This window comes from Pseudomonas sp. TH10 (assembly GCF_016651255.1).
In the GTDB taxonomy this organism is placed as follows: Bacteria; Pseudomonadota; Gammaproteobacteria; order Pseudomonadales; family Pseudomonadaceae; genus Aquipseudomonas.
On record NZ_JAEKEG010000031.1, the window covers coordinates 1 to 40881 of the forward strand.

Annotated in this window: 33 protein-coding genes and 4 pseudogenes; 21 read left to right on the forward strand and 16 right to left on the reverse strand. The window is 61.1% G+C overall.

Annotation, left to right across the window (positions count from 1 at the left end; all coding sequences use genetic code 11):
• Together JFT80_RS04345 and JFT80_RS04350 are read left to right on the forward strand one after the other, a co-directional pair.
• Positions 1-840: sensor histidine kinase (locus JFT80_RS04345; protein WP_242482786.1), on the forward strand; the 840-nt coding region annotated here is incomplete at its 5' end.
• A 3-nt stretch (positions 841-843) separates the two neighbouring features.
• Positions 844-1428, forward strand: coding sequence for a cob(I)yrinic acid a,c-diamide adenosyltransferase (locus tag JFT80_RS04350; RefSeq protein WP_201147042.1), 585 nt, complete (start codon positions 844-846; stop codon positions 1426-1428).
• 121 nt (positions 1429-1549) lie between these two features.
• Here the strand turns inward: JFT80_RS04350 and JFT80_RS04355 are convergent, their stop codons facing one another.
• The 4 genes from JFT80_RS04355 to secA all read right to left on the reverse strand — a co-directional run bounded on the left by JFT80_RS04355 (position 1550) and on the right by secA (position 7357).
• Entirely contained in the window at positions 1550-2497 is a 948-nt protein-coding gene (locus JFT80_RS04355; RefSeq protein WP_201147043.1) for a Nudix family hydrolase, read from the reverse strand.
• The gene (locus JFT80_RS04360; RefSeq protein WP_045058283.1) at positions 2494-3126 is read right to left on the reverse strand and encodes a glutathione S-transferase family protein; all 633 of its coding nucleotides are present in this window, start codon (positions 3124-3126) and stop codon (positions 2494-2496) included. The genes JFT80_RS04355 and JFT80_RS04360 overlap by 4 nt, the downstream gene beginning before the upstream one ends.
• 155 nt (positions 3127-3281) lie before the next feature.
• Positions 3282-4499: a bifunctional glutamate N-acetyltransferase/amino-acid acetyltransferase ArgJ gene (argJ, locus tag JFT80_RS04365; RefSeq protein ID WP_038366685.1), complete on the reverse strand. Its 1218-nt coding sequence runs from the start codon at positions 4497-4499 to the stop codon at positions 3282-3284.
• Positions 4500-4621: 122 nt separating this feature from the next.
• Positions 4622-7357, reverse strand: coding sequence for a preprotein translocase subunit SecA (gene secA, locus JFT80_RS04370; protein WP_201147044.1), 2736 nt, complete (start codon positions 7355-7357; stop codon positions 4622-4624).
• 309 nt (positions 7358-7666) lie between these two features.
• On the opposite strand from secA, the gene JFT80_RS04375 reads away from it, so the two are divergent.
• Complete coding sequence (locus JFT80_RS04375; RefSeq protein WP_201147045.1) at positions 7667-8122, forward strand: DUF721 domain-containing protein; 456 nt, start codon at positions 7667-7669, stop codon at positions 8120-8122.
• A 71-nt stretch (positions 8123-8193) separates the two neighbouring features.
• Here the strand turns inward: JFT80_RS04375 and JFT80_RS04380 are convergent, their stop codons facing one another.
• The gene (locus JFT80_RS04380; protein WP_201147046.1) at positions 8194-9681 is read right to left on the reverse strand and encodes a helicase HerA-like domain-containing protein; all 1488 of its coding nucleotides are present in this window, start codon (positions 9679-9681) and stop codon (positions 8194-8196) included.
• A gap of 610 nt (positions 9682-10291) precedes the next feature.
• On the opposite strand from JFT80_RS04380, the gene JFT80_RS04385 reads away from it, so the two are divergent.
• The 4 genes and pseudogenes from JFT80_RS04385 to JFT80_RS04400 all read left to right on the forward strand — a co-directional run bounded on the left by JFT80_RS04385 (position 10292) and on the right by JFT80_RS04400 (position 14814).
• Positions 10292-11746: a methyl-accepting chemotaxis protein gene (locus JFT80_RS04385; protein WP_374091322.1), complete on the forward strand. Its 1455-nt coding sequence runs from the start codon at positions 10292-10294 to the stop codon at positions 11744-11746.
• Between the two features lie 188 nt (positions 11747-11934).
• Positions 11935-13054, forward strand: a pseudogene (locus tag JFT80_RS04390) (glycosyltransferase family 4 protein).
• Positions 13047-13823: a DUF2334 domain-containing protein gene (locus tag JFT80_RS04395; RefSeq protein ID WP_122840132.1), complete on the forward strand. Its 777-nt coding sequence runs from the start codon at positions 13047-13049 to the stop codon at positions 13821-13823. The pseudogene JFT80_RS04390 and the gene JFT80_RS04395 overlap by 8 nt, the downstream one beginning before the upstream one ends.
• Positions 13820-14814, forward strand: a pseudogene (locus JFT80_RS04400) (YbhN family protein). The gene JFT80_RS04395 and the pseudogene JFT80_RS04400 overlap by 4 nt, the downstream one beginning before the upstream one ends.
• Here JFT80_RS04400 and JFT80_RS04405 read toward each other — a convergent pair.
• Together JFT80_RS04405 and purU are read right to left on the reverse strand one after the other, a co-directional pair.
• Positions 14801-15007, reverse strand: coding sequence for a hypothetical protein (locus JFT80_RS04405; RefSeq protein ID WP_201147047.1), 207 nt, complete (start codon positions 15005-15007; stop codon positions 14801-14803). The pseudogene JFT80_RS04400 and the gene JFT80_RS04405 sit on opposite strands and share 14 nt — an antisense overlap.
• Before the next feature lie 87 nt (positions 15008-15094).
• A complete protein-coding gene (purU, locus tag JFT80_RS04410) occupies positions 15095-15943 on the reverse strand; it encodes a formyltetrahydrofolate deformylase (protein WP_201147048.1) in 849 nt (282 codons plus the stop codon).
• 339 nt (positions 15944-16282) lie between these two features.
• On the opposite strand from purU, the gene mvaT reads away from it, so the two are divergent.
• Entirely contained in the window at positions 16283-16660 is a 378-nt protein-coding gene (mvaT, locus tag JFT80_RS04415) for a histone-like nucleoid-structuring protein MvaT (protein ID WP_007933316.1), read from the forward strand.
• Between the two features lie 101 nt (positions 16661-16761).
• On the opposite strand, the gene sbcB is transcribed toward mvaT, so the two are convergent.
• Positions 16762-18192 (reverse strand): exodeoxyribonuclease I, encoded by a 1431-nt coding sequence (gene sbcB / locus JFT80_RS04420; RefSeq protein WP_201147049.1) that lies wholly within the window; start codon positions 18190-18192, stop codon positions 16762-16764.
• Positions 18193-18373: 181 nt separating this feature from the next.
• Between sbcB and JFT80_RS04425 the strand changes: the two genes are divergently transcribed.
• From JFT80_RS04425 to JFT80_RS04450, 6 genes are read left to right on the forward strand one after another with little or no spacing between them, the layout of a single operon-like run.
• The gene (locus JFT80_RS04425) at positions 18374-19099 is read left to right on the forward strand and encodes an RDD family protein (protein ID WP_201147050.1); all 726 of its coding nucleotides are present in this window, start codon (positions 18374-18376) and stop codon (positions 19097-19099) included.
• Complete coding sequence (locus JFT80_RS04430; protein ID WP_201147051.1) at positions 19096-20073, forward strand: stage II sporulation protein M; 978 nt, start codon at positions 19096-19098, stop codon at positions 20071-20073. Before JFT80_RS04425 ends, JFT80_RS04430 begins: the two co-directional genes overlap by 4 nt.
• Entirely contained in the window at positions 20060-21601 is a 1542-nt protein-coding gene (locus JFT80_RS04435) for a DUF4129 domain-containing protein (RefSeq protein WP_201147052.1), read from the forward strand. The genes JFT80_RS04430 and JFT80_RS04435 overlap by 14 nt, the downstream gene beginning before the upstream one ends.
• A gap of 14 nt (positions 21602-21615) precedes the next feature.
• Positions 21616-22761 carry a DUF4350 domain-containing protein gene (locus tag JFT80_RS04440; protein WP_374091323.1) on the forward strand — a complete coding sequence of 382 codons (1146 nt, stop codon included), beginning with the start codon at positions 21616-21618 and terminating at the stop codon, positions 22759-22761.
• Entirely contained in the window at positions 22761-23762 is a 1002-nt protein-coding gene (locus JFT80_RS04445; RefSeq protein ID WP_201147065.1) for a MoxR family ATPase, read from the forward strand. Before JFT80_RS04440 ends, JFT80_RS04445 begins: the two co-directional genes overlap by 1 nt.
• Positions 23759-25090 (forward strand): DUF58 domain-containing protein, encoded by a 1332-nt coding sequence (locus JFT80_RS04450; RefSeq protein WP_201147054.1) that lies wholly within the window; start codon positions 23759-23761, stop codon positions 25088-25090. Before JFT80_RS04445 ends, JFT80_RS04450 begins: the two co-directional genes overlap by 4 nt.
• A 15-nt stretch (positions 25091-25105) precedes the next feature.
• On the opposite strand, the gene JFT80_RS04455 is transcribed toward JFT80_RS04450, so the two are convergent.
• Both JFT80_RS04455 and JFT80_RS04460 read right to left on the reverse strand, forming a co-directional pair.
• Positions 25106-25465, reverse strand: coding sequence for a PilZ domain-containing protein (locus JFT80_RS04455; RefSeq protein ID WP_122840123.1), 360 nt, complete (start codon positions 25463-25465; stop codon positions 25106-25108).
• Positions 25466-25703: 238 nt separating this feature from the next.
• Positions 25704-26099, reverse strand: a complete 396-nt coding sequence (locus tag JFT80_RS04460) for a tol-pal system YbgF family protein (RefSeq protein ID WP_201147055.1) — start codon at positions 26097-26099, stop codon at positions 25704-25706.
• Between the two features lie 157 nt (positions 26100-26256).
• On the opposite strand from JFT80_RS04460, the gene pyk reads away from it, so the two are divergent.
• On the forward strand, positions 26257-27708 hold the full coding sequence (gene pyk, locus JFT80_RS04465) for a pyruvate kinase (protein ID WP_201147056.1): 1452 nt from the start codon (positions 26257-26259) through the stop codon (positions 27706-27708).
• 86 nt (positions 27709-27794) lie between these two features.
• On the opposite strand, the pseudogene JFT80_RS04470 reads toward pyk, so the two are convergent.
• Both JFT80_RS04470 and JFT80_RS04475 read right to left on the reverse strand, forming a co-directional pair.
• A pseudogene (locus JFT80_RS04470) lies at positions 27795-28729 on the reverse strand (iron-sulfur-binding ferredoxin reductase).
• Positions 28722-29828, reverse strand: coding sequence for a diguanylate cyclase (locus JFT80_RS04475; RefSeq protein WP_201147057.1), 1107 nt, complete (start codon positions 29826-29828; stop codon positions 28722-28724). Before JFT80_RS04475 ends, JFT80_RS04470 begins: the two are co-directional and overlap by 8 nt.
• A gap of 352 nt (positions 29829-30180) precedes the next feature.
• On the opposite strand from JFT80_RS04475, the gene JFT80_RS04480 reads away from it, so the two are divergent.
• The 5 genes from JFT80_RS04480 to JFT80_RS04500 all read left to right on the forward strand — a co-directional run bounded on the left by JFT80_RS04480 (position 30181) and on the right by JFT80_RS04500 (position 37343).
• The gene (locus JFT80_RS04480; protein ID WP_201147058.1) at positions 30181-31704 is read left to right on the forward strand and encodes a fumarate hydratase; all 1524 of its coding nucleotides are present in this window, start codon (positions 30181-30183) and stop codon (positions 31702-31704) included.
• A 106-nt stretch (positions 31705-31810) separates the two neighbouring features.
• A complete protein-coding gene (locus JFT80_RS04485; protein ID WP_122840118.1) occupies positions 31811-33586 on the forward strand; it encodes an ATP-binding protein in 1776 nt (591 codons plus the stop codon).
• Positions 33571-34902 carry a sigma-54 dependent transcriptional regulator gene (locus tag JFT80_RS04490; RefSeq protein ID WP_201147059.1) on the forward strand — a complete coding sequence of 444 codons (1332 nt, stop codon included), beginning with the start codon at positions 33571-33573 and terminating at the stop codon, positions 34900-34902. Before JFT80_RS04485 ends, JFT80_RS04490 begins: the two co-directional genes overlap by 16 nt.
• Before the next feature lie 292 nt (positions 34903-35194).
• Positions 35195-36514: an MFS transporter gene (locus JFT80_RS04495; protein WP_201147060.1), complete on the forward strand. Its 1320-nt coding sequence runs from the start codon at positions 35195-35197 to the stop codon at positions 36512-36514.
• Between the two features lie 199 nt (positions 36515-36713).
• On the forward strand, positions 36714-37343 hold the full coding sequence (locus JFT80_RS04500; RefSeq protein ID WP_201147061.1) for a flavin reductase family protein: 630 nt from the start codon (positions 36714-36716) through the stop codon (positions 37341-37343).
• Positions 37344-37358: 15 nt separating this feature from the next.
• On the opposite strand, the gene JFT80_RS04505 is transcribed toward JFT80_RS04500, so the two are convergent.
• Both JFT80_RS04505 and JFT80_RS04510 read right to left on the reverse strand, forming a co-directional pair.
• The gene (locus tag JFT80_RS04505) at positions 37359-37589 is read right to left on the reverse strand and encodes a hypothetical protein (RefSeq protein ID WP_045058271.1); all 231 of its coding nucleotides are present in this window, start codon (positions 37587-37589) and stop codon (positions 37359-37361) included.
• 41 nt (positions 37590-37630) lie between these two features.
• Complete coding sequence (locus JFT80_RS04510) at positions 37631-37984, reverse strand: putative quinol monooxygenase (protein WP_201147062.1); 354 nt, start codon at positions 37982-37984, stop codon at positions 37631-37633.
• Positions 37985-38320: 336 nt separating this feature from the next.
• Between JFT80_RS04510 and JFT80_RS04515 the strand changes: the two genes are divergently transcribed.
• The gene (locus tag JFT80_RS04515; RefSeq protein ID WP_201147063.1) at positions 38321-39250 is read left to right on the forward strand and encodes an AraC family transcriptional regulator; all 930 of its coding nucleotides are present in this window, start codon (positions 38321-38323) and stop codon (positions 39248-39250) included.
• Positions 39251-39382: 132 nt separating this feature from the next.
• Here the strand turns inward: JFT80_RS04515 and JFT80_RS04520 are convergent.
• A pseudogene (locus JFT80_RS04520) lies at positions 39383-40437 on the reverse strand (ABC transporter ATP-binding protein).
• 13 nt (positions 40438-40450) lie between these two features.
• On the reverse strand, positions 40451-40881 hold a 431-nt coding region (locus JFT80_RS04525; protein WP_201147064.1), incomplete at its 5' end, for an ABC transporter permease.

Sequence of the window (40881 nt, forward strand, 5' to 3'; positions counted from 1 at the left end):
CTGGAAGAAATGATGGTGCAGTCGGAAAAAATGCTCTCGGTCGGCGGCCTCGCCGCCGGTATGGCCCACGAGATCAACAACCCACTCGGCGCGATCCTGCACAACGTGCAAAACATCCGTCGACGGTTGTCGGCGGATCTGCCGAAAAACCTCGAAACCGCCGAGCAACTGGGCATCGAACTGGACACGGTCAACCGCTACCTGCAAGGCCGCGAAGTGCCCAAGCTGCTCGACGGCATTCAACAGGCTGGCGCCCGCGCGGCGAAGATCGTCACCCATATGCTCAGTTTCAGCCGCCGCAGCACCCGGCAAATGGCCCCGTGCGATCTGCCGGCGCTGATCGATCAAGCAGTGGAAATTGCCGGCAACGACTTTGATCTGGCCATCGGTTTCGACTTCAAGGGCCAGGCAATCGTCCGTCAGTTCGACCCGGCGCTCGGCCCGGTGCCGGGCACCGCCAACGAACTTGAACAAGTGCTGCTCAATCTGCTGAAGAACGCCGCGCAGGCGATTCACCAGCGCGAGGACGACAGCGAGCCCGGGCGGATCATTCTGCGCACCAGACTCAATCCGCCGTGGGCCGAGATTCAGGTCGAGGACAATGGCATCGGCATGAGCGAGAGTGTGCGCAAACGCACCTTCGAGCCGTTCTTCACCACCAAGGAAATCGGCCAGGGCACAGGCCTTGGTTTGTCGGTGTCGTACTTCATCATCACCAACAATCACAAAGGCCAGATGGAAGTGCAGTCGGCGCCCGGCCAGGGCACCTGCTTCACCCTGCGCCTGCCGCTGGCGCAACCGGCGGCCATCGCGGCCGAAACCAATCAACTACCGAGGTAACCCATGGGCTTTCGCTTGTCGAAGATTTACACCCGCACCGGCGACAAAGGCGAAACCGGCCTGGGCGACGGCCGCCGCGTGCCGAAGGATCACCCACGCATTGAAGCGATTGGTGAAGTCGATACGCTGAACAGTCAGGTCGGCGTGTTGCTCGCAGGCCTGATCGCCGAGCGCGAGACTTATCCGGGATTGAATGAACTGATCGACGTGTTGGCGCCGTGTCAGCATCGTCTGTTCGATTTGGGCGGCGAACTGGCGATGCCGGAATATCAGGCGTTGAACGCGGCGGAGATCGAACGGCTCGAAGCGGCGATCGATGTGTGGAATGAGGAGCTGGGGCCGCTGGAGAATTTCATTCTGCCCGGGGGTTCGATGTTGATTGCACAGGCGCACGTGTGCCGTAGTCTGGCACGCAGTGCCGAGCGGCGCTGCCAGCATTTGAATGCGCTGGAGCCGTTGGCCGGGGTTGGCCTGGCGTATATCAATCGGCTGTCGGATTTGTTGTTTGTGGCGGCGCGGTTGATTGCGCGGCGGCAGGGGATTGCCGAAATATTGTGGCAGCCTGCGGCTAAACCTTCAGATCTGTAGCGCCTGATCGGCCGCCATCGCTGGCAAGCCAGCTCCCACAGGGTTTTGGGTCGTTCACTAACACTGTGTTCACCAAAATACCTGTGGGAGCTGGCTTGCCAGCGATGAGGCCAGTGGCCTTTTACAAAGGTTCAGGCCAGAACGCGCGAATCCCTGCCACGCCTTGAGCCCCTGAACTCCAGGCCTTCTCCCGCTCCGCCGGGCCAACCCCGCCCAGCAGAAACACCGGTTTGCTAAACCCTTCGATCAATGTCGACGCCTGCTCCCAGCCCAGCGGTTGCGCATCCGGGTGCGTCAGCGTCGGTTGCACCGGCGACAGCGTCACAAAATCCACGCCCATCTGCTCAGCCAACGCCAACTCTTCAGCGTTGTGGCACGAGGCCGCCAACCAGCGCTCCGCCGGCAACGGACGGCCTGCGGCTGCGTATTTACGCAGCTGAGCGGAGGTGATGTGCCAACCGGCGGAAGGAAAATCGCCGAGCCATTCAAACGGCCCCTTGATCATCAGTTGCGCCTTGCCGGCACACAACCCGGCAGCATCCACCGCGAGGTCACGGTACTTGGGGTCGTAACCATTCGGGGCGCGCAACTGGATCAGTTTGATCCCACTGGCAATCGCTTTCTGAATACCGCGCAACAAAGCCGGGGTTTCCAGATCTTCCGGGGTAATTAGGTACTCCGCGGGCAAACGCGCTGCAGCAACAATCGGCTGGTTGGCGGCCGGGAACTCGTAGCCCGCCAGCTCTTTCGCGGTCACCCAGACCAATGGCTGGCCTTCGGCACCATGAGGCTCGCCGCTGAAGCTCGACACTTCCCAGACATCCAGCAATACTTGCTTGTCAGGATAATCGTGGCGGACCTTGATCAGCGGGCGCGCTGCGCCGACCACAATTCCCAGCTCTTCATGAAGCTCGCGAGCCAAGGCAGTTTCGACGGACTCGTCAGCCTCGACCTTGCCACCCGGGAATTCCCACAGACCGCCCTGGTGCTGGGTATCGGCGCGCCGGGCGATCAGTATCTTGCCACTGCTGTCACGAATAACCGCAGCCGCTACATGTACGCGTTTCACTGCCCAACCTCCTTCAGACCTGCTTTCTGCCAGGCCTTGAAAGCTGGCCATTGGTAGATCGTATCGATGTAGGCCTCATCCTCGGCCGGTACTTTCACCTGATAGGTGCGCAGTCGCACAGCAATCGGGGCGAAGAACGCATCGGCCAGGCTAACCTTGCCAAACAGGAACGGACCGGCGTCGGACGCAGCGGCCCGGCACTGCGCCCATAACGCCAGCACTCGTTCGATGTCCTCCTGGACTTCAGTCGGAGCCGACACCAGTGGCGCGTCGCGGCTGAGGTCAAACGGCATGTTGGCCCGCAAGGCGAAGAACCCGGCGTGCATTTGCGCGCAGGCCGAGCGGGCCTGGGCCCGGGCCGCCACATCGCTGGGCCAGAGGCCAGCATCCGGGAACTGTTCGGCCAGGTACTCGGCAATCGCCATGGAATCGGCGATGGTGCCATGCCTGGTTTTCAGCAGCGGGACTTTGCCGGTCGGCGAGTGTTTGAGCAGTCGTTCACGAGTGTCAGGCTGGTTCAGCTTGATCAGTTCTTCGCTGTAGGGGGCTTTGGCCAGGTCAAGCGCCAGCGCGCCGCGCAAGGACCAGGAGGAATACAATTTGTCGCCGATGATCAGGTGGAGGCTCATGTTCGGGACCCTTGGATAAGAGGTATGGGCCAGATTTTTCAGCGTCTGGTCGACCGTCATCGCGGGCAAGCCCACTCACACAGGGTCAGCGCAAATCCTGTGGGAGCGGGCTTGCCCGCGATGGGCCGGGTCGCGCTCGACCGACCCGGTCTGACTTAAGTACGGTATTCGGCGTTGATCTTCACGTACTCATGCGACAGGTCGGTGGTCCAGATGGTTTCGCTGCAATCGCCGCGGCCCAACTCGATACGGATGGTGATCTCTTCCTGCTGCATCACCGCCGAGCCTTGCGCTTCAGTGTAGGTCGCTGCGCGAGCGCCACGGCTGGCGATGCACACATCGCCGAGGAACACGTCGATCTTGCTCACGTCCAGATCCGGCACGCCGGCACGACCGACGGCGGCGAGGATACGGCCCCAGTTCGGATCTGAAGCGAACAGCGCGGTCTTGATCAGCGGCGAGTGCGCCACGGTGTAGCCGACGTCCAGGCATTCCTGATGATTGCCGCCACCATTGACTTCAACGGTCACGAACTTGGTCGCGCCTTCGCCGTCACGCACGATGGCCTGGGCCACGTCCATGCACACTTCGAACACCGCTTGCTTCAACTTGGCGAACAGCTCGCCTTCGGCACGGGTGATTTCCGGCAATGCAGCCTTGCCCGTGGCGATCAGCATGCAGCAGTCGTTGGTCGAGGTGTCGCCGTCGATAGTGATGCGGTTGAACGACTTGTTGGCGCCGTCGAGCATCAGGTTATGCAGCACATCGCGGGACACTTTGGCGTCAGTGGCGATGTAACCCAGCATGGTCGCCATGTTCGGGCGGATCATGCCCGCGCCTTTGCTGATGCCGGTGACAGTGATGGTCACACCGTCATGCTCGAACTGGCGGCTGGCGCCCTTCGGCAAGGTGTCGGTGGTCATGATCCCGGTGGCGGCCGCTTCCCAGTTGTTTTCCGACAGATCGTCCAGCGCCGCTTGCAGCGCGCCTTCGATCTTCTCGACCGGCAGCGGCTCACCAATCACACCGGTGGAGTACGGCAGAATCTGGCTGGCATCAACGCCAGTCAACTCGGCCAGTTTCGCGGTGGTGCGCTCTGCAGCAGCCAGGCCAGGCTCGCCAGTGCCGGCGTTGGCATTGCCGGTGTTGGTCAGCAAATAACGCACGGCGTTCTGTACGCGCTTTTTCGCCAGAATCACCGGTGCCGCACAAAAGGCGTTCAATGTGAACACGCCGGCCACGGTCGAGCCTTCGGCGCAGCGCATCACAACGACATCTTTGCGCCCGGGGCGCTTGATGCCGGCCGAGGCGATACCGAGTTCAAAACCGGCAACCGGGTGCAACGTTGGCAAAGGACCAAGACCAACAGCCATGAATGCGCTCCTTACTCAATGATGTCAGCACCGCCACTCACAGGGACGGTGGTTTAAATGGCAAAACGCCGCGACGGCTTATGCCGGTCGCGGCGCGGGTATTTCAACGATTGAAACGGGTTTTACTGGATCTGCCCGTGGCAATGCTTGAATTTCTTGCCCGAACCGCAGTAGCACAGTTCGTTGCGGCCCAGCTTCTGCTCGTTGCGCACCGGCGCGGTGGCGAGGGCGACATCAACCTCTTCACCCAATGCTTCCGGCTGGTCGAGACCAGGGGCTTCGGCGTGTTCGAACTGCATGCGGGCGGCCAGATCTTCGGCTTCCTGACGCAGACGTTGTTCTTCGACTTCCGGATCTTCGCGGCGAACCTGAACGTGCGACAGCACACGGATCGAGTCGCGCTTGATCGAATCGAGCAGCTCGGAGAACAGCGTGAACGACTCGCGCTTGTATTCCTGCTTCGGGTTCTTCTGGGCATAGCCACGCAGGTGGATACCGTGACGCAGGTGATCCATGGTCGACAGGTGGTCTTTCCACAGGTCGTCCAGCACGCGCAGAACGATTTGCTTCTCGAAGGAGCGCAGTGCGTCGGCACCGGCCTGGTCTTCTTTCTCGTTGTACGCGGCAATCAGCTCGGCCATCAGCTTCTCGCGCAGGGTTTCTTCGTACAGGTGATCGTCTTCGTCGAGCCATTGCTGGATCGGCAAGGCAACACCGAAATCACTCTGCAATGCAGCCTCAAGACCGGCGACGTCCCACTGCTCCGGCAGCGATTGCGGCGGAATATGCGCGCTGACGGTGGCGTTGAGTACGTCCTGACGGAAGTCAGCGATGGTCTCACCGATGTTGTCGGCGGCCAGCAACGTGTTACGCATGTGATAAATCACTTTACGCTGCTCGTTGTTGACGTCGTCGAACTCGAGCAGTTGCTTACGAATGTCGAAGTTACGTCCTTCAACCTTGCGTTGCGCCTTCTCGATCGCGTTGGTCACCATGCGGTGCTCGATCGCTTCGCCGGGCTGCATGCCCAGGGCTTTCATGAAGTTCTTCACCCGGTCAGAGGCGAAGATGCGCATCAGGCTGTCTTCCAGCGACAGGTAGAAGCGGCTCGAACCGGCATCGCCCTGACGGCCGGCACGGCCACGCAGCTGGTTGTCGATACGGCGGGATTCGTGACGCTCGGAGGCAATTACCTGCAAACCGCCCGACTCCAACACTTGCTGGTGGCGCTTCTGCCAGTCGGCCTTGATCTGCGCGATCTGCTCAGGGGTCGGGTCTTCCAGCGACGCGACTTCAACTTCCCAGTTACCGCCCAACAGGATGTCGGTACCACGACCGGCCATGTTGGTGGCGATGGTCAGTGCGCCCGGACGACCGGCCTGCGCGATGATCTCGGCTTCTTTTTCGTGGAACTTGGCGTTCAGAACCTTGTGTTCGATGCCTTCCTTCACCAGCAGCGCGGACATGTGCTCGGAAGTTTCGATGGTCGCAGTACCTACCAGTACCGGACGACCAGCCGCCATGCTTTCCTTGATGTCGGCGACGATGGCCGTGTACTTCTCTTCGGCCGTCAGGAACACCAGGTCGTTGAAGTCTTTACGCGCCAAAGGCTTGTTCGGCGGAATGACCATGACTTCCAGACCGTAGATCTGGTGGAATTCGAACGCTTCGGTGTCAGCGGTACCGGTCATGCCGGACAGCTTGGTGTACAGACGGAAGTAGTTCTGGAACGTCGTCGAGGCCAGGGTCTGGCTCTCGGCCTGAATGTTCAGACCTTCCTTGGCTTCGATGGCCTGGTGCAGGCCTTCGGACAGACGACGGCCCGGCATGGTACGACCGGTGTGTTCGTCGACCAGTACGACCTGACCGTCCTGCACGATGTATTCAATATTGCGATTGAACAGTTTGTGCGCACGCAGACCGGCATACACGTGGGTCAACAGGCCCAGGTTATGCGCCGAGTACAGGCTCTCGCCTTCAGCCAGCAGGCCAACGCGGGTGAGCATGTCTTCGATGAACTGGTGACCGGCTTCGTTGAGTTCGACCTGGCGGGTCTTCTCGTCAACGGTGTAGTGGCCAGCCTTGGTGACTTCGCCTTCGACTTCTTCGACGTGCAGCTCCAGCTGCGGGATCAGTTTATTGATCTCCATGTACAGCTTGGAGCTGTCCTCGGCCTGACCGGAAATGATCAGCGGGGTACGCGCTTCGTCGATGAGGATGGAGTCGACTTCGTCGATCACGGCAAAATTGAGTTCGCGCTGGAATTTTTCTTCCATGCTGAACGCCATGTTGTCGCGCAGGTAGTCGAAACCGAATTCGTTGTTGGTGCCGTAGGTGATGTCGGCGGCGTAAGCGATGCGCTTCTCTTCCGGCGGCTGGAACGGCGTCACGACGCCGACGGTCAGGCCAAGGAATTCATACAGCGGACGCATCCAGTTGGCGTCACGACGGGCCAGGTAGTCGTTCACGGTCACAACGTGCACGCCCTTGCCGGACAATGCGTTGAGGTAAACGCCCAGGGTCGCCACGAGGGTTTTACCCTCACCGGTACGCATTTCGGCGATTTTGCCTTCGTGCAGGGTCATGCCACCGACGAGTTGTACGTCGAAGTGGCGCATACCCATGATGCGCTTACCGGCTTCACGGGCGACCGCAAAGGCTTCTGGCAATAGCTTGTCGAGGGTTTCCCCTTTGGCGATGCGGGCCTTGAACTCATCGGTCTTGGCGCGCAATTGATCGTCCGAAAGGGCCACCATTTGCTCTTCGAAGGCATTGACGAGCTGCACCGTCTTGAGCATGCGTTTGACTTCACGCTCGTTCTTGCTTCCAAAAAGTTTCTTTAACAAAGGCGCAAACATATCGGCAGGATCTTCCACACTAAAGGGATGGAGGGCGGCCCCGTGAGTCGCCCGAGCAGCCCTCATGGCCGCATGCGAACGAGCATTCTACCCGGAAACGGTGGTGAGGAAAGTGGCGATATTCCACGATGCTGGCACTGCGCTTTGACGGGGCTCACTTACAATAAGGCCTTTTCTGCCAGTTTCAACCCGGACAAGTACGAAGTTAACCATTGATTTAATGGATAAAGCGTCACCAGGACGATGGATGGGGTGCGGCGCAGTGCCTTTCTGCTACCATGGCGCTTCTGTTACTTCAGGTGTTCGATCATGGCATTTCGCCCTCTTACGGCCAGAGCACCCGCCGTTCTATTACGCGAAGCCAAGCCGCTCAAAGCCATCCTCGGCCATGCCCAACGTCTGGGTCATCTGCAACGCCTGCTCGAAAGCCAACTGCAACCCGCCGCCCGCGAGCATTGCCACGTCGCGTCGTGGCGTGAGGGCAGTCTGTTGCTGATTGTCACCGATGGCCACTGGGCCACGCGCCTGCGTTATCAGCAGAAACGCTTGCAGCGGCAATTGCAGATGTTCGATGAGTTTGCCAGTTTGACGCGGATTCTGTTCAAGGTGCAGCCACCGACCGTTCAGCAAGGTGCTGCGGGGCATACCATCAGTTTGTCGACGGATGCCGGGGCGACGATCCAGGCTACGGCCGACGGGATCAGTGATCCGAATCTTCGGGCAGCGCTGGAACGGCTGGCGGCTCACGCCAAACCAAAGGTTTAACGGCAAGATCAAAGATCGCAGCCTTCGGCAGCTTCTACGTAGGAGCTGCCGAAGGCTGCGATCTTTTGCTTTCAGCGGCGTTTGTTGCCTCCGAGCAACGACCCCATCAACCCCCGCACCAACTGCCGCCCCAGTTGATTGGCCGCCTGACGCATCGCCGACTTGAGCGCCTGACCCGCCGCCGTGCCAAGGAATTCCCCGGCCTTGTCGGTGAAGCTTGGCTCTTCAGCGCCTGCCTTGCCCGGTGTGGCTTCAGGCTCCGGCGCCAAGCCCTTGCGCCCCATCAGCACTTCATAGGCTGACTCGCGATCGATCGGCTTGTCGTAACGGCCTTTGAACGGCGAGCCGGCGATCAGCATCGTGCGCTCGATCTCGGTCAGCGGTCCGATCCGCGACTGCGGCGGCGCTACCAGCACCCGTTGCACCATCGCGGGAGTGCCTTTGTCCTGCAAGGTGCCGACCAGCGCTTCGCCAATGCCCAACTCAGTCAGTACCGATAACGTATCGATCGCCGGATTCGGCCGGAAGCCGTCTGCCACCGCACGCAGGGATTTCTGCTCCTTGGCGGTGAATGCGCGCAAGCCATGCTGGATACGCAACCCCAGTTGCGCCAGCACGTTGTCCGGCAAGTCCGCCGGCGACTGCGTGACGAAATACACCCCAACGCCTTTCGAACGGATCAACCGCACCACTTGCTCCAGGCGCTCCTGCAAGGCCTTCGGGGTGTCGCCGAACAACAAATGCGCCTCATCGAAAAACAGCGCGAGCAACGGTTTGTCGGCATCGCCGCGCTCAGGCAGCTGCTCAAACAACTCGGCGAGCAACCACAACAGGAACGTCGCGTAGACTTTTGGTGCCTCGTGAACCAGACGGCTGGCATCGAGCAAATGAATGCGTCCACGGCCATCGGCGGCCGGTTGCAGAATGTCTTCGAGTTGCAGCGCCGGCTCGCCAAACAGCGCTTCGGCGCCCTGTTGCTCCAGCGTTGCCAGACGGCGCAAGAGCGCCTGGCTGGAACCGGTGGTCATCAGCGCGGCGTCTTCACCGAGCATTTGCGGGTTGTCTTTGAGGTGATTGAGCAGCGCTTTCAGGTCTTTCAAGTCCAGCAGCAACAGGCCTTCCCGATCCGCGACTTTAAAAGCGGCATACAGCGCCGCCTGCTGACTGTCGGTCAGCTCCAGCAGACTGCCGATCAGCAGCGGGCCCATTTCACTCAACGTAGTGCGCAGTGGATGACCGGACTGACCGTGAATGTCCCACAAGGTCACCGGATAAGCCTGCGCCTTGTAGTCGAGCCACGGCATCCCGGCGATGCGCTCCGCGACCTTGCCCTGCGGGTTACCGGCGGCACCGAGGCCGCACAGATCACCCTTGATGTCAGCGGCGAATACCGCCACGCCGGCGTCGCTGAAGGCTTCAGCCAAGCGCTGCAATGTCACGGTTTTACCGGTACCGGTCGCACCGGCGATCAGCCCGTGGCGGTTCGCCAGGCGCATGCCCTGACCGATCTGTTGTCCCGCGAGATCGGCGCCGATTACGAGTTGCGATGAGTCAGGCATTTTGTCACCTATGGTTAATCTTTGATTCGCTGTGGCCGATACAGGGGATTGAAGAGCGTCGGTAATTTCCTACAGAAAAAACGGAGCTGTGCGCTTGTGCTCGTCACCACCCACTTTCGCGTTCTCTAATAAAAGCACGCCCAGGACATTAAGACCTTAGCGGAACCCCAAGCCATGAACAAAAATCTGCGCTTCAGCCATAAAATTTTGCTTGCCGCCGCCCTCATCGTCATCGCCGCTTTCGCCTCGTTTACCCTGTACAACGACTGGTTACAGCGCAACGCGATCCGCGATGACCTGCACAACTATCTCAACGAGATGGGCGAGGTCACTGCCGGTAATATCCAGACCTGGCTCAGCGGACGCATTCTGCTGGTCGAGAACGCCGCCCAGAACATCGCCATCAACCCCGAACCTGCCAACGTCGCCAGTCTGCTGGAACAGAAAACCCTGACCTCGACGTTCATGGCCACCTATCTGGGCGACGCCACCGGGCACTTCACCATCCGCCCGGACACGAAAATGCCCGACGGTTTCGATCCCCGCGTACGCCCTTGGTATAAAGGTGCCGAGAGCAGCAGCACCTCGACCCTGACCGAACCTTACATCGATGCGGCCACCGGGCAGACCGATCATTTCCATTGCCACTGCCTCGAAAAAGGCCGGCCAGAGCGTCGGCGTGGTGGGCGGCGACCTGAGCCTGCAAACCCTGATCGATACCCTCAGCGCCCGGGATTTCGACGGCATGGGTTACGCGTTCCTGGTCAGTGCCGATGGCAAGATCCTGGTTCACCCGGACAAAACGCTGGTCATGAAGACGCTGAGCGAGGCCTTTCCCCAGGGAGCGCCGCGTTTGAGCAGTGACTTCAGCGAAGTGGAAGTCGATGGCAAGACCCGCATCGTCAACTTCGCGCCGATCAAAGGCCTGCCGTCGGTGAACTGGTACATCGGTTTGTCGGTGGACAAAGACAAGGCTTTCTCGATGCTCAGCCAGTTCCGCACCTCGGCAGTCATTGCGACAGTGATTGCCGTGGCGATCATCATCGCGCTGCTCGGCATGCTGATCCGTCTGCTGATCCAGCCGTTGCACGTGATGACCCGCGCCATGGAAGACATCGCCGACGGTGAAGGCGACCTGACCAAACGCCTGACCATCGTCAATAACGATGAGTTCGGCATCCTCGGCACCGCGTTCAACCGTTTTGTCGAACGTATTCACGGCTCGATCCGCGAAGTGTCGTCGGCGACCGGCCAGGTCAACGAGGTCGCGCTGCGCGTGGTCGCTGCGTCGAACTCGTCGATGTACAACTCGGATCAGCAAGCTTCGCGCACCAGCAGCGTGGCCGCCGCGATCAATGAACTCGGCGCCGCCGCTCAGGAAATCGCCCGCAACGCCGCTCAGGCTTCGAGCCAGGCCAGTGACGCGCGTGGTCTCGCCGAAGACGGCCAACAAGTGGTGGATCGCAGCATCAAGGCGATGAATCAACTGTCGAGCATGCTCAGCGCGTCGAGCAGCAACATCGAGTCGCTGAACAGCAAAACCGTGAACATCGGCCAGATCCTCGAAGTCATCACCAGCATTTCCCAGCAAACCAACTTGCTGGCACTGAACGCGGCGATCGAGGCGGCACGCGCCGGCGAAGCCGGACGTGGCTTCGCCGTGGTCGCCGATGAAGTGCGCAACCTGGCGCATCGCACCCAGGAATCGGCACAGCAGGTGCAGACCATGATCGAGGAACTGCAGGTCGGTGCACGGGAATCGGTGAGCAACATGAGTGACAGCCAGCGTCACAGCCAGGACAGCGTGGACATCGCCAACCTTGCTGGCGAACGCCTGAACAGCGTGACCCTGCGCATCGGCGAGATCGATGGCATGAACCAGTCGGTAGCCACGGCGACCGAGGAGCAGACGGCGGTGGTGGAATCGATCAACGTCGACATTACCGAGATCAACACGCTGAACCAGGAAGGGGTGGAGAACCTGCAGTCGACGTTGCGGGCTTGTTCGGATCTGGAGCAGCAGGCGGCGCGTCTCAAGCAATTGGTCGGAAGCTTCCGTATCTGACATCAGAACCGACGCCATCGCGAGCAGGCTCGCTCCCACAGGTTAACGTCCAGACTTGTGGGAGTGATCCTGCTCGCGATGGCGCTCTCAAATCAAACACAACGCCAACTGCGCAGCCACCCGGCAAACCCCAACCGAACATCTATCCTTCAAAAAGGTCAACCAAGGGAGAACAACGGACCGGAGGGATGCTCATCGTGCATATCGCTGACATAACCATGTTCTACGCCCCTGCCAGCGGTGGCGTGCGCACGTATCTGGATGCCAAACACCGACGCCTGGGCATCAAGCCCGGCATTCGCCACAGCCTGCTGATTCCCGGCGCCCACCTGGGTGAACAGGACGGCGTATACACTGTTCCCGCCCCCGCCCTGCCCTTCGGCAAAGGCTATCGTTTTCCCGTTCGCCTCGCCCCCTGGCGAAATGTCCTGCAGGATCTGCAGCCCGACCTGATTGAAGTCGGCGACCCTTACCTCACGGCCTGGGCAGCCCTGGACGCGCGACGTCAGCTGGATGTTCCGGTGATTGGCTTTTATCACTCGGATTTGCCGCTGCTGTGCAGCAATCGCATGGGCAACTGGGTGACACCCAATGTCGAAGCCTATGTCAGGAAGCTGTATGGCAACTTCGATCGGGTACTCGCGCCCAGCCAGGTCATGGCCGACAAGCTGATTGGCCTGGGGGTGAAAAATGTCTATGTGCAGCCTTTGGGCGTCGACCTGCAAACCTTCCACCCTGGTACTCGCGACACGGGGCTGCGGGCGGAACTGGGCATTGCCGAAGACAGCCGCCTGCTGATCTTTGCCGGTCGCGGTTCCAAGGAAAAACCTGCCCGTGCTGCTCGATTGCATGAAGCGACTGGGCCCGCGCTTTCACCTGCTGCTGGTGGGTTCATCGATGCCCGCGCTCGTGCCGGATAACGTCACGGTGATCGATGAGTTCTGCCCGGCGCCGCAAGTGGCTCGCCTGATGGCCAGTTCCGATGCACTGCTGCACGCCGGCGATCAGGAAACCTTCGGCCTGGTGATTCTCGAAGCCATGGCCAGCGGTATCCCGGTAATCGCTGTAGCGGCCGGGGCCTTTCAGGAAATCGTCACCGACCAGTGCGGCCTGCTCTGCGCACCCAACAGTCCGGCGGCAATGGCCAGTGCCGTCCACGCGTTATTCAGTTCGGGCAGTACGGCCCTGGGTCAACAGGCTCGCCGTCATGTGGAACAGCATTACGCCTGGGATACGGTGGTCGACAGCCTGCTGGGGCATTATCATGCTGTGTTGGGTACGCAATGGCCGCTGATCGCCAATGGTTGAATCCGCGAATCCTCCCTGCCTGCTGCTGGTGCTGCACGATGTCGCACCGCAGACCTGGCCCGACTATCAGCCTTTCGTCGAAGCTGTCGATGCCCTGGGCGCGGTGCCGATGACCTGGCTGGTGGTACCGGACTTCCACAAACACAATGACCTGCAAGCGCACCCGGACTTTCGCCGACTGCTGTCCCACCGTTTGGCCCGGGGTGACGAACTGGCGCTGCACGGCTATTTTCATTGCGACGAAGGTTCACCGCCGAGCACCCCACGAGACTGGTTCATGCGCCGTATCTACACCCACGAAGGTGAGTTCTATCACCTGACCGAGCAGCAAGCGCTGTCCCGCCTGCAGGCTGGCATCGAGATGTTCCGGCGCTACGACTGGCCCCTGGAAGGGTTCGTCGCGCCGGCCTGGTTGATGAGTGCCGGAACACGGCAAGCCCTGCGCCAGTTGCCGCTGAGCTACACCAGTGATCCACAGCACCTCTACCGCCTGCCCGACTTCAGCGTTGTGGACGCGCCGGGACTGGTGTGGAGCGCCCGCAGTGCCTGGCGTCGCGGCCTGTCGAAGTGGCTCAGCGACCGCCGGGAGCAACGCTGGCAGCAAGCGCCGGTGATTCGCCTCGGCCTGCATCCAGTGGACATGCGCCACCGGTTTTCCCGGGATTACTGGCTGCAAACCGTCAAGCGTCTGCTGGATCAGGGGCGTAGGCCGCTGACCAAGGCCGACTGGTTGCGACTGCCAGACGCAGCTGTCGGTCGCCGCGCATGAGCCGCGTCATTCTTCTGCTCGTCGCGCTGTTGGTGGCGGTGCTGATCCCGTCCCTGCTGGGCGGGAATGAAACCTGGTATCGGTTGCGGCATTTCCCCTGCACTGGCTGCTGATCATGTTCGGCATGATTCTGTCGTGCTGGGTCCTGAACACCCTGCGCCTGCGGCTGTTATTGGGCGATCAGTGTCACAAGGTCGGCCGGCTGAAAAGTCTTGGGGTGGTGATGGCCGCCGAGTTTGCCTATTGCGCTACGCCTGGAGGCAGCGGCGGACCTCTGACGATCATGGCCTTGCTCTCGCGCCAGGGCGTTCGCCCGGCCAGGGGCAGCGCGGTGTTTGCGATGGATCAGCTCAGTGACCTGGTGTTCTTCCTGTGCGCGCTGAGCGGGATCCTGATCTACGCACTGTTCCAGCACCTGAGCCAGCGAATGGAATGGCTGTTGATGGTCAGCGCCATTTCAATGTTTGGCGGCCTGGTCAGTTGCGTCGCGGTGGCGCGCTACCACCGACTGCTGATCCGCCTGAGCGGCCGCCTGCTGGCGCGTCTCAATGTCAAAGCCTCAACGCGCCTGCGCTGGGCACGCAAACTCCTGCACTTTCTCGCCGCATTCACCGACACCCTGAAACTTCCCCGTCAGACGCTGATCAAGGTATTTGCACTGACCTGCCTGCATTGGGGTTTGCGTTACAGCGTGTTGTACCTGGCCGTGCGTGGCCTGGGGGCGGACTTGCAGTGGGCCTGGACGTTCCTGATCCAGATGCTGTCACTCAGCGCCGGGCAGTTCAGCCTGTTGCCCGGCGGCGCCGGAGCGGCAGAACTGACCTCGGCCGCGTTGCTGGCGCCGATGGTGGGCAAGTCGACGGCGGCGGCGGCCATCCTGATCTGGCGGGCCGTGACTTATTACTTCTATCTGGTGGTGGGAGGACCGGTGTTCTTTTTGCTGCTGGGGCGGCCGCTGCTGAGGAAGTTGATGAGGTTCAAGCAGGCTTAGGGGTGGTTTGCCCCGAAGTTTCCACGGGGCCCAAATCCTCGTCCTCTGGATGCAACGTCTCCCACAACTCCCGCGCGCCTGGAAACTCGGTGCCATCCTCCGGGCTCATGTCCTCCGGGTCGTATCGACTCAAACACCCTTCGCCCAACGTAGCGGGAGCCTTGGAAGTGGCTTTGTCGAGTGGATCGCTCATCAGGCTTTTCCTCTGGGTAGAAACGGCGAAGGGCCTGGAGCGATTGAACGCCCAGACCCTTCGTTTTTCAAGCTCGCGCAGGTTCGATCAGAACACCACAGTCTTGTTGCCGTGCACCAGCACGCGATCCTCGAGGTGATAACGCAAGCCGCGGGCCAGCACCATCTTCTCGACATCACGGCCGAAACGCACCATGTCTTCAATGCTGTCGCTGTGGCTGACACGCACCACATCCTGCTCGATGATCGGGCCGGCATCCAGCTCTTCGGTGACGTAGTGGCAAGTCGCACCGATCAGTTTCACGCCACGCAGGGAAGCCTGGTGGTACGGCTTGGCGCCGACGAACGACGGCAGGAAGCTGTGGTGAATGTTGATGACCTTGTGCGCGTATTCGCGGCACATGTCCGGCGGCAGGATTTGCATGTAGCGCGCCAGCACCACCACTTCAGCATCGTGCTGTTTGACCAGACGCGACACTTCGTTGAACGCCGGTTGCTTGTCCTGCGGATTGACCGGGACGTGGTAATAAGGAATGCCGTGCCACTCGACCATGCTGCGCAGGTCATCGTGGTTGGAAATCACGCAGGAAATTTCGCAGTCCAGCTCGTCGCTGTGCCAGCGGTGCAGCAAATCCGCCAGGCAGTGGGATTCGCGACTGGCCATCAACACCACGCGCTTCTTCTGCTCGGTGTCGGTAATGCGCCAGTCCATCGAGAACTCTTCAGCGATCGGGGCAAACTTCTCGCGTAATTCTTCAATACCGAAAGGCAACGAATCGGCACGAATCTCGTGACGCATGAAGAACCAGCCGACCTGATTATCCGAGTGGTGGCTCGCTTCGGTGATCCAGCCATTGTGGGCTGCCAGAAAATTACTGACTTTGGCAACGATGCCAACGCGGTCCGGGCAAGAAATCACCAGCCGAAAAGTGCGCATGAGGGGGAAACTCCAGAACTTCGCAAAGGCCGCCATTCTAGCGACTGCGCGGAAAAACTGCAGTATTGATGAGCGCCGGCCTGGCTCGCGCGTCAGAACACGGCTTTTTGACGGCGATAAACGTCAACGTGATGGCGCCGTAATGGCACCTACTCAACACATAATTGTGAATATGGGTGATGACTGCATCACACTATTTAACTGAACAATCAATTTACGGCTATTTCCCGCAACTAATTTAAATAAAAAGTCCGGTTAAATGTTTACTTGATGAAACAGCCTGACTATTATTGCGACACTGTCCCCTGCCATTCAACACCTCCACGTAAGGTAGTTCACATGTCCTTGATCAACGAATATCGCGCCACCGAAGAAGCTATCAAAGAGCTGCAAGCCCGTTTGAAGAACCTGTCGCAAGACGACAAATTGCAAACCGAGCTGGAATTCGAAGGCAAACTGCGCACCCTGATGGGCGAATACTCCAAGTCGCTGCGTGACATCATCGCGCTGCTGGATCCAGAATCGAAAACCAAAGCACCCCGTGGCGGCGCAGTAAAAACTACTGGCACCAAGCGTGCTCGCAAAGTTAAACAATACAAAAACCCGCACAACGGCGAAGTCATCGAAACCAAAGGTGGCAACCACAAAACTCTGAAAGAGTGGAAAGCCAAGTGGGGCGGTGACGTGGTTGAAGGCTGGGCTACCCTGCTGGGCTAAGCCGCAACGCCCGTCGCTGACCGATCAGTGACAAAAAAAGAAACGCCAGCAAATGCTGGCGTTTTTTTATGCGCGCCATTCAACACCGGGCATGTTCGTTTTCAAAGGTTCAAACGAACCCGTAATACCTGGACATATTTTTGCCAGTCATCCAGCACTGCACACTGCTCCGGCGTGGCAGTAAGCATCAGTTGAGCTGCGGCCTCTGCAAAAGAGTTGAGGGTATTGGGCGCGCCCCACTCAGGTGCAGACAAACGCTGCCGACAGAATATCTGCCAGCGTTCCTGTTCTTCGAAACTCAGGGTGTCAGGGAAGTTGCGCGCGCGATATCGAAACAATAATTCTGGGAGGCGTTCATCATCGAACGGCCACTTCTGTTGTGCCAGTTGCGCGGGATCTGCCGACCGGACTTGTTCACACAAACGCCGATCCCGATCGCCGATAAAACCATCGTATAACTGTTGTTCCGGGTCATCACTGGCAGGAAAACCTTCGCGGGCATAGATCGCCTGAACTTTATCTTTCCAAACTTGCTGTGCGTCACTTAGCCGCAGCGCACGCGCCTGATAAAGCGTCATGTCCAGCCCAAGGCGGTGCTGATCCTGCTCACGCAGTACCGACAAGGGCGCTACGACCGGGCACTTGTTGATGTGAATAAGTTTCAACGGCACCGGCAATTCGCCCTCGGCCAGATCATCGCTGCGGGTATACAGGCGCTCGCGAAGCGCTTCGGCATCCAGATCGAGCAAGCATTGGGGATCGAGGTGCAAGTCACAGACAATCAGGGCGTTCTTGTTTTTCGGGTGCCACGCCAGGGGCAAGACCACCCCGACATAGTTGCGCGCCGCCGAGAAGCGCCCGGAGATGTGCACCATGGGTTGCAGCAGACGGATCTGATCCAGCACCTTCTGCTTGCCGCGCAACTGAAAGAGCCAGTCGTAAAGTTTTGGCTGCTTTTGCCGGATCAGCCGCGCCAGGGCGATAGTGGCGCGCACGTCCGACAGCGCTTCGTGGGCGTTGCCGTGGTCGATGCCGTTGGCTGCCGTCAGGCGTTCGAGCTTGAGTGTCACTCTACCCTGTTCGTCCGTCGGCCACGCCAGGCCATCGGGGCGCAGGGCGTAGGCGGCGCGCACCACGTCGATCAGGTCCCAGCGGCTGTTACCGCCCTGCCACTCGCGGGCGTAAGGGTCGAAGAAATTCCGGTACAGGCTGTAACGCGTCATCTCGTCATCGAAACGCAAAGTGTTGTACCCGGCGCCACAGGTGCCGGGCGCGGCCAGCTGTGCGTGTACCCGGGTCATGAAATCGGCCTCGCTCAAACCTTTTTCGGCGAGCTGGCTGGGGGTGATGCCGGTAATTGCACACGCCGCCGGGTGCGGCAGGATGTCTTCGCTGGGTTGGCAGTAGAGGTTGACCGGCTCGTCGATTTCGTTGAGCTCATGGTCGGTGCGAATCCCGGCGACCTGCAGCGGGCGGTCGCAACGCGGATTGATGCCAGTGGTTTCGTAGTCGTACCAGAAGATGGAAGTCACGGGCGGTTCCTGAACTGAAGATCGGCAAAGTCTAGGCGCTCAACCCTTGTCGCGGCCAGCCTCGCGTCATTTCAGTACGTTGCTTCACACGCGGTGCAATACATAGTTATGTCGTTTCCCCCCGAGAGGCTGCTAGCATCGGACGCACTTGCACTCAGAACAGGCGAACATCAGGTAGCCCATGCTCGAGCCCACAGCACCGCCAAGGAAAGCACCGCTGACCCCGCCGCTGGACACGCGGCATCAGGTCGAAACGCCGGAAGGCATCGACCTGCCTTTGCGTCCCGCCGGGTTGATGGTGCGGGCCGTGGCGTTCAGCATCGACCTGGGCATTCGCGGCGTGATCATGGCCGTACTGTTTATCGTGCTGGCATTTCTCGGCAAGCTCGGCATGGGCCTTGGGTCGCTGCTGCTGTTTGCGATCAGTTGGTGGTACATGGTGCTGTTTGAAGTGCTCAACCAGGGCCGTTCGCCGGGCAAGCAGTGGATGGGGTTGCGCGTCGTACAGGACGATGGCACCCCGGTCGGCTGGTCCGCCTCGCTGTTGCGCAACCTGCTGCGGTTCGTTGACATGCTGCCCTTCGGCTATGCCCTGGGCGCGATCAGTTGCCTGCAACACCCTACCTTCAAACGCCTGGGCGACCTCGCCGCCGGCACGCTGGTGATCTACCGCGAACAACCGCCCAAGCGCCCGGCGCTGCCTGACGTCGAACCCCGTCGTCCCGTGGTGACCCTTACCCTGGCCGAGCAGCGGGCCATCCTCGGATTTGCCGAACGCCAGGGTGACCTTTCTGCAGCACGGGCCGGCGAGCTGGCCGCCATCGTCGCCCAACCCTTGCAACTCCACGAACCGAAGGCCGTCGCCGAACTCGGCGGGATTGCCCGCGGCTTGATGGGGCCGGCATGAAGCAGAGTCTGTTCGAGAACCGCCACAAGGTTGAATGGGAGCGATTTTCCCTGACGCTCGACGGCCTGGAACGGGGTAAAAAAACCTCCGGCGCGAGCAGTTTCCCTGCGGACTACCGTCGCCTGTGCCATCAACTGGCGCTGGCCCGTGAGCGTGGCTACAGCAGCTTCCTGGTTGACTCATTGCAGCAACTGGCCCTACGTGGTCATCAGCAACTGTACCGCCAACGCGGCCAGCTGGGAGCCAAGGCCTTGGCGTTTATCCTGGCCGACTTTCCGCGACTGGTGCGCGAGCAGTGGCACTTCGTCCTCGCGGCAGGCCTGTTGTTCTTCGCCAGCCTGATCGGTTTTACGCTGCTGGTTTACTGGTTTCCGGAGCTGATCTACAACCTGATTCCGGCGGAGCAGGTCAGGCAAATGCAGGAAATGTATAACCCCGAATCCGGCCACCTGGGGCGCCCCGCCGACCGCGCCGCGAGCGAAGACTGGGTGATGTTCGGTTACTACGTGATGCACAACATCGGCATCGCCTTTCAGACCTTCGCCAGTGGCTTGCTGATGGGCGTGGGCAGCGCGTTCTTTCTGTTTTACAACGGGCTGGTCATCGGCGCCGTCGCCGGGCACCTGACCGAAATCGGTTTCGGCCAGACTTTCTGGCCATTCGTCATCGGCCATGGCGCCTTCGAACTGACGGCCATCGCCCTTGCTGGCGCGGCCGGTCTGAAACTGGGTTGGGCCTTGATCGCCCCAGGGCGGCTGACCCGCGCCGAGGCGTTGAAACACGCTGCGCGCAAGAGCGTACTGCTGATCTGCGGGGTCATGCTGTTCCTGCTGATCGCGGCGTTCATTGAAGCCTATTGGTCGTCGAAAAACAGTCTGGCACCGCAGACCCAATATCTGGTCGGCGCCGGACTCTGGGGTTTGGTGGCGACTTATCTGCTGTTCGCCGGAAGGACGCGCCATGCGCCTGAGTGACGCCACTGTCGTGCTGCGGCCGCGCACCACCTGGGAAGCCATGGACCTGGGCGTGCTCATGAGCCAGCAGCATCGACGCCTGCTGATGACCAGTTGGGCGATCGTCACCCTGCCGCTGTTCGCTCTGCTGAGCATTGTGTTCTGGGACTCACCGTCGCTGGCGGTGTTTATTTTCTGGTGGCTAAAACCGGCGTACGAACGCCTGCCGCTGTACATCCTGTCGAAAGCCCTGTTCGGCGAAACACCGACGCTCAAACAAGCGTTGCGCGAGTGGCCACGCTTGCTCAAACTGCAACTGCTGGCCAGCCTGACCTGGCGCCGCCTGAGTTTGAGCCGCAGCTTCCTGATGCCGGTGGTGCAACTCGAAGGCCTCGATGGCAGTGCCCGCCAACAACGCCTGAACGTTCTGCTGCAGCGCAATGCCGGCGCCGCGCAATGGCTGACCCTCATCGGCGTACACCTGGAAACGGCGCTGTGGATCGGCCTGATGGTGCTGTTCTACCTGTTGCTGCCGCAGCAGGTAGAAACCGATTGGGACTGGCAAGCCTTGATTTCCGCCAGTCAGCAGGACTGGGGGTGGCTCGAACACCTGAGCAATCTCTTTTACGTGCTGGTGTTGATCGTGTGGGAACCGATCTATGTAGCCTGTGGTTTCAGCCTGTACCTGAACCGGCGCACGGTGCTGGAAGCCTGGGACCTCGAACTGGTGTTTCGCCGACTGCGCCAGCGCCTGAGCACTGCCGCCATTGTACTGCTGGCGAGTTTTTTAATGATGCCCACGATGCAAGATTCCTGGGCCGCAGTGCCGGCCGTTTCCCCTGATAGCCCGCGCCTTCTGGAACAACCCCTGACCAGCCAGGCCTCCCGGGACAGCATCAAGGCAATCCTTGATAACCCGCCGTTCAAGAATAAAGAAACCGTGACCCGCTATCGCTTCGGCGAAGAGCAAGCGGGCCCTGGAAACGCTGATGATGACCCCACCCCTGGCTGGCTCAAGGCATTACTCGAACTGCTCGACGCCCAGCGTTTCGGCGCAGTGGCGACGCTGCTCGAAGCGTTGCTGTGGGGCGCAGTGATCGGGGCGGCGGGCTTGTTGATCTGGCATTACCGCGACTGGCTGCAGGCCTTCGTCAGCCGTCGTCCGCCAACAAACCGAAAAACACTGCAGGCGCCGCCCCGGCAGGCATTCGGCCTCGACCTTGGCCGCGAAACCTTGCCCGCCGACATTGCCGCCAGTGCCGAACGGCTGTGGCAGACCCAACCCCGAGAAGCCTTGGGCTTGCTCTATCGTGCCCTGCTAAGCCACTTGCTGCACGACTTCAACATGCCGCTGAAACCGGCCGACACCGAAGGCGAGGTGCTGCAGCGTATCGAACAATTGAACCAGCCGGCATTGGCCGCCTTCAGTAAAAGCCTTACCGGTCACTGGCAGAACATGGCCTACGGGCATTGCGTGCCTCCCACACTGGCACAACAGCAATTGTGTGACGGCTGGCGTGCCTTGTTCGGCCCGGGAGCCTCGCGTTGAAACGCGGTTACGGCCTGGTGCTCGGCACGATCATCGCGGTGCTGGTGGCGTGCCTGGCTATCTACCTGTATCTGAAGGCCACGCCTTATCAGGAGCAGATCGATCACGGTCCCGCGCCCGAAGCCCTGGCCAACCCTTATCTGGCAGCCGAACAATTCCTGCGCAAACAGAGCCTGAGCGTCGGCCACGCCAATGGCCTCGACATCCTGCCCTCGCTCGATCCGCGCCAGCACAGCCTGTTGCTGTTCGGCGATCGGTACAACATGACGCCCAGGCAGGTCGACCAGATCATGAACTGGACACGCGCCGGCGGGCGCCTGGTGTTCGTCGCCGAATCGCTGTGGGATGAGCAGACCAAACAAAGTAACGACCTGCTGCTCGATCGGGTGCAACTGCATCAATCCTTGAGCAAGGATCTCAAAGAGCCGCCCGCCGACCTCGAACAGGACCGCTTCCCCAAGCTGACCAAGCTCTATCTGGAAGACGAGGACGCACCGGCCTACGCCGGCTTCGACACCGATTTCCACCTCGACGATCCAAAGAATCTCGCTCAGGCCTGGGCCAACAGCGCCAAGGCCACGCACATGATGCAACTCAATCACGGATTGGGCTCGATCGTGGTGGTTACCGACGCCGACCTGTGGAAAAACCCGGCCATCGACCAGTACGACAATGCCTGGCTGCTCTGGTACCTCACCGCCGATACGCAGGTGACGTTGGTGTTCAATACCGATCACGACAACCTGGTGACCCTGCTGCTGCGCTATTTCCCCCAGGCACTGGTGGCGTTGATCGCGCTGATCGGCCTGGGCTGCTGGCACGCCGGCGTACGCCATGGCCCGTTGCAGGAAACCCCTGCGCCAGCGCGCCGCCAACTGCTGGAACACTTGCGCGCCAGCGCTGCTTTCATGCTGCGCCGCAATGGCCAGCAGAGCCTGCTGCAAGCCTTGCGACAGGACATCCTGCGGCGCGTGCGACGCCGTCACCAGGGGTTTGATCAACTCGGCGTCGCCGAACAATGGCTGGTGCTGTCACGCCTGACCGGCCACCCCACACGCGCTATCAGCCAGGCCATGAGCCCGCGACCGAAGCAGCGGCTCAACAGCGCCGACTTCAGCCGCCAGGTGGCCCACCTGCAATCCTTGAGGAACGCCTTATGATGAGTGAACAGCCAGAACCTGGAACGCCAAGCCACGCTGCCCAGCAACGCCTGCGCGCCAGCCAGCTGGCCCAGGCGGTCAGGGCTGAGTTGCAGAAGGCACTGATCGGCCAGGATTCAGTGATCGATGACGTGCTGACCGCCCTGATCGCGGGCGGACATGTCCTGCTCGAAGGGGTGCCGGGGCTGGGCAAGACCCTGCTGGTGCGCGCCCTGGCCCGATGCTTCGGCGGTGAATTTGCGCGCATCCAGTTCACCCCGGACCTGATGCCCAGCGACGTCACCGGCCACGCCGTGTACGACCTGCAGACCGAACAGTTCAAGTTGCGCAAGGGTCCGCTGTTCACCAACCTGCTGCTGGCCGATGAGATCAACCGCGCCCCGGCCAAGACGCAGGCGGCGCTGCTGGAAGCCATGCAGGAACGCCAAGTCACCCTCGAAGGCCGCGCCCTGCCCATCGCGCAACCGTTCATGGTGCTCGCCACGCAAAACCCGATCGAACAGGAAGGCACCTACCCTCTGCCGGAAGCTGAACTCGACCGCTTCATGCTCAAGGTGCGCATGGATTACCCCGACGCCGAACAAGAACTGAACATGGTGCGTCAGGTCAGCCGCTCGACCCGCGCCGACATGCTCGATGTGCAGCCGCTGCGCACCGTGTTGCAAGCCAAAGATGTGCAAGCATTGCAGCGCATCGCCAGTGATCTGCCGCTGGATGATCAGGTGCTCGATTACGCCGTACGCCTGGCGCGCAGCACCCGCACGTGGCCGGGCCTGACGCTGGGCGCCGGGCCGCGCGCCTCTATTGCACTGGTGCGCTGCGCCCGCGCCCGAGCGTTGTTGCGCGGTGGCGAGTTCGTGATTCCCGACGACATCAAGGGCTGCGCGCTGGCCGTGCTGCGCCATCGCGTGCGCGTCGCGCCGGAGCTGGACATCGAAGGTTTGCACGTCGATCAGGTGTTGCAGCAATTGCTCGACCAAGTCCCGGCGCCGCGCCTGTGAAACCCTCGCGCCTGCTGCTGATCTGGCTGGCATTGCTGCTGGCCATCGGTATCGCGCTCGGAGCGTTACGCGCGCTCGGCGTCGCGCTGCCCGCCAGTCTGGCGTCGATCAGTTGGGGATTGCTCCTGGCGCTGCTGATGCTGGCGATCCTCGACGCCGTGCGTGCCAGCCGCCAAGCCTCGCCGCGGATCACCCGGCATATGCCCACAAGCCTGGCTCTGGGGCGCTGGAGTGACGTGCGACTGGAGGTCGAACATGACTCAGCACACTCACGAATCCTTGAACTGCATGACCACGCTCCCGATGGCCTGAGCGTCGAGAACCTGCCACTGTCGGTCGAACTTCAACCGGGACATCGCAGCCAGCTCAGTTATCGTCTGCGCCCACTCAAGCGCGGCCACTTCAGTTTCGAACATTGCGAAATCAATCTGGCGAGTCCACTGGGCCTGTGGACCCGCAAGCGCCTGTTACCCGTGATCGACAGCACCCGCGTCTATCCCGACTTCGCCCACCTCTACGGCGGCCAGCTACTGGCAGTAGACAACTGGCTCAGCCAGCTCGGGGTGCGCCAGCGGCAACGCCGGGGCCTGGGTCTGGAGTTTCATCAGCTGCGCGAATTTCGCGAGGGTGACAGCCTGCGACAGATCGACTGGAAAGCCACCGCACGCCAGCGCACGCCGATTGCCCGGGAATACCAGGATGAACGCGACCAGCAGATCATTTTCATGCTCGACTGCGGTCGGCGCATGCGCAGCCAGGACGGCGAGCTGGCGCACTTCGATCACGCCCTCAACGCCTGCCTGCTGTTGAGCTATATCGCCTTGCGCCAGGGCGACGCCGTGGGCCTGTGCACTTTTGCCAGCGACCAGCCGCGCTATCTGGCGCCGGTCAAAGGCAGCGGCCAGCTCAACGTGTTGCTCAATGCAGTTTATGACCTGGACACCACCCAGCGCCCTGCGGATTACCAGGCAGCCGCCAGCCAGCTACTGGCCCGGCAGAAACGCCGCGCCCTGGTGGTGCTGATCACCAATCTGCGGGACGAGGACGATGAAGGCTTGCTCAGCGCCGTCCAACGCTTGGGCAAACAACACAGGGTGCTGCTGGCAAGCTTGCGCGAAGAGGTGCTCGACCGCGTGCTGCAGACTCCGGTGCAGACCCTCGAGGAATCACTTACCTACTGCGGCACGGTGGACTACATGAACTCACGGGCGCAGCTCCACGAGGGACTGAGCGCCCATGGCGTACCGGTGGTGGATGTGCGCCCGGGGGAACTGGGGGCAGCGCTGGTGACGCACTATTTAAGCCTGAAGCGCAGTGGCAGCACCTGAAGCTTGCGCTTGCTGTCAGGCCGAGGCCGGCAACGGCTGGAAACTGAAGTACTGCCTCAGGGCGCTGACCAGATACCCATATTCCGCAGGCGTTCGCTGCAGGCTGAAACCGGCATCGTAATGATGCGGCGTCGCGTCTTCGTGGCACCAAAGACAACATCCCCGCACATCGATGATCTGTTGGCTGCCATCAGTGGCCGGGATTTTGAGGCGCAAATCAAAATCGGCGCCGACCATCATCGGCAACTGGCTGATCAACATCAGCCCGTCCTCGGACACATTACCCAGGAACCCGATGGGTTTGTCTGTCACGCTGTTAAACACTCTCAGAAAATACGGCAGCTGATGCCGTTCGATCCGGCGGTTGGTGAACATGCTGAATTCGCTTTGCCAGGCCCCTTAAGCAGGGCCGCACTAATGCTTCGGAACGGACCCGCCTGCGTGGGCAATGGGTACGCTCTCCCCGATCCTGGTTCGACAGTCCGTTGAACCGCTGCCGCTTACTTGGGCCGATCACAGGTGTGGCGCCTGTCTGGAGACAGGGCCCCAGACCCGGGCCCTTGGACTATAGCTCACCGCACGCGGTGAGCCAGGCTTGGTATGACAACTGTAATCAGAAACGCGTCGCCCGCACGGCGCTGGTGCTGGTGCTGGTGCTGCGCAGCGGGTAATGACCCAGGCTCTGCAAGGTTTCCAGGCGGGCACGGGCGCGGTAGGCATATTCGCTATTGGGGTACGAGGCCATGATGAACTGATAGGTCTGCGCAGCATCGACAAACATTTTCTGCCGCTCAAGGCACTGGCCGCGCATCATCGACACTTCCGGCCACACATACGGGCGGGCACGGCTGGCGCGCTCGACCTTGGACAGTTCGAGCATGACCTGCTCGCAGTTGCCGCGATCATAAGCGCTGTAGGCGTTGTTCAAATGATGGTTCATCGACCAACGGGTGCAGCCCGTGACGGCGAGGACGCTGAGGGCAAGGGCGGCAATGGGTACGAATCGCATGAGGGTTCTCCTGTCTTGAGCTCTGTATCGACCCTGCGTCGAAAATCTTCAGCAATGTTCGTTTCAACAGACAAACGAATAAGTAGTGCAAACGAACAATGACTACACCAACGGAGCATAGTAGCCTCTGCTAGCGCTTGAACTCAGGAGTCTTTGCATGTCCGTCCGTCGTACCAAAATCGTCGCTACCCTTGGCCCGGCCAGTAACTCGCCGGAAGTTCTCGAACAGCTGATTCTGGCTGGTCTGGACGTCGCCCGTCTGAACTTCTCCCACGGCACCCCCGACGAGCACAAGGCTCGCGCGAAGCTGGTGCGTGACATTGCTGCCAAGCACGGCCGCTTCGTTGCCCTGTTGGGTGACCTGCAAGGCCCGAAAATCCGTATCGCCAAATTCGCCAACAAGAAGATCGAGCTGAAGATCGGTGACAAGTTCACCTTCTCCACCAGCCATCCGTTGACCGAAGGCAACCAGCAGATCGTCGGCATCGACTATCCGGACCTGGTCAAGGACTGCGGCGTGGGCGACGAGCTGCTGCTCGACGACGGTCGCGTGGTGATGCGCGTCGACACCGCGACCGCCACCGAACTGAACTGCACCGTGATCATTGGCGGTCCGCTGTCGGACCACAAAGGTATCAACCGTCGCGGCGGCGGCCTGACTGCACCGGCCCTGACCGAGAAAGACAAAGCCGACATCAAGCTGGCTGCTGAAATGGAGGTTGATTACCTCGCCGTGTCCTTCCCGCGTGACGCCGCAGACATGGAATACGCGCGCCAACTGCGCGACGAAGCTGGCGGTACCGCCTGGCTGGTGGCGAAGATCGAACGCGCCGAAGCCGTGGCCGACGACGAAACCCTCGACGGTCTGATCCAGGCTTCCGACGCGGTGATGGTTGCCCGTGGTGACCTGGGTGTGGAAATCGGCGACGCCGAACTGGTGGGCATTCAGAAGAAAATCATTCTGCACGCACGCCGCCACAACAAGGCTGTGATCGTCGCGACCCAGATGATGGAGTCGATGATCCAGAACCCGATGCCAACCCGCGCCGAAGTGTCCGACGTGGCCAACGCCGTGCTCGACTACACCGACGCCGTGATGCTCTCGGCTGAATCCGCTGCGGGTCTGTACCCACTGGAAGCTGTGCAAGCGATGGCGCGCATCTGCGTCGGCGCTGAAAAGCACCCGACCGGCAAGACGTCCAGCCACCGCATCGGCAAAGTCTTCGAAAGCTGCGACCAGAGCATCGCGCTGGCGGCCATGTATACCGCCAACCACTTCCCGGGTGTGAAGGCGATCATCGCACTGACCGAAAGTGGCTACACGCCGTTGATCATGTCGCGCATCCGTTCTTCGGTGCCGATCTACGCGTTCTCCCCGCACCGCGAGACTCAAGCGCGCGCGGCGATGTTCCGAGGCGTGTACACCGTGCCGTTCGACCCGGCATCGCTGCCGCCGCACGAAGTCAGCCAGAAAGCGATCGACGAGCTGGTCAAGCGCGGCGTTGTGGAGAAAGGCGACTGGGTCATCCTGACCAAAGGCGACAGCTACCACACCACCGGCGGCACCAACGGCATGAAGATCCTGCACGTTGGCGACCCGATGGTCTGAGACTTCAGCCAGTAAAGGAGGCCCCCAGTTCGCGCTGGGGGGCCTTTTTTTGGGGTATCTGATGGGCCCCCGCCAGCCAACAGCACTCAACCGCGGGGCAGGAAGGCGTCGGCCAATAGTTGATTGCGCGGCAGTCCCGCCAGGTACAGGCGCCGGGCAAAGGCATCAACGCTGTCGGGGCCGCCGCATAGCAAGGCCTGGGTCTGCCGGGAAACCAGGCGCAGTTGTGCCAGTGTCGTGGGCAGATCCGCCGGGGTCCACAGCTCGATGCTGAGGTTCGGGCGGGTGGCGGCCATGGCCTGTAGCGGCTTGGCCAGGTAGTGCTCGCTGGGGTCGTGGGCCAGGTGAATCACGCGGATGGACCCTTGGTGATCCTGCAGCAATGCCTCGCGCAGGATGCCGAACAACGGCCCCAGCCCAGTGCCCGCCGCCAACAGCCATAGCGGGCGGTCGTGCCAGTCCGCATCATAGTGCAGTGCCCCGCCGCGCAACTCGCCAAGACGGATCGAATCGCCGATCTGCATCAGCCGGGCGGCATCGCTGAACGCGCCCGGTTGCCGGCAATCGATGTGAAACTCCAGGAACCGGTCTTCCTGAGGCAGGCTGGCAAGCGAGTAGGGTCGTGCGACTTGTCCCGCCCACAGCACCAGATGCTGCCCGGCGCTATAACGCAAGGGCGTTGTGGCACCAGGCGCAGGCGCAACACATGGGCGCTGAGCCAATCGATCGCACTCACCTCGGCGGGGCGACCATCGTGCTGTGGATCGAAGGCATGCACCTGCAGATCCTCCACCACCTGGCACTGACAGGCCAGCCGCCAACCCTGCTGGCGCTGCTCGGGACTGAGGGCGTCGGGCCGGGTGTCGCTGGGCAGCCCTTGCAGGCACTGCACCAGGCACGCGTGACAGCTGCCGGCGCGGCAGCTATATGGCACGGCCTCGCCGTTGCTGTTCAACGCGTCGAGCAGGTTGCTGCCCGGCGCGACCGACCACCGCCGCTCGCCCACGCGCAACTCAGGCATCGGCGTTCTCCCACGCCGCCGCGCAGCGATTGCGCCCGTCGCGTTTGGCGCGATAAAGCGCCTGGTCGGCGCGGTGCAAGGCATCGTCCAGATCGTCACCCAACTCCAGCAATGTCATGCCCGCCGACAGGCTGAGGTGGCTGACGCTGATGCCGATCAGCTCGACGTCGGTAAAGGCGATGCGCAAACGCTCGCAACATGAAGTCAGGCGCTCGGCATTGCAGTCGGGCAGCAGCACCACGAACTCTTCGCCGCCATAGCGGGCGAGTACGTCGCCATCGCGCAGACACGCCTGCGCGACAGCGGCGAACGCCTGCAACACCTGGTCTCCGGCGGCATGGCCGTGCAGGTCGTTGATGCGCTTGAAATGGTCGAGGTCGATCAACGCCAGGCCATGCATCACATCGCTGTCCAGCGCATTCAGCTCACGAGAGGCCAGGCGCAGAAAGTGCCGGCGATTGAACAGCCCGGTCAGTTCGTCAGTGGCGACCAGGTCTTCGAGTTGGCGCATCATCCCGCGCAGGGTGTCCTGATGCGCCTGCAAGGCAAACCGGCGCTGACGCATGCGCTGCCGCGAGGCCTGGACATAACGGGCGTAAAGCACCAGCCACGCCAGCACCATCGCCAGAATGCCCACCTGCAATGCAGCCAGCGCCGGCTCTGGCAGAAGAAAGTGGTAACCGTCCCAGAGCGTGATCGCGCAGAAACTGAAAAACACCATCAGCGCGCAGCGAATGAACGCGCGTCGACTGAGGTGAAACAGGCCAAACAGCAGGATAAGTACATAAAAAACCAGAAAAGCGCCGCGCGCCTCATCCAGATGAGCGATCAGCCAGGTCTGCCAGCCGAGGCCGAGCAGTACTTGCACTTCGGTCAGGCTGGGGTCGGCGTAACGTTGGTTGCGGCCGGTCCAGAACATCACAAACAGGGCCGCCTGAGTGATCACCACCAGTGCGCTGCCGATGGCTACAGCACTGAGGGTCTGGTCGTAATGCCCGGTAAAAAACGCCAGCCACAGCAGCAGCAGAGCCAATCCGTAGGTGGCCGCAGCAAGGGCAAAACGTTTGAGCAGAAGACGTTGAATAGCGTTATGGGTCAATCGTTGACTCACCGTGCGATAGGAGGCTGACCGAGTGTCCTACTCTACAGACCGGCTGCCACTTTAGTGGCGTAGTCGATAAATGACCAATCAATTCTAAGATCGAAAAAATGGCGTCAAAACCATGACTCTACTTGCTGGTCAATCCTGCCTTCGATGACGCCTGAACCCTATGCGACCAACGAATGACTGCCGGCGCGTGTATGCCTCACCGAGGCGCGGTATACTGCCGCGCCTTTTTAGCGTCGCGCCAGCAGCCCCGGCGTGCCTTGAAAGGTGCTTGCAACCGACCGATGCACCCAAGCTGCAAGCACCTTATTGAATGTTCCCGTCTTTTAGAGGAGCGCGACTCATGACCGTGATCAAGCAAGACGACCTGATTCAGAGCGTTGCCGACGCCCTGCAGTTCATTTCCTATTACCACCCCGTGGATTTCATCCAGGCGATGCACGAAGCCTACCTGCGCGAAGAATCGCCAGCAGCCCGTGACTCGATGGCGCAAATCCTGATCAACTCGCGCATGTGTGCCACCGGCCATCGCCCGATCTGCCAGGACACCGGTATCGTTACCGTGTTCGTGCGCGTCGGCATGGACGTGCGTTGGGATGGCGCCACCATGGGCCTGGACGACATGATCAACGAAGGCGTGCGTCGCGCCTACAACCTGCCGGAAAACGTCCTGCGTGCCTCGATCCTCGCCGACCCGGCGGGCGCTCGTAAAAACACCAAGGACAACACCCCGGCCGTCATTCACTACTCCATCGTCCCGGGCAACACCGTTGAAGTGGACGTGGCGGCCAAGGGCGGCGGTTCCGAGAACAAGTCGAAAATGGCCATGCTCAACCCGTCCGACTCGATCGTCGACTGGGTGCTGAAAACCGTTCCGACCATGGGTGCCGGCTGGTGCCCACCGGGCATGCTCGGTATTGGTATCGGCGGCACCGCCGAGAAAGCTGCAGTGATGGCCAAAGAAGTGTTGATGGAATCCATCGACATTCACGAGCTGAAAGCCCGTGGCCCACAGAACCGCATCGAAGAAATGCGTCTGGAGCTGTTCGAGAAGGTCAATCAGTTGGGCATCGGCGCCCAGGGCCTCGGTGGCCTGACCACCGTGCTCGACGTGAAGATCATGGATTACCCGACCCACGCAGCCTCGCTGCCGGTGTGCATGATCCCCAACTGCGCCGCTACTCGTCACGCGCACTTCGTGCTCGACGGTTCCGGCCCGGCCTCGCTGGAGGCGCCACCGCTGGACGCCTACCCGGAAATCGTCTGGGAAGCCGGCCCGTCGGCTCGTCGCGTCAACCTCGACACCCTGACCCCGGAAGAAGTGCAGAGCTGGAAGCCGGGCGAAACGGTCCTGCTCAACGGCAAGATGCTCACCGGCCGCGACGCTGCGCACAAGCGCATGGTCGAGATGCTGAACAAGGGCGAAACCCTGCCGGTGGACCTCAAGGGTCGCTTCATCTATTACGTCGGCCCGGTTGATCCGGTGCGTGACGAAGTGGTTGGCCCTGCCGGCCCGACCACTGCAACGCGGATGGACAAGTTCACCCGTCAGATCCTTGAGCAAACCGGCTTGCTGGGCATGATCGGCAAATCCGAGCGCGGCCCGACCGCGATCGAAGCGATCAAGGACAACAAAGCCGTGTACCTGATGGCCGTCGGCGGCGCTGCTTACCTGGTCGCGCAAGCGATCAAGAAGTCGAAAGTGCTGGCGTTTGCCGAACTGGGCATGGAAGCGATCTACGAGTTCGAGGTCAAGGACATGCCGGTCACCGTTGCGGTGGACAGCAAAGGTGAGTCGGTACACATCACCGGCCCGGCGATCTGGCAGCAGAAGATCAGCGAAAGCCTGGCGGTAGAAGTGCAGTAAGCCTTTCAGACACGTCTGGCAAAGGCGACAGGGGTCATGCTCCTGTCGCCTTTTTTATGGCTCATGCTATGGTGCGCGCCCACCGTCCCGTTGTGTAACGCCCAGCATGTTCGAGTCCTCTCGCCCCTTGCGCCTGACGCTCTACTCCCTCGTCATCGTTGCCGGCGCCGTCATCGCCGCCACCCTGGCCATGCGCCATGCCGAGCGCCAGGCATTGGTGGAGGACGCTGCCCGGGCCAACCAGCAGCTGGGTTTGTACGCGACCTCGCTGCACACCTTGATCGAACGCTACCGCGCCCTGCCCGCTGTGCTGGCCCTGGACCCTGAGTTGCGTTCGGCACTCGATGGACCATTGACGGCCCAACAGCAGGACCTGCTCAACCGCAAGCTGGAAAAGATCAACGGCGCCGCCGAGTCTTCGACCCTGGAACTGCTCGATGAAACCGGTCTCGCCGTGGCCGCGAGCAACTGGCGCCTGCCCAGCAGTTACGTCGGCCACAACTATGGCTTTCGTCCCTACTTCAGCCAGACCCGCACCCTGGGGTCCGGACGCTTCTATGCAGTGGGGGTGACCAGCGGGATTCCCGGTTATTTCCTGTCCAGTGCGGTGACTGCCGACGATGGGCGCTTCCTCGGTGCCATGGTGGTCAAGCTCGAGTTTCCCGAGCTGGAGCGTGAATGGCGCCAGGGCAGCGATACTTTGCTGGTCAGCGATGCCCGCGGCGTGATCTTCATTGCCAATCAGCCAGGCTGGCGTTATCGCTTGCTCAAACCACTGAATGACAGCGATCACGCCGAACTCAAGGCCACCCGCCAGTACGACAAGCAGCCCCTGAAACAGCTGGACTATCAGCCCCTGCAGAGTTTCGACGACAACAGTCACCTGGCGCGGGTCGATGGCCCGGATGGCAAAGTTGACTACCTGTGGGAATCCCTGCCCCTGGCCGCCGAAGGCTGGACCCTGCATCTGCTGCGTCGCCCGCAGGTGCCCTTTGAAGACAGCCGCACTGCTGCACTGGCTGCAGCCGGGTCGTGGCTGGCGCTGGTTTTCCTTCTGCTATTTCTCAATCAGCGTTGGCGTCTGGCCAGGATCCGCCAGCGCAGTCGCGAAGAGCTCGAGCGCCTGGTCGAAGAACGCACCCGCGACCTGCGCACCGCTCAGGATGGCCTGGTGCAGTCGGCCAAACTCGCCGCCCTGGGCCAGATGTCCGCCGCCCTGGCCCATGAAATCAACCAGCCGCTGACCGCCCAGCGCATGCAACTGGCCACCCTGCGCCTGTTGCTCGACCACGGCCGGGTAGATGACGCCTACAAGGCACTCAAACCGGTGGATGACATGCTGACGCGCATGGCTGCCCTGACCGGCCACCTCAAGACGTTTGCCCGCAAGAGCCCCAGCGGCCTGCGCGAACGCCTGGACCTGGCGACTGTGGTGGACCAGGCGCTGCAACTGCTCGAAACCCGCCTGCGCGAGGAACAGGTCAGCACGGTGCTGCACCTGACGCGCCCGGCCTGGGTGCGTGGTGATTCGATTCGCCTGGAGCAGGTGCTGATCAATCTATTGCGCAACGCCCTGGACGCGATGCACGACAAGCCCTGCAAGCGCCTGGAAATCCGGTTGGAAGAAGATGAAAAGCTGTGGCGCCTGACCGTGTCCGATAATGGTGGCGGCATTGCCGAGGAACACCTGGCAAAAGTCTTCGATCCGTTTTTCACCACCAAACCCGTGGGCGATGGCCTGGGCATCGGGCTGGCCGTATCCTTTGCCATCGCTCACGAATCCGGCGGCCGCCTGAGCGCGACCAACCAGGGTAACGGCGCCGCTTTCACCCTCACCCTGCCGATCGACCAGGAGGCCCAGGGCCCATGCTCAACTCAGTGATCGTCGTCGACGACGAAAGCAGCATTCGTAGCGCCGTCGAACAATGGTTGAGCCTGTCAGGCTTCGAAGTGCAGTTGTTCAGTCGCGCTGAAGAATGCCTCGCCGCCCTGCCCGCGCACTATGCCGGGGTGATCCTCAGCGATGTGCGCATGCCCGGTATCGGCGGGCTGGCGTTGTTGGCTGAAGTGCACAAGCGCGACGCCGATCTGCCGGTGATTCTGCTCACTGGCCACGGCGATGTGCCGATGGCGGTCGAAGCGATGCGTGATGGCGCCTACGACTTTCTGGAAAAACCGTTCAGCCCGCAAACCCTGCTGGGCAGCTTGCGCCGGGCCCTCGACAAACGCCGCCTGGTCCTGGAAAACCGTGCCCTGCACGAGCAGGCCGACAACCGCGCCAAACTCGACACGACGCTGCTGGGGGTTTCCCGTGGCTTGCAGACGTTACGCCGGCAAGTGCTGGAACTGGCGGCATTGCCGGTCAATGTGTTGATCCGCGGCGAGACCGGCAGCGGCAAGGAACTGGTTGCCCGTTGTCTGCATGATTTCGGTCCACGGGCGGACAAGCCCTTTGTGGCGCTGAACTGTGCGGCGATCCCTGAGCAATTGTTCGAGGCCGAGTTGTTCGGACATGAGAGTGGCGCCTTTACCGGCGCCTCCGGCAAACGGATCGGCAAGCTGGAATACGCCGATGGCGGCACGCTGTTTCTCGATGAAATCGAAAGCATGCCGTTGGCTCAACAGGTGAAACTGCTGCGGGTGTTACAGGAGCAGAAGCTTGAACGGTTAGGCTCGAACCAGAGTATTCGTGTCGACTTGCGCATTGTGGCGGCGACCAAACCTGACCTGCTCGATGAAGCCCGCGCCGGACGCTTTCGTGAGGATCTGGCGTATCGACTGAACGTCGCCGAGCTGCGTTTGCCGCCGCTGCGGGAGCGGCGTGAAGACATTCCGTTGCTGTTCGAGAACTTTGCCCAGAGTGCGGCGCAGCGCCTCGGCCGGACTTTCCCGCCGCTAACGGGCGCCCAGTTGAGTCATCTGCTCAGCCATGACTGGCCGGGCAACGTGCGTGAACTGGCCAACGTCGCCGAACGCCAGGTGCTGGGGCTGGATGAGCCGGCGCCAAGGATTGATCCCGGCCAGTCGCTCGCGGCGCAGCAGGAGGCATTTGAAGCGCAGTGCTTGCGCGCGGCGCTGACGCGGCACAAGGGCGATGTGAAAGCGGTGCTTGAAGAACTGCAACTGCCGCGCCGGACCTTTAATGAAAAGATGCAGCGGCATGGGTTGAGTCGGGAGATGTTTGTTTCAGGCAGCTGAGTTTTGCAGCGCATTATCCGGCTTCTTCGCGAGCAGGCTCGCCCCCACCTTGGAAATGCATGTCCCTGTGGGAGCGAGCCTGCTCGCGAAGACGTCAGCAGATCCCCGCAAATGCTCAGATGCATAAGCAAATTTCCGCTCACCAGTAGTGTCCCATAAGCGGATTTCCGCTCAACAAACTCCCTCACCCCCTCTAAACCGGCCTTCTCCCCGTTGGCACAGCTCCTGCTATAGCCCCCACAGGCTGCGTTTCTACGCGCTCCACAAAAACAATTAAACGAAGGATCCTTCAATGGATAACTCCAACGCCCTGCCCCTTGGGTCGGCTGCCGTGCCCGCCAAAGAAAGAACCACCGCCAACCGAATCAAATCGATCTTCAGCGGCTCCGTCGGCAACATGGTCGAGTGGTACGACTGGTACGTTTATGCCGCCTTCTCGCTGTACTTCGCCAAAGCCTTTTTCCCTAAAGGCGACACCACCGCCCAACTGTTGAACACCGCTGCGATTTTCGCCGTAGGTTTCCTGATGCGCCCGATCGGCGGCTGGCTGATGGGCTTGTACGCTGACAAGGTCGGCCGCAAGAAAGCCCTGATGGCCTCGGTTTACCTGATGTGCTTCGGCTCGCTGATCATCGCGCTGAGCCCTGGTTACGAAACCATCGGTGTCGGCGCGCCAGTCCTGTTGGTGTTTGCGCGACTGCTGCAGGGCCTGTCGGTCGGCGGCGAGTACGGCACCTCGGCCACTTACCTCAGCGAGATGGCGACCAAAGAGCGTCGCGGCTTCTTCTCCAGCTTCCAGTACGTGACATTGATCTCCGGCCAGCTCATCGCGCTGGGTGTACTGATCGTCCTGCAGAACGTCCTCACCACCGAAGAGCTGTACGCGTGGGGCTGGCGTATTCCGTTCGCCATCGGCGCGCTGTGCGCAGTCGTGGCGCTGTATCTGCGTCGCGGCATGGAAGAAACCGAGTCGTTCACCAAGAAAGAGAAGTCCAAGGAAAGCGCGATGCGCACCTTGCTGCGTCACCCGAAAGAGTTGCTGACCGTGGTCGGCCTGACCATGGGTGGCACCCTGGCGTTCTATACCTACACCACGTACATGCAGAAGTATCTGGTGAACACCGTCGGCATGAGCATCTCCGACTCGACCACCATTTCCGCTGCCACGCTGTTCCTGTTCATGTGCCTGCAACCGATCATCGGTGGCCTGTCGGACAAGATCGGTCGTCGTCCGATCCTGATCGCCTTCGGCGTGCTGGGAACGATTTTCACCGTGCCGATCCTGATGACCCTGCACACCATTCAGACCTGGTGGGGTGCGTTCTTCCTGATCATGGCGGCGCTGATCATCGTCAGCGGTTACACCTCGATCAATGCCGTGGTGAAGGCTGAACTGTTCCCGACCGAAATCCGCGCACTGGGCGTTGGCCTGCCGTACGCGCTGACCGTGTCGATCTTCGGCGGTACTGCCGAATACATCGCGCTGTGGTTCAAGAGCAGCGGCATGGAAACCGGCTACTACTGGTACGTGACCGGGTGTATCGCAGTGTCTTTGCTGGTGTATATCACCATGAAAGACACTCGCAAGCACTCGCGCATCACCACGGACTAAGTCCGCTGGCGTCATCAAAGGGGCAGTCCTTCGCGGGCCTGCCCCTTTTTCATTGTGGTGTCCACTGTAGGAGCGAGCTTGCTCGCGATGGACGACAACGATAACGTGGGCCGCCTGGAGGAACGCGTTTCCCGCACGTTTTTCGCGAGCAAGCTCGCTCCTGCAGAAGCCACCCGAAACGATCCCCAGGAACCCGTTCATGCCCGATGACATCCACTTCTACGAACCCGCCAATGGCCACGGCCTGCCCCACGATCCGTTCAACGCCATCGTCGGCCCGCGCCCTATTGGCTGGATCTCTTCGCAGGATGCCAATGGTCAGCTCAATCTGGCGCCGTACAGCTTCTTCAACGCCTTCAACTACATTCCGCCGATCATTGGTTTTTCCAGCGTCGGGCGCAAAGACAGCCTGAACAACATCGAGCAGACCGGCGAATTCGCCTGGAACCTCGCCACTCGCCCATTGGCCGAGCAGATGAACCAGAGCTGCGCGATGGTCGCGCCTGAGGTCAACGAATTTGAATTGGCGGGATTGACGACCGTCGCGTCAAAAGTGATTTCGGTGCCACGGGTCGCCGAAAGCCCGGTGTCCTTTGAATGCAAGGTCACGCAGATCATTCAGTTGCAGCGCGCCGATGGCGAAACCGTGCCGAGCTGGTTGATCCTCGGCGAAGTGGTCGCCGTGCATATCGCCAAATGGCTGTTGAAGGACGGCATCTACGACACCGCCGCGGCAGAACCGATTCTGCGCGGCGGCGGGCCGGCGGACTATTTCCAGTTGGGGCCCGAGGCCCTGTTCAAGATGTTCCGCCCGGGGGCGACCCGGTAGCTACTGTTCAGATGACTACCAGATCAGTTCGCCGTCTTCGCCGACGCCCTTGAGGTGCGTCAGTTGCATGGCGGCAGCCTCGTCCGCCTCCTTGGCGGTCTTGAAGGTCTGTTCTTCCAGCAGCTTGTTGAAGCGCGGTGCGCCCGAGCTACCGATGGCTTTGGTGGCAATCGCCGCGTAGTAACCGCCCTCGCGGGGGACAACGGCCGATACGGCTTCGAAGGTTTCAAAGGCTTTACGTGCCATGTCGGGCATCCTGGCTGATTGAGAATGCCGTCATTAAACCCTCAACCCGCCATTTTGTGTACCCAGGACCGGGTCTGTCCGAGCGCCTGGGCGGCTGATACTTGCTCGAAGGTATGAAAATCCAGGCTGTTGACCACCAGGTCCTCCACCAACTCGGCAAAAATCTGCATGGCCGGGGTGCTGAAGTAGGCCGTCATGGCCTGTTGATCGAGCCAGAAACCGGACACCAGCCACAACTCCGGATCGCATTGTGAATGTTGCAAGGCGAAGCTCAGGCAGCCCGGTGCAGTACGCGACGGCTCTATCAGGGCACTGAGACGCGCGCCCAGTTCCGCCGAACGCCCGGCACGAGCCCGAACATAGGCCATATGGCTGACGGGGATTTGCGTAGACATGTTAAACCCTCCCAGGTACTCAAGTGGCAGCCGTGGGACGGGCTGCGACAGGATCAAAGGTTAAGCGCGCCCGGGAGAACGCGGTTAGTCGATTCCTGCCGGCTTGTTGCACGATCCTGCCACGCTTCTCCGGGAACCTGTAACAACCTGTAAATCCTGTCACAGCGTTGAAATATGACTTTCAAGCAAGTTTGCCCGGCTAGCGCCCGCCGCCAACGTGAAACACTTGAGCGCGTTGCAGAATCAGGCAAGCATTTCGCAGGATGTGTCTACCGCTTGCGCTTGCACAAACATATGCTCTGCCCCATTCCACCTCCCCTGCCGAGGATGCCGTGCATGACGTCATTCGATCGTTTTCAAGCCGAACCCACTGCTGACATGGAAAAGCAGCGCGCGGAACTGGCGGCGATCATCCGCCGCAACACGCTGGATGATGGCACCTATGCCACGGCCGTCGGCTCGCTGTTCATGTCACGCCACACCCAATCCCACGACTTTGCCCCGGTGCTCGCGCAACCGGCGCTGTGCATCATGGCGCAAGGTCGCAAAGAGGTGCGGCTGGCCGATGAGTACTTCAATTACGATCCGCTGAATTATCTGGTGGTGTCGGTTTCGATGCCGCTGAGCGGGCGCGTGGTTAACGTGTCGCCGGAGAATCCGATCCTCGCCGTGCGCCTGGACATCGACCCGGCAGAAATCACCGCGCTGATCGCCGACGCCGGCCCCATGGGCGTGCCGACGCGCCCTACCGGGCGTGGTTTGTATGTCGAGCAGATCGACAGTTCGATGCTCGATGCGGTGCTGCGTCTGGCGCGCCTGCTCGATGCGCCGAAAGACATCGCCATGCTCGCGCCGCTGATTCGCCGCGAGATTCTCTACCGTCTGCTGCGTAGCCCGCAGGGCCATCGTTTGTATGAGATTGCGATTGCCAACAGCCAGAGCCATCGCATCAGCCAAGCAATCAAATGGCTCAACGGCAACTTTGAACAGCCGCTGCGTATTGATGATTTGGCCAAAGAAGTGAATCTGAGCGTGTCGACGCTGCATCACCGGTTCAAGGCGATGACGGCAATGAGTCCGTTGCAGTATCAGAAGCAGTTGCGCCTGCAAGAGGCGCGGCGGTTGATGCTCGCCGAAGGGCTGGATGCGTCGGCGGCGGGGTATCGAGTGGGGTATGAGAGCCCGTCGCAGTTCAGCCGGGAGTACAGCCGGCTGTTCGGTGCGCCGCCGTTAAGGGATTTGGCGCGGTTGCGGTTGTCGGTGTAATCCAAATAGTGTCGGGTGGCCACTGGCCTCATCGCGGGCAAGCCCGCTCCCACAGTGATCTGTAGCGTTCACAGAACCTGTGGGAGCGGGCTTGCCCGCGATGAGGCCGCAAAGGCCGCCATCGAATCTGGATCAGGCGCCGAGCACCCGGCACGCCTCGGCCGGCAGGGTCACCGATACCGGGTTGCCGATGCTCAGGCCGAAGCCCTGGCAAGGCGTACTCAAGGCAGTAAACGACACCCCCGAACACTCCACCGTGGTTTCAATCGTCGCGCCGATGTCGCGCACGAACGTCACCCTGCCGAGCAGACGGTTTCCCGCCGTGGCCTGGGGCTGCGACAGCTGGAGGTCCTCGGGACGAATCAGCATCTTGACCTTCGCCCCCGCCACTATGCTGCTGCAGATCGGCACTTGCAGGGCGTCCCCCCGGGCAAACCGACCTTGCCATTGCCCAGCGCCGTAGCCGGGAAAATGTTGCCCGAGCCGATGAAGTCGGCAACGAACTCGTTGGCCGGATGCCGGTAAATCTCGATGGGCGTCCCGACCTGCTGTACCCGATGTTCGCCCAACACGACGACGATATCGGCCATGGTCATGGCCTCACGCTGGTCGTGGGTGACCATGATGGTGGTGATGTTCAGGCGCTGTTGCAGTTGGCGGATTTCTACCTGCATCGATTCCCGCAGCTTGGCGTCCAGCGCCGACAGCGGTTCATCCAGCAACAGGATTTTCGGGTGTGAGGCAATTGCCCGGGCGATCGCCACGCGCTGGCGTTGCCCGCCGGACAACTTGGACACCGGGCGATCAATCATCTCCTGCAACTGAATCAGCTGCAGCAACTCCACCACCCGCGCCTGTTGATCAGCCTTGCTGACCCCACGCAGCTTCAAAGGGTAAGCGATGTTCTCCCCCACGGTCATGTGCGGAAACAGCGCCAGGGATTGGAACACCATGCCGAAATTGCGCAGATGCGCCGGGGTGTGGCCGATGTCTTCACCGTCCAGGCGGATCTCCCCGCCCGAGAGGGTTTCGAGCCCGGCGATCATGCGCAGCAGGGTGGTTTTCCCGCAGCCCGAGGGGCCGAGAAAACACACCAGCTTGCCCTCGGGCAAATGCAGGTTCACATCCTTGACCGCGCAGGCCGAGCCGTAGTGTTTTTCGACGTTTTCCAGAATCAGACCAGTCATGTTGCACCTCAAATCAAAAGGAAACGCCGCCCTCGCCCACCAGCTTCTCCAACGCCCAGATCAGGACGAAGTCGATCAGCACGATCAGCACGGCAAAGGAAAAGACAGTCGGGTCAAGCGATGACACGGTGCGGCTGTACATCCAGATAGGCACGGTCATGACATCAATGGTGTAGAGGAAGTAGGTCACGGTGAACTCGTTGAACGAGACGATGAACGCCAACAGCATCCCCGCCAGGATTCCCGACTTCATCAACGGCACCACCACGTCAACGATCGCCCGGGTGGGCGACGCGCCGAGCATCTGCGCAGCCTCTTCGACCTCACTGCCGATGGACAGCATCGCTGCGGTGCAATTCTTCACCACGAAGGGTAATGCCAGGATCACGTGCGCAATCACCAGGCGCGAGGTGGTCATCTGGAACGGCAGGCTGTCGAAAACCA

What these genes read in the sequence shown, in the direction of transcription:
- JFT80_RS04350 (WP_201147042.1), top strand. Translation starts at nt 844, where the DNA reads ATGGGCTTTCGCTTGTCGAAGATTTACACCCGCACCGGCGACAAAGGC.
- JFT80_RS04360 (WP_045058283.1), bottom strand. Translation starts at nt 3,126, where the DNA reads ATGAGCCTCCACCTGATCATCGGCGACAAATTGTATTCCTCCTGGTCC.
- argJ (WP_038366685.1), bottom strand. Translation starts at nt 4,499, where the DNA reads ATGGCTGTTGGTCTTGGTCCTTTGCCAACGTTGCACCCGGTTGCCGGT.
- secA (WP_201147044.1), bottom strand. Translation starts at nt 7,357, where the DNA reads ATGTTTGCGCCTTTGTTAAAGAAACTTTTTGGAAGCAAGAACGAGCGT.
- JFT80_RS04375 (WP_201147045.1), top strand. Translation starts at nt 7,667, where the DNA reads ATGGCATTTCGCCCTCTTACGGCCAGAGCACCCGCCGTTCTATTACGC.
- JFT80_RS04380 (WP_201147046.1), bottom strand. Translation starts at nt 9,681, where the DNA reads ATGCCTGACTCATCGCAACTCGTAATCGGCGCCGATCTCGCGGGACAA.
- JFT80_RS04385 (WP_374091322.1), top strand. Translation starts at nt 10,292, where the DNA reads ATGCGGCCACCGGGCAGACCGATCATTTCCATTGCCACTGCCTCGAAA.
- JFT80_RS04395 (WP_122840132.1), top strand. Translation starts at nt 13,047, where the DNA reads ATGGTTGAATCCGCGAATCCTCCCTGCCTGCTGCTGGTGCTGCACGAT.
- JFT80_RS04405 (WP_201147047.1), bottom strand. Translation starts at nt 15,007, where the DNA reads ATGAGCGATCCACTCGACAAAGCCACTTCCAAGGCTCCCGCTACGTTG.
- purU (WP_201147048.1), bottom strand. Translation starts at nt 15,943, where the DNA reads ATGCGCACTTTTCGGCTGGTGATTTCTTGCCCGGACCGCGTTGGCATC.
- mvaT (WP_007933316.1), top strand. Translation starts at nt 16,283, where the DNA reads ATGTCCTTGATCAACGAATATCGCGCCACCGAAGAAGCTATCAAAGAG.
- JFT80_RS04425 (WP_201147050.1), top strand. Translation starts at nt 18,374, where the DNA reads ATGCTCGAGCCCACAGCACCGCCAAGGAAAGCACCGCTGACCCCGCCG.
- JFT80_RS04430 (WP_201147051.1), top strand. Translation starts at nt 19,096, where the DNA reads ATGAAGCAGAGTCTGTTCGAGAACCGCCACAAGGTTGAATGGGAGCGA.
- JFT80_RS04435 (WP_201147052.1), top strand. Translation starts at nt 20,060, where the DNA reads ATGCGCCTGAGTGACGCCACTGTCGTGCTGCGGCCGCGCACCACCTGG.
- JFT80_RS04445 (WP_201147065.1), top strand. Translation starts at nt 22,761, where the DNA reads ATGAGTGAACAGCCAGAACCTGGAACGCCAAGCCACGCTGCCCAGCAA.
- JFT80_RS04455 (WP_122840123.1), bottom strand. Translation starts at nt 25,465, where the DNA reads ATGTTCACCAACCGCCGGATCGAACGGCATCAGCTGCCGTATTTTCTG.
- JFT80_RS04460 (WP_201147055.1), bottom strand. Translation starts at nt 26,099, where the DNA reads ATGCGATTCGTACCCATTGCCGCCCTTGCCCTCAGCGTCCTCGCCGTC.
- pyk (WP_201147056.1), top strand. Translation starts at nt 26,257, where the DNA reads ATGTCCGTCCGTCGTACCAAAATCGTCGCTACCCTTGGCCCGGCCAGT.
- JFT80_RS04480 (WP_201147058.1), top strand. Translation starts at nt 30,181, where the DNA reads ATGACCGTGATCAAGCAAGACGACCTGATTCAGAGCGTTGCCGACGCC.
- JFT80_RS04485 (WP_122840118.1), top strand. Translation starts at nt 31,811, where the DNA reads ATGTTCGAGTCCTCTCGCCCCTTGCGCCTGACGCTCTACTCCCTCGTC.
- JFT80_RS04490 (WP_201147059.1), top strand. Translation starts at nt 33,571, where the DNA reads ATGCTCAACTCAGTGATCGTCGTCGACGACGAAAGCAGCATTCGTAGC.
- JFT80_RS04495 (WP_201147060.1), top strand. Translation starts at nt 35,195, where the DNA reads ATGGATAACTCCAACGCCCTGCCCCTTGGGTCGGCTGCCGTGCCCGCC.
- JFT80_RS04500 (WP_201147061.1), top strand. Translation starts at nt 36,714, where the DNA reads ATGCCCGATGACATCCACTTCTACGAACCCGCCAATGGCCACGGCCTG.
- JFT80_RS04505 (WP_045058271.1), bottom strand. Translation starts at nt 37,589, where the DNA reads ATGGCACGTAAAGCCTTTGAAACCTTCGAAGCCGTATCGGCCGTTGTC.
- JFT80_RS04510 (WP_201147062.1), bottom strand. Translation starts at nt 37,984, where the DNA reads ATGTCTACGCAAATCCCCGTCAGCCATATGGCCTATGTTCGGGCTCGT.
- JFT80_RS04515 (WP_201147063.1), top strand. Translation starts at nt 38,321, where the DNA reads ATGACGTCATTCGATCGTTTTCAAGCCGAACCCACTGCTGACATGGAA.